Origin of the sequence: Streptomyces sp. NPDC005808 (genome assembly GCF_042871385.1) — a bacterium.
Lineage (GTDB): Bacteria > Actinomycetota > Actinomycetes > Streptomycetales > Streptomycetaceae > Streptomyces.
The window spans coordinates 208847-264857 of sequence record NZ_JBIAIK010000007.1 but is presented as its reverse complement, the minus strand read 5'-3'; the positions used below and the strand labels follow the sequence as shown (position 1 = coordinate 264857).

Annotated in this window: 51 protein-coding genes and 1 pseudogene (2 of these 52 cut by a window edge); 27 read left to right on the top strand and 25 right to left on the bottom strand. The window is 70.0% G+C overall.

Annotated elements, in window-relative coordinates; all coding sequences use genetic code 11:
- From ACFYPC_RS18205 to ACFYPC_RS18185, 5 genes are all read right to left on the bottom strand, one after another.
- Window positions 1-119: the beginning of an ABC transporter ATP-binding protein gene (locus ACFYPC_RS18205; protein ID WP_388676900.1), read on the bottom strand. The gene continues 793 nt to the left of window position 1, outside the view; only the first 119 of its 912 coding nucleotides appear in the window; it begins with the start codon at window positions 117-119; its stop codon lies beyond the left edge, outside the window.
- A gap of 5 nt (window positions 120-124) precedes the next feature.
- Window positions 125-1951: a branched-chain amino acid ABC transporter permease gene (locus tag ACFYPC_RS18200; RefSeq protein WP_388676897.1), complete on the bottom strand. Its 1827-nt coding sequence runs from the start codon at window positions 1949-1951 to the stop codon at window positions 125-127.
- Between the two features lie 5 nt (window positions 1952-1956).
- Window positions 1957-2889, bottom strand: a complete 933-nt coding sequence (locus ACFYPC_RS18195; protein ID WP_388676894.1) for a branched-chain amino acid ABC transporter permease — start codon at window positions 2887-2889, stop codon at window positions 1957-1959.
- A 120-nt stretch (window positions 2890-3009) separates the two neighbouring features.
- Window positions 3010-4239 carry a branched-chain amino acid ABC transporter substrate-binding protein gene (locus ACFYPC_RS18190; protein ID WP_388676891.1) on the bottom strand — a complete coding sequence of 410 codons (1230 nt, stop codon included), beginning with the start codon at window positions 4237-4239 and terminating at the stop codon, window positions 3010-3012.
- A gap of 895 nt (window positions 4240-5134) precedes the next feature.
- The gene (locus ACFYPC_RS18185) at window positions 5135-5578 is read right to left on the bottom strand and encodes a hypothetical protein (RefSeq protein ID WP_388676888.1); all 444 of its coding nucleotides are present in this window, start codon (window positions 5576-5578) and stop codon (window positions 5135-5137) included.
- 64 nt (window positions 5579-5642) lie between these two features.
- Between ACFYPC_RS18185 and ACFYPC_RS18180 the strand changes: the two genes are divergently transcribed.
- Window positions 5643-5933, top strand: coding sequence for a hypothetical protein (locus tag ACFYPC_RS18180; RefSeq protein ID WP_388676885.1), 291 nt, complete (start codon window positions 5643-5645; stop codon window positions 5931-5933).
- Between the two features lie 72 nt (window positions 5934-6005).
- On the opposite strand, the gene ACFYPC_RS18175 is transcribed toward ACFYPC_RS18180, so the two are convergent.
- Window positions 6006-6467: a hotdog fold thioesterase gene (locus tag ACFYPC_RS18175; protein ID WP_388676882.1), complete on the bottom strand. Its 462-nt coding sequence runs from the start codon at window positions 6465-6467 to the stop codon at window positions 6006-6008.
- A gap of 132 nt (window positions 6468-6599) precedes the next feature.
- Window positions 6600-8879: an FdhF/YdeP family oxidoreductase gene (locus tag ACFYPC_RS18170; RefSeq protein WP_388676880.1), complete on the bottom strand. Its 2280-nt coding sequence runs from the start codon at window positions 8877-8879 to the stop codon at window positions 6600-6602.
- A 177-nt stretch (window positions 8880-9056) separates the two neighbouring features.
- Here ACFYPC_RS18170 and polA point away from each other — a divergent pair, with 177 nt between their 5' ends.
- Together polA and ACFYPC_RS18160 are read left to right on the top strand one after the other, a co-directional pair.
- Window positions 9057-11783: a DNA polymerase I gene (polA, locus tag ACFYPC_RS18165; RefSeq protein ID WP_388676877.1), complete on the top strand. Its 2727-nt coding sequence runs from the start codon at window positions 9057-9059 to the stop codon at window positions 11781-11783.
- A 190-nt stretch (window positions 11784-11973) separates the two neighbouring features.
- Window positions 11974-12936 (top strand): serine hydrolase, encoded by a 963-nt coding sequence (locus ACFYPC_RS18160; protein ID WP_388676874.1) that lies wholly within the window; start codon window positions 11974-11976, stop codon window positions 12934-12936.
- On the opposite strand, the pseudogene ACFYPC_RS18155 reads toward ACFYPC_RS18160, so the two are convergent.
- Window positions 12857-13710, bottom strand: a pseudogene (locus ACFYPC_RS18155) (DUF4184 family protein). The gene ACFYPC_RS18160 and the pseudogene ACFYPC_RS18155 sit on opposite strands and share 80 nt — an antisense overlap.
- 349 nt (window positions 13711-14059) lie before the next feature.
- Here ACFYPC_RS18155 and ACFYPC_RS18150 point away from each other — a divergent pair.
- The 3 genes from ACFYPC_RS18150 (at window position 14060) to ACFYPC_RS18140 (ending at window position 17094) form a co-directional block, all read left to right on the top strand.
- The gene (locus ACFYPC_RS18150; RefSeq protein ID WP_388676872.1) at window positions 14060-15793 is read left to right on the top strand and encodes a lytic transglycosylase domain-containing protein; all 1734 of its coding nucleotides are present in this window, start codon (window positions 14060-14062) and stop codon (window positions 15791-15793) included.
- 153 nt (window positions 15794-15946) lie between these two features.
- Window positions 15947-16081, top strand: a complete 135-nt coding sequence (locus tag ACFYPC_RS18145) for an SPW_0924 family protein (protein ID WP_388676869.1) — start codon at window positions 15947-15949, stop codon at window positions 16079-16081.
- 20 nt (window positions 16082-16101) lie between these two features.
- Complete coding sequence (locus ACFYPC_RS18140) at window positions 16102-17094, top strand: DUF3068 domain-containing protein (RefSeq protein ID WP_388676866.1); 993 nt, start codon at window positions 16102-16104, stop codon at window positions 17092-17094.
- Here ACFYPC_RS18140 and hrpB read toward each other — a convergent pair.
- Together hrpB and ACFYPC_RS18130 are read right to left on the bottom strand one after the other, a co-directional pair.
- A complete protein-coding gene (gene hrpB / locus ACFYPC_RS18135) occupies window positions 17084-19588 on the bottom strand; it encodes an ATP-dependent helicase HrpB (protein ID WP_388676863.1) in 2505 nt (834 codons plus the stop codon). The genes ACFYPC_RS18140 and hrpB overlap by 11 nt on opposite strands.
- Before the next feature lie 4 nt (window positions 19589-19592).
- The gene (locus tag ACFYPC_RS18130; protein ID WP_388677296.1) at window positions 19593-20402 is read right to left on the bottom strand and encodes a class I SAM-dependent methyltransferase; all 810 of its coding nucleotides are present in this window, start codon (window positions 20400-20402) and stop codon (window positions 19593-19595) included.
- A 398-nt stretch (window positions 20403-20800) separates the two neighbouring features.
- Between ACFYPC_RS18130 and rpsA the strand changes: the two genes are divergently transcribed.
- From rpsA to ACFYPC_RS18105, 5 genes are all read left to right on the top strand, one after another.
- Window positions 20801-22306, top strand: coding sequence for a 30S ribosomal protein S1 (gene rpsA / locus ACFYPC_RS18125; protein WP_388676860.1), 1506 nt, complete (start codon window positions 20801-20803; stop codon window positions 22304-22306).
- 207 nt (window positions 22307-22513) lie between these two features.
- A complete protein-coding gene (locus ACFYPC_RS18120; RefSeq protein ID WP_388676857.1) occupies window positions 22514-24121 on the top strand; it encodes a flavin monoamine oxidase family protein in 1608 nt (535 codons plus the stop codon).
- 137 nt (window positions 24122-24258) lie between these two features.
- Window positions 24259-25197, top strand: coding sequence for a PAC2 family protein (locus ACFYPC_RS18115; RefSeq protein WP_385738320.1), 939 nt, complete (start codon window positions 24259-24261; stop codon window positions 25195-25197).
- A gap of 62 nt (window positions 25198-25259) precedes the next feature.
- Entirely contained in the window at window positions 25260-25856 is a 597-nt protein-coding gene (gene coaE, locus ACFYPC_RS18110) for a dephospho-CoA kinase (RefSeq protein ID WP_388676853.1), read from the top strand.
- Between the two features lie 237 nt (window positions 25857-26093).
- Window positions 26094-26474 carry a tetratricopeptide repeat protein gene (locus tag ACFYPC_RS18105; protein WP_388676850.1) on the top strand — a complete coding sequence of 127 codons (381 nt, stop codon included), beginning with the start codon at window positions 26094-26096 and terminating at the stop codon, window positions 26472-26474.
- A gap of 36 nt (window positions 26475-26510) precedes the next feature.
- On the opposite strand, the gene ACFYPC_RS18100 is transcribed toward ACFYPC_RS18105, so the two are convergent.
- Window positions 26511-26777: a DUF6343 family protein gene (locus ACFYPC_RS18100; protein WP_388676847.1), complete on the bottom strand. Its 267-nt coding sequence runs from the start codon at window positions 26775-26777 to the stop codon at window positions 26511-26513.
- A gap of 207 nt (window positions 26778-26984) precedes the next feature.
- Between ACFYPC_RS18100 and ACFYPC_RS18095 the strand changes: the two genes are divergently transcribed.
- The gene (locus tag ACFYPC_RS18095; RefSeq protein WP_388676844.1) at window positions 26985-27662 is read left to right on the top strand and encodes a class I SAM-dependent methyltransferase; all 678 of its coding nucleotides are present in this window, start codon (window positions 26985-26987) and stop codon (window positions 27660-27662) included.
- A 191-nt stretch (window positions 27663-27853) separates the two neighbouring features.
- Window positions 27854-28309, top strand: coding sequence for a DoxX family protein (locus ACFYPC_RS18090; RefSeq protein WP_388676841.1), 456 nt, complete (start codon window positions 27854-27856; stop codon window positions 28307-28309).
- Window positions 28310-28496: 187 nt separating this feature from the next.
- Here ACFYPC_RS18090 and ACFYPC_RS18085 read toward each other — a convergent pair whose 3' ends face one another.
- The gene (locus ACFYPC_RS18085; RefSeq protein WP_388676838.1) at window positions 28497-29003 is read right to left on the bottom strand and encodes an RNA-binding S4 domain-containing protein; all 507 of its coding nucleotides are present in this window, start codon (window positions 29001-29003) and stop codon (window positions 28497-28499) included.
- A 304-nt stretch (window positions 29004-29307) separates the two neighbouring features.
- Between ACFYPC_RS18085 and ACFYPC_RS18080 the strand changes: the two genes are divergently transcribed.
- Together ACFYPC_RS18080 and pip are read left to right on the top strand one after the other, a co-directional pair.
- Window positions 29308-30018 carry a uracil-DNA glycosylase gene (locus tag ACFYPC_RS18080; protein WP_388676835.1) on the top strand — a complete coding sequence of 237 codons (711 nt, stop codon included), beginning with the start codon at window positions 29308-29310 and terminating at the stop codon, window positions 30016-30018.
- Window positions 30019-30027: 9 nt separating this feature from the next.
- Complete coding sequence (pip, locus tag ACFYPC_RS18075) at window positions 30028-30990, top strand: prolyl aminopeptidase (protein WP_388676832.1); 963 nt, start codon at window positions 30028-30030, stop codon at window positions 30988-30990.
- 160 nt (window positions 30991-31150) lie between these two features.
- Here the strand turns inward: pip and ACFYPC_RS18070 are convergent, their stop codons facing one another.
- Window positions 31151-31993 carry a hypothetical protein gene (locus ACFYPC_RS18070; protein WP_388676829.1) on the bottom strand — a complete coding sequence of 281 codons (843 nt, stop codon included), beginning with the start codon at window positions 31991-31993 and terminating at the stop codon, window positions 31151-31153.
- 384 nt (window positions 31994-32377) lie between these two features.
- Here ACFYPC_RS18070 and ACFYPC_RS18065 point away from each other — a divergent pair, with 384 nt between their 5' ends.
- The 4 genes from ACFYPC_RS18065 to ACFYPC_RS18050 all read left to right on the top strand — a co-directional run bounded on the left by ACFYPC_RS18065 (window position 32378) and on the right by ACFYPC_RS18050 (window position 37110).
- Entirely contained in the window at window positions 32378-34255 is a 1878-nt protein-coding gene (locus ACFYPC_RS18065) for an FUSC family protein (RefSeq protein WP_388676826.1), read from the top strand.
- Window positions 34256-34483: 228 nt separating this feature from the next.
- Window positions 34484-35869 (top strand): amidohydrolase, encoded by a 1386-nt coding sequence (locus ACFYPC_RS18060; RefSeq protein ID WP_388676823.1) that lies wholly within the window; start codon window positions 34484-34486, stop codon window positions 35867-35869.
- Between the two features lie 209 nt (window positions 35870-36078).
- Window positions 36079-36765 carry a DUF899 domain-containing protein gene (locus tag ACFYPC_RS18055; protein WP_388676820.1) on the top strand — a complete coding sequence of 229 codons (687 nt, stop codon included), beginning with the start codon at window positions 36079-36081 and terminating at the stop codon, window positions 36763-36765.
- 171 nt (window positions 36766-36936) lie between these two features.
- Window positions 36937-37110 (top strand): hypothetical protein, encoded by a 174-nt coding sequence (locus tag ACFYPC_RS18050; protein ID WP_384381688.1) that lies wholly within the window; start codon window positions 36937-36939, stop codon window positions 37108-37110.
- An 86-nt stretch (window positions 37111-37196) separates the two neighbouring features.
- Here ACFYPC_RS18050 and ACFYPC_RS18045 read toward each other — a convergent pair whose 3' ends face one another.
- The 3 genes from ACFYPC_RS18045 to ACFYPC_RS18035 form a co-directional block, all read right to left on the bottom strand.
- Complete coding sequence (locus ACFYPC_RS18045) at window positions 37197-39059, bottom strand: ABC transporter ATP-binding protein (RefSeq protein ID WP_388677293.1); 1863 nt, start codon at window positions 39057-39059, stop codon at window positions 37197-37199.
- Window positions 39060-39484: 425 nt separating this feature from the next.
- Window positions 39485-39937, bottom strand: coding sequence for a hypothetical protein (locus ACFYPC_RS18040; protein ID WP_388676817.1), 453 nt, complete (start codon window positions 39935-39937; stop codon window positions 39485-39487).
- Window positions 39934-40605 carry an ATP-binding protein gene (locus ACFYPC_RS18035; protein WP_388676815.1) on the bottom strand — a complete coding sequence of 224 codons (672 nt, stop codon included), beginning with the start codon at window positions 40603-40605 and terminating at the stop codon, window positions 39934-39936. The genes ACFYPC_RS18040 and ACFYPC_RS18035 overlap by 4 nt, the downstream gene beginning before the upstream one ends.
- A 203-nt stretch (window positions 40606-40808) precedes the next feature.
- Here ACFYPC_RS18035 and ACFYPC_RS18030 point away from each other — a divergent pair, with 203 nt between their 5' ends.
- The 3 genes from ACFYPC_RS18030 to ACFYPC_RS18020 all read left to right on the top strand — a co-directional run bounded on the left by ACFYPC_RS18030 (window position 40809) and on the right by ACFYPC_RS18020 (window position 42885).
- Window positions 40809-41669, top strand: a complete 861-nt coding sequence (locus ACFYPC_RS18030) for a helix-turn-helix transcriptional regulator (protein WP_388676812.1) — start codon at window positions 40809-40811, stop codon at window positions 41667-41669.
- Window positions 41670-41933, top strand: coding sequence for a DUF397 domain-containing protein (locus ACFYPC_RS18025; RefSeq protein WP_388676810.1), 264 nt, complete (start codon window positions 41670-41672; stop codon window positions 41931-41933).
- A gap of 148 nt (window positions 41934-42081) precedes the next feature.
- The gene (locus ACFYPC_RS18020; protein ID WP_388676807.1) at window positions 42082-42885 is read left to right on the top strand and encodes an SAM-dependent methyltransferase; all 804 of its coding nucleotides are present in this window, start codon (window positions 42082-42084) and stop codon (window positions 42883-42885) included.
- A gap of 158 nt (window positions 42886-43043) precedes the next feature.
- Here the strand turns inward: ACFYPC_RS18020 and ACFYPC_RS18015 are convergent, their stop codons facing one another.
- Together ACFYPC_RS18015 and ACFYPC_RS18010 are read right to left on the bottom strand one after the other, a co-directional pair.
- Entirely contained in the window at window positions 43044-43232 is a 189-nt protein-coding gene (locus tag ACFYPC_RS18015) for a hypothetical protein (RefSeq protein WP_388676805.1), read from the bottom strand.
- Window positions 43186-44601 (bottom strand): PLP-dependent aminotransferase family protein, encoded by a 1416-nt coding sequence (locus ACFYPC_RS18010; RefSeq protein ID WP_388676803.1) that lies wholly within the window; start codon window positions 44599-44601, stop codon window positions 43186-43188. Before ACFYPC_RS18010 ends, ACFYPC_RS18015 begins: the two co-directional genes overlap by 47 nt.
- Window positions 44602-44648: 47 nt before the next feature.
- Here ACFYPC_RS18010 and ACFYPC_RS18005 point away from each other — a divergent pair, with 47 nt between their 5' ends.
- Complete coding sequence (locus ACFYPC_RS18005; RefSeq protein WP_388676799.1) at window positions 44649-45179, top strand: carboxymuconolactone decarboxylase family protein; 531 nt, start codon at window positions 44649-44651, stop codon at window positions 45177-45179.
- 48 nt (window positions 45180-45227) lie between these two features.
- On the opposite strand, the gene ACFYPC_RS18000 is transcribed toward ACFYPC_RS18005, so the two are convergent.
- From ACFYPC_RS18000 to ACFYPC_RS17990, 3 genes are all read right to left on the bottom strand, one after another.
- On the bottom strand, window positions 45228-46718 hold the full coding sequence (locus ACFYPC_RS18000; protein ID WP_388676796.1) for a glutamate synthase subunit beta: 1491 nt from the start codon (window positions 46716-46718) through the stop codon (window positions 45228-45230).
- Between the two features lie 289 nt (window positions 46719-47007).
- On the bottom strand, window positions 47008-47487 hold the full coding sequence (locus ACFYPC_RS17995) for a DUF1772 domain-containing protein (protein ID WP_388676793.1): 480 nt from the start codon (window positions 47485-47487) through the stop codon (window positions 47008-47010).
- A gap of 120 nt (window positions 47488-47607) precedes the next feature.
- Window positions 47608-48300, bottom strand: a complete 693-nt coding sequence (locus ACFYPC_RS17990) for a DUF2293 domain-containing protein (protein ID WP_388676791.1) — start codon at window positions 48298-48300, stop codon at window positions 47608-47610.
- 284 nt (window positions 48301-48584) lie between these two features.
- Here ACFYPC_RS17990 and ACFYPC_RS17985 point away from each other — a divergent pair, with 284 nt between their 5' ends.
- Window positions 48585-49217, top strand: a complete 633-nt coding sequence (locus ACFYPC_RS17985) for a uridine kinase (protein ID WP_388676788.1) — start codon at window positions 48585-48587, stop codon at window positions 49215-49217.
- A 412-nt stretch (window positions 49218-49629) separates the two neighbouring features.
- Complete coding sequence (locus ACFYPC_RS17980) at window positions 49630-50058, top strand: CBS domain-containing protein (protein WP_388676785.1); 429 nt, start codon at window positions 49630-49632, stop codon at window positions 50056-50058.
- Between the two features lie 242 nt (window positions 50059-50300).
- Here ACFYPC_RS17980 and ACFYPC_RS17975 read toward each other — a convergent pair whose 3' ends face one another.
- Window positions 50301-51428, bottom strand: coding sequence for a magnesium and cobalt transport protein CorA (locus ACFYPC_RS17975; protein ID WP_388676782.1), 1128 nt, complete (start codon window positions 51426-51428; stop codon window positions 50301-50303).
- A 191-nt stretch (window positions 51429-51619) separates the two neighbouring features.
- Here ACFYPC_RS17975 and ACFYPC_RS17970 point away from each other — a divergent pair, with 191 nt between their 5' ends.
- Window positions 51620-52414 carry a class I SAM-dependent methyltransferase gene (locus ACFYPC_RS17970; protein ID WP_388676779.1) on the top strand — a complete coding sequence of 265 codons (795 nt, stop codon included), beginning with the start codon at window positions 51620-51622 and terminating at the stop codon, window positions 52412-52414.
- A gap of 61 nt (window positions 52415-52475) precedes the next feature.
- Here the strand turns inward: ACFYPC_RS17970 and ACFYPC_RS17965 are convergent, their stop codons facing one another.
- Window positions 52476-53423, bottom strand: coding sequence for a carbohydrate kinase family protein (locus ACFYPC_RS17965; RefSeq protein WP_388676776.1), 948 nt, complete (start codon window positions 53421-53423; stop codon window positions 52476-52478).
- On the bottom strand, window positions 53420-54364 hold the full coding sequence (locus ACFYPC_RS17960) for a pseudouridine-5'-phosphate glycosidase (protein ID WP_388676774.1): 945 nt from the start codon (window positions 54362-54364) through the stop codon (window positions 53420-53422). Before ACFYPC_RS17960 ends, ACFYPC_RS17965 begins: the two co-directional genes overlap by 4 nt.
- Before the next feature lie 65 nt (window positions 54365-54429).
- Here ACFYPC_RS17960 and ACFYPC_RS17955 point away from each other — a divergent pair, with 65 nt between their 5' ends.
- Window positions 54430-54858, top strand: coding sequence for a VOC family protein (locus ACFYPC_RS17955; RefSeq protein ID WP_388676771.1), 429 nt, complete (start codon window positions 54430-54432; stop codon window positions 54856-54858).
- 65 nt (window positions 54859-54923) lie between these two features.
- Here the strand turns inward: ACFYPC_RS17955 and fdhA are convergent, their stop codons facing one another.
- Window positions 54924-56011, bottom strand: partial view of a formaldehyde dehydrogenase, glutathione-independent gene (gene fdhA, locus ACFYPC_RS17950; protein ID WP_388676768.1) — the 3' portion only. Its footprint extends 139 nt past the window's final position; only the last 1088 of its 1227 coding nucleotides appear in the window; the start codon falls outside the window, past its right edge; it ends in the stop codon at window positions 54924-54926.

The window sequence follows — 56011 nt, the reverse complement described above, 5'->3', positions numbered from 1 at the left end:
ACGTTGCGTACGGCGGTGAGGCCGCCGAAGCGCATGGTGACGCCGCGGGCGTCGAGTACGACTTCGCCGGGGGCGTTGGCGCCGGAGGAGGCTGCCGGGGTGGTGGTTTCGGTAGTCATGGTGGTCAGGCCCCTGCCTTGCTGAGGACTGTGGGCGCTTGCGCGTCTTCGTGGAATTCGAGCTGGCGGCGCCGGTTCGGGATGAGGCCCTCTGGGCGGAAGCGCATCAGCAGGACGAGCGCGAGTCCGAAGGCGAGGAGCTGGTAGTCGTCGAGGAATTGGAGCTTGGCGGGGATGAGGTAGAGCAGTGCGGCGCCTACGAGGGGTCCGCTGATGGTGCCCATGCCGCCGAGGACGACTGCCGCGAGCAGGAACGCCGAGTTGGGGGGGACGACGTTGGCGAAGGTGTACTGCTCGGGGGTCACGGTGTAGGTGACGTGTGCTTGGACGGTTCCGGCGAGTCCGGCGAGGGTGGCGCCGAGGGCGAAGGCGATGAGTTTGACGCGGAAGCCGTTGATGCCCATGGCGAGGGCGGCGGTTTCGTCTTCGCGGATGGCGACCCAGGCGCGGCCGATGCGGGAGTCGCCGCTGCGTCGGAAGACGACGACTACGACCAGTGTGATGAGGAGCATCAGGAGGAAGTAGTTGGCGAATCGGGCGATGGTGAAGCCGGCGAAGCTGTGTTCGGCGCCGAAGTCGAAGCCGAGGATGTTGAGGTTCGGGATCGATGCGATGCCGTTGGAGCCGTTGGTGATGTCGGGGCCGGAGGTGCCGTCCATGTTGAGGACGGTGATGCGGAAGATTTCGCCGAAGCCGAGGGTGACGATGGCGAGGTAGTCGCCGCGGAGGCGGAGGGTGGGGGCGCCGATGAGGACGCCGAAGACCATGGCGACGGCGGCGCCGAGGAGGGCGGCGGCCCAGAACGGGAAGTGGACGTCGAAGGGGGAGGAGGGGGAGCCGGAGACCATGGCCGCGGTGTAGGCGCCGACGCCGAGGAAGGCGACGTATCCGAGGTCGAGGAGGCCGGCGAGGCCGACGACGATGTTGAGGCCGAGGGCGACGGTGGCGAAGATCAGGATGTAGACGCCGATGGTGGCGTACTGGTCGTCGGACTGGGTGAAGGGGAAGGCGGCGGCGGCGAGGAAGGCGCCGAGCATTGTCACGTTGCGGTGCTTGGCGGTGATGGTGGAGAGCCTGCTGACGAGGCCGGCCTTGGCGGCGGCGGCGAAGCTGCAGCCGGTGATGATGAGGAAGCCGACGAAGAGTTCGTCGTATTCGGTGCCGATGCCGTAGGTGAAGACGATCAGGCCGAGGGCGAGTACCGCGACGATGATGAGGATCTCGGCGTACGCGGGGAGTTTGCGGGCCGGGGTGGGGGTGCCGGAGGCGAAGGCGGCCTTGATGACGCTGATGTTGTTGCGTGCGTCGAGGAGGAGCCGTTCGCGGGGGGTGTCCTCGGGGTCGGCGATGTCGGGCTCGGGCCGTTGGAACGGCAGGGAGAGCGCGCCGAGGAGGGAGGCGAGGGTGGCGATGGCGACGAGGTAGCCGCCGGGTTCGAGGTTGACGACGCCGCCGAGTTGGACGGTGATCGCGTTGACCGTGAACCAGGCGGTGAGGAAGGTGCCGAGTGCGGCGAGCTTGATGGAGCTGTCGGCGCCTGCGGGTGCGAGCCAGCCCAGGCCCTTGATGCCGTACGAGGCGAGGCCGAAGAGGGTGGTGAGGGCGCCGCCGATGAGGACGAGGACTTGGAGGCCGCCCGGGTAGCCGTAGACGGTGAGGTCGCCGGGGAATGCGGCGGTCCAGGTCCAGGCGAGGAAGGCGGAGAGGACGGTGAGGGCGCCGCCGCCGGTGGCGAGGGCGCGGCCGATGGTGGGGGGGATGGAGACGAGGCCCTTGGGTGTTCCCGGGGTGGGGGCGCTGGGGGTCTCGGGTGCGGTGGTCTGTGTGGTCATCGGTGTCACGCCCTGTCCGCCACGCGCTCACCGAGCAGGCCTTGTGGCCTGAACAGGAGTACGAGGATGAGAAGTACGAAGGCCCAGACGTTGGCCCAGGACTGGCCGCCGAGCTGCGACATGCCGGGGACGTCGGCGATGTAGGCGGTGGCCATGGTTTCGGCGAGGCCCAGGACGAGGCCGCCGATCATGGCTCCGTAGATGTTGCCGATGCCGCCGAGGACGGCGGCGGTGAAGGCCTTGAGGCCCAGGATGAAGCCCATGCGGAAGTCGATCTGGCCGTATTTGAAGCCGTAGGCGACGGCGCCGATGGCGGCGAAGGCGGCGCCGAGGGCGAAGGCGACCACGATGATGCGGTCGGTGTTGATGCCCATGAGCTTGGCGGTGTCCGGGTCCTGGGCGGTGGCCTGCATGCCGCGTCCGGTGCGGGTCTTCATCACGAAGTAGGCGAGGATCGCCATGCTGATGGGGGCGGCGACGAAGAGGAACACGTCGCCGGTCTGGATGGTGACGCTGCCGATCTCGAAGGGTCCGCCGGGGATGCTCGGGAAGGTGATGGCGGACTTGGCGTTCGGGTACCAGGCCCATACCGCCTGCTGGAGGGCGAGGGAGAGGCCGATGGCGGTGATGAGGGGCGCGAGGCGAGGGGCGGTGCGCAGCGGGCGGTAGGCGAACCGTTCCGCTCCTACGGCGACGGTGGTGGAGACCACGATGGCGCCGATGAGCATGAGGGGCAGCGCGATCCACATGGTGGTGCCGTCGGGCAGGATGTAGAGGTAGACCGTGAGGGCGCCGAAGGCCCCGGTCATGAAGATCTCGCCGTGGGCGAAGTTGATGAGCTGGACGATGCCGTAGACCATTGTGTAGCCGATGGCGACGAGCCCGTACATGGATCCCAGTAGCAGGCCGTTGACCAGCTGCTGCGGCAGTTCGTTCACCGCATGTCCTCCGAGACGTTCGGACGTCGGATTTTCGACGAGTGGGGGCCGGATGCGAGTCCGCGCGGGGCGCCTGTGGTGCAGCGCCCCGCGCGGCTCGTGGGTGGTGCGGGTGGAGGGTCAGCCTGTGTAGGTGCCGGACTTCACGGCCTTCCAGGCACCGTTCTCGACCGCGTAGACGGTGAGCTGCTTGTTGGTCGCGTCACCGTACTCGTCGAAGGAGACCTTGCCGGTCACGCCGTCGAAGGAGACGTTCTGCATGGCGGCGGTGACCTTGGCGCGGGCGTCGTCCGGGAGCTTGCCGTCGTTGTCCTCGACGACCTTCTTCACGGCTTCGATGATCGCCCAGGCGGAGTCGTAGGAGTAGCCGCCGTACGCCTCGTAGGCCTCCTTGTAGCCCGCGGCCTTGTAGTTGGCGACGAACTCCTTGGCGGAGGCGAGGTCCTCGACCGGGGCGCCGACGGAGGTGGCGAGGTCGCCGGTGGCGGTGGCGCCGGCCAGCTTGATGAAGTCGGCGCTGTAGATGCCGTCGCCGCCGACGACGGGGATCTTGGCGCCTGCGGCCTTGATCTGCTTGCTGAGCGGGCCGGCCTGCGGGTATTCGCCGCCGTAGTAGACGACGTCGGCGCCGGAGCTCTTCACCTGGGTGGCGATGGCGGAGAAGTCTTTGGTGTCCGGGTCGATGTGCTGGGTGCCGGCCACGGTGCCGCCGAGCTTCTTGAACTCCTCGGTGAAGGTGGCGGCGAGGCCGGCGCCGTAGGTCTTCTTGTCGTCGATGACGAAGACCTTCTTCTTCTTGGAGTCGTTGTAGACGTACTGCGCGGCGAAGGGGCCCTGGATGGCGTCCGTGGTCGCGGTGCGGAAGTACGACTTGTAGGGGCGGGTCTTCGTGCCGGTGTTCCAGTCCGTGCCCTGGGTGAGGGCCGGGTTGGTGTTGGCGGGGGAGACCTCGACGAGTTTGGCGTCGTCGAAGACCTTCTGCATGGACTCCGCGACGGAGGAGTTCAGGGGGCCGACCACGCCGAGGACGGCGTCGTCGGCGACGAGCTTGGTGGCGTTCTGCTGTCCGGAGGAGGGCTGTGCCTGGTCGTCGAGGGCTTCGATCTTGAAGGTGACGCCGTCGACGTACTTCTGCTCGTTGGCCTGCTTGGTGGCGAGGTCCACGGAGTTCTTGATGCCCAGGCCCAGAGCGGACAGGTCGCCGGTCAGCGGGGCGTCGACGCCGATGGTGACGGTGGTGCCACTGTCGGAGCTCGAGCCGCCGTCGTTGTCGCGTGAGCCGCAGGCGGTCAGGGTGAGTGCTCCCGCCGCCAGCGCGGCGGTGATGGCGATGAACGAACGTTGACGCACGGTCAGTCCTTTCCCTGGCGCGGCCCTCCCCCATGGAAGGCGCCGAGTCGAGCGCTGCGCTGAGCCGAAATGGTTTCGAATCCTTGGAGCGGTGACTGGGCGTGACTCTAAGCGGGTCTAGGGAACATGGAGGAGGGTCTGGGGAAGGCTGTGACGCTCTTGTTATGACACGAGGTAATGCAGAGCGGTACTGAGTGGGTGGAACAGTGGAATTCAGGCTGATTCGCCCTGTCCGCATGTTGAGAACGTGCAGGACTCGGAGGGGTGTGTTCAGGAGTGTTCTAGGACTTTGGTGATGACCCGGAATTGTTGCCGCAGGCTACCTGAAGGGCTTCTGAGAGGTCTTGTGCGTATCGCTCACCAAGGATGTAGCTGTGCACTTGTATTGCCTGCGTATTACGTAGAGTTACATCGAGGAAAGGGAGCCCGGCGTTCCGGGGCGCTTTCGCGCACTCACTCACGTGCACGGTGACCGTGATCCGGTGCGGAAAACCGGTCCCTGTCCGGAACGGAGGGTGTGGGACGGAGGTGAGGTGGAGGCCGGCGGAGGGCTGTCCGATCCGTGTCACGGTGACGGGCGGGCCGGAACGCACGGTGACCTCCACGGCGAAGGTGAAAGCACCGCGCGGCCCGTCCGTGGGTGGCTCCGTACGGCCGGCGTAGGCGACATCGGTCACCTGGGAGGGGTACGGCGGGGCGGGCGGCGGCGGTTGCCGGGGGCGGGTGGCGTAGAGAGAGCCGCCGACGACGATGACGGCGACGGACGTGGCGGTGACGAGTGCGGCGCGGCGGTGACGGTCGTACCAGTGCGTGAGGCGGCCCGGCGCGATCTTGGCAGGCAGGGGGGTGTCCCGTGCGTGGGTGCCCTGGCCCGGCTCGACGGGACCGATGCCGCTCACTGCCAGGGACCTCCGCTCGGGGTGCCGTCGCGGTAGCGCTGCTCGCACAGTTCGCGTGCCTGACGGTCGATCAACTGCTCGGCCGCCTCCTCGCCTTCGCGCTTCTCTTCGGCCCGGGCGGCGTCGACGACTTTCCTCAGGATCTCGTACTGCCCGTTGGACAGGCCCATCGACTGGTAGTCCCCGTAGGTGTTCTGGTCCAGTGCCTCCCGTGACCAGTGCGCGACGAGCTGCGTGCACAGGTCCTGCGGTGGCGTGGAGGACGGTGACGGGGTGGTGGGGGTCCGCGTCTCACCTGCCGTCCCCCCGTCCGTTGCCCCGTCCGTCGCTCCGTCCATCGCTCCGGATTCCCCGCAGCCGGTGACCACCAGGCCGCCGGTCAGGAGTGCCAGGCCGAACCGGAGCGCCGTCCTCGTCCAGGGGGTTCGCGCCGTTCGCATAGGTTGACGCTAAGCCGCGGGGTGCCCGGGATCAACGGATGGGGACCGGACAGGATGGGGGAGTGTGAAACCGACGCGCGCTCGCCGACGTCAGGTCCTACCGGCGCGTGCCCCCGGGTCGCGAAATGCGGGCAGGGCCGCGCAGTGGCGGCAGTTCGCGGTGGCGGCCGTGGTGTTCGCGCTCGCGCTGACCGCCCGCACGGTCGACGAGGGGATCTGCGGTGCGTTGCCGCTGGGTACGCACTTTCTGTGGCACACCCTCGACGGCGTGCTGGTCTTCCTGGTGTCCCGCGCCCTGGTCCACCGCCGGCGGTATCTCGCGGACCAGGACCGTCTTGCGCGCCCCGCCCGGTGAGGGCCGCCCAGGGCTCGTGCCGGACGGCTGACTCAGGGCGGTCAGCCGTGGGCGCCTCTTCGAGTGGGTGTGTCAGCCGGTGGGGACGTCCTTGAGCATGCAGGTCAGCCGGGCGGTGCAGACGCGCTTGTCGGCTTCGTCCGTGATGACGATCTCGTACGTCGCCGAGGACCTGCCCCGGTGTACGGGGGTGGCCACGCCCGTGACCAGGCCGGAGCGCACCCCGCGGTGGTGGGTGCAGTTCAGGTCGACGCCCACGGCGATCTTGGAGCTGCCGCCGTGCAGCATCGCGCCGATGGAGCCGATGGTCTCGGCGAGGACGGCGGAGGCGCCGCCGTGCAGGAGGCCGTAGGGCTGGGTGTTGCCCTCCACCGGCATCGTGGCGACGACGCGCTCGGCGGAGGCCTCGATGAGCTGGACGCCCATGCGGGTGCCGAGGTCGCCCGCGGAAAAGAGGGCGGGCAGGTCGACGCCGAGCGACGCGTACTCGTCGATGACCTCTTGCGGGAACTTCACGCTGCGCTGCTCGCCCATCGGGCCCGACTCCGTCCGTCGTGGATCACTGTGCGGAAACACGGTGGGATCACTGTGCGGGAACACTGTGTTGGACCACTGTGTGGGATCACTCTGCGGTGGATCAAGCCCACCGACTCACTGAGCAAACGCTCAGTCGGTTCCCGATTGTTCCAGACGTACGACGACGGATTTGCTGGCAGGGGTGTTGCTGGTGTCGGCGGTCGCGTCCAGCGGCACCAGGACGTTGGTCTCTGGGTAGTAGGCGGCCGCGCAGCCCCGGGCGGTGGGGTAGTGGACGACGCGGAAGCCGGGGGCGCGGCGCTCGACGCCGTCTTTCCACTCGCCGACGAGGTCGACGTACGAGCCGTCCGCGAGGTTCAGTGACCGGGCGTCGTCAGGGTTGACGAGGACGACACGGCGGCCGTTCCTGATGCCTCGGTAGCGGTCGTCCAGGCCGTAGATCGTGGTGTTGTACTGATCGTGCGAGCGCAGGGTCTGCAGGAGCAGGCGGCCCTCGGGGAGCTTCGGGTACTCGACGGGTGCGGCCGTGAAGTTGGCTTTGCCGGTGGCTGTCGGGAAGCGCCGCTCGTCGCGCGGGGCGTGCGGGAGCGTGAAGCCCGAAGGGTTGGCCACGCGCGCGTTGAAGTCGTCGAAGCCGGGGATCACGCGTGCGATGCGGTCACGGACGGTCGCGTAGTCCTTCTCGAACTCCTCCCAGGGCGTGCGGGATTCATGGCCGAGGACGCGGCGTGCGAGGCGGCACACGATGGCCGGTTCGGACAGCAGGTGCTCGCTGGCCGGCTCCAGGCGGCCGCGTGAGGCGTGCACCATGCCCATGGAGTCCTCGACGGTCACGAACTGCTCACCGCTGCCCTGAAGATCCCGCTCCGTGCGGCCGAGCGTCGGCAGGATCAGGGCACGCGCGCCGGTGACGGCGTGTGAGCGGTTCAGTTTCGTCGACACGTGCACGGTGAGGCGGGCGCGGCGCATGGCGGCCTCGGTCACCTCGGTGTCGGGGGACGCGGACACGAAGTTGCCGCCCATCGCGAAGAAGACCTTGGCGTCGCCGTCGCGCAGTGCGCGGATGGCTCGTACGACGTCGTAGCCGTGCTTGCGCGGCGGGGTGAACCCGAACTCCCGTTCAAGGGCGTCGAGGAAGGCGGGGGCGGGCCGTTCGAAGATGCCCATCGTGCGGTCGCCCTGCACGTTCGAGTGGCCGCGCACCGGGCACACGCCGGCGCCGGGGCGGCCGATGTTGCCGCGCAGCAGAAGGAAGTTGACGACCTCGCGGATCGTCGGCACCGCGTGCTTGTGCTGGGTGAGGCCCATCGCCCAGCAGACGATGGTGCGCCGGGAGTCGAGGATCAGGCGAAGGGCTTCGTCGATCTTCTCCCGGGTGAGGCCGGTCGCGGTGAGTGTCTCGTCCCAGTCGGCGGCGCGGGCGGCTTCGGCGAAGTCCTCGAAGCCGTGGGTGTGTTCGCTGATGAACTCCTCGTCGACTGCTCCGTCGGCCTCCAGGACGAGTTTGTTGAGGAGACGGAAGAGGGCTTGGTCGCCGCCGAGGCGGATCTGCAGGAACAGGTCGGTGAGGGCGGCGCCCTTGAGCATTCCCTGGGCGGTCTGGGGGTTCTTGAAGCGCTCGAGTCCCGCTTCGGGCAGCGGATTGACCGTGATGATCTTCGCGCCGTTGGTCTTGGCCTTCTCCAGCGCGGAGAGCATGCGGGGGTGGTTCGTGCCGGGGTTCTGCCCGGCGACGATGATCAGATCCGCCTTGTAGAGGTCTTCGAGCAGGACGCTGCCCTTGCCGATGCCGATGGTTTCCAAGAGGGCGGAACCCGAGGACTCGTGGCACATGTTGGAGCAGTCGGGCAGGTTGTTCGTGCCGAGTTCGCGGGCGAACAGCTGATAGAGGAAGGCTGCTTCGTTGCTGGTGCGCCCTGAGGTGTAGAAGAGGGCCTCGTCGGGGGAGCCGAGCGCGGCGAGTTCCTCGGCGACGATGTCGAAGGCCCGCTCCCAGGGCACCGGTTCGTAGTGGTCGGCGCCCTCGGCCAGATACATGGGGTGGGTGAGGCGGCCCTGCTGGCCCAGCCAGTAGCCGCTGCGGCCGGCGAGGTCGGCCACGGTGTGTGCGGCGAAGAAGTCCGGGGTGACCCGGCGCAGGGTGGCCTCCTCGGCGACCGCCTTCGCGCCGTTCTCACAGAACTCCGCCGTGTGCCGGTGCTCGGGCTCGGGCCAGGCGCAGCCCGGGCAGTCGAAGCCGTCCTTCTGATTGACGCGCAGGAGGGTGAGTGCGGTGCGCCGCACGCCCATCTGCTGCTGGGCGATGCGCAGGGTGTGCCCGACGGCGGGGAGGCCGGCTGCCGCGTGCTTCGGCTCGGCGACCTGCGGCGCGTCCTGAACCGGATCGCTCTTGGGCGGCTTGCCGACCATCGCTGGGGACCCCTTCGCTTGCATGTGTGCTGTGTTCTCCCGGGCTGGGACACCGGCGGCTGCCGCCGCGGGCCCCGGCCTTTCCTACCCCTTCGAATCCTCGCACGGGGCGGCGACAACGGCTGTGCCCGGCCGCGGGGGCTCTCACTGTCAGTGGCACGTGGCAGGATCGGGGTCGTGGCAGAGACAGCATCGAAGAAGACCGACAGCACCTCCGGCGAGACGCGTCCGCGGCTGATGCTCATGGACGGGCACTCGCTGGCGTATCGCGCGTTCTTCGCGCTGCCCGCGGAGAACTTCACCACCGCGACGGGCCAGCCGACGAACGCGATCTACGGCTTCGCGTCGATGCTGGCGAACACGCTGCGCGACGAGGCGCCCACGCACTTCGCGGTGGCGTTCGACGTCTCCCGCAAGACGTGGCGCTCCGAGGAGTTCACCGAGTACAAGGCGAACAGGTCGAAGACCCCGGACGAGTTCAAGGGACAGGTCGAGCTGATCGGCGAGCTGCTCGACGCGATGCACGCGGAGCGTTTCGCGGTCGACGGCTTCGAGGCGGACGACGTCATCGCGACGCTCGCCACGCAGGCCGAGGCCGCGGGTTTCGACGTGCTGATCGTCACCGGCGACCGTGACTCCTTCCAGCTGGTGTCCGAGCACACGACGGTGCTGTATCCGACGAAGGGTGTCTCGGAGCTGACCCGTTTCACTCCGGAGAAGGTCTTCGAGAAGTACGGGCTGACTCCGGCGCAGTACCCCGACTTCGCGGCGCTGCGCGGAGACCCGTCCGACAACCTGCCGGGCATCCCCGGTGTCGGCGAGAAGACGGCGGCGAAGTGGATCAACCAGTTCGGTTCGTTCGCGGAGCTGGTCGAGCGCGTCGAGGAGGTCAAGGGCAAGGCCGGGCAGAACCTCCGCGACCATCTGGAGTCGGTGAAGCTCAACCGCCGTCTCACGGAGATGGTGACGGACGTGGAGCTGCCCAGGACGGTCACGGACCTGGAGCGCGCTCCGTACGACCGCAAGGCGGTGGCGATGGTCCTGGACACCCTGGAGATCCGCAATCCGTCGCTGCGTGAGCGGCTCCTCGCCGTCGACCCGGGAGCGGAGGAGACGGAGGACAGCCGGCCGGTCACCGAGGGCGTCGAACTCGACGGCGCGGTGCTCGGCGCGGGCGAGCTGAAGCCGTGGCTCGACGAGCACGGCCAAGCGGTGCTGGGCCTGGCCACGGTCGACTCCTGGGCGCTGGGCACGGGCGCGGTGGCCGAGGTCGCGCTCGCGACGGCCGACGGCAAGGCCGCGTGGTTCGACCCGACGCAGCTGGACGAGGCCGACGAGAACGCGTTCGCGAAGTGGCTCGCCGACCCCGAGAAGCCCAAGGTCATGCACAACGCCAAGGGTGCGATGCGGGTCTTCCCCGAGCACGGCTGGACTGTCGAGGGCGTGTCCATGGACACCGCGCTCGCGGCGTACCTGGTGAAGCCGGGGCGCCGTTCCTTCGCCCTTGACGCGCTGTCCCTGGAGTACCTCGGCCGGGAGCTGGGGCCCGCCGCGGCGGCCGACGGGCAGCTCGCCTTCGGCACCGACGAGCGGGCCGAGGCCGACGCGCTGATGGTGCAGGCCCGCACGATCCTCGACCTGGGCGAGGCGTTCGGCGAGAAGCTGGAGGAGGTCGGCGCCGCCGGCCTGCTGCGCGACATCGAGCTGCCGACGTCCGCACTGCTGGCCCGCCTGGAGCGGCACGGCATCGCCGCCGACCGGACGCATCTGGAAGCCATGGAGCAGATGTTCGGGGCGGCCGTGCAGCAGGCGGTGAAGGAGGCGCACGCTTCCGTGGGCCACGAGTTCAACCTCGGCTCACCCAAGCAGCTCCAGGAAGTTTTCTTCGGCGAGCTCGACCTGCCCAAGACGAAGAAGACGAAGACGGGCTTCACGACGGACGCGGACGCGCTGGCCTGGCTGGCCGGGCAGACCGACCACGAACTTCCGGTGATCATGCTCCGGCACCGCGAGCAGGCGCGGCTCCGGTCGACGGTCGAGGGCCTGATCAAGACGATCGCGGCGGACGGCCGTATCCACACCACCTTCAACCAGACGGTGGCCGCGACGGGCCGCCTGTCGTCGACGGACCCGAATCTGCAGAACATCCCGGTCCGCACCGACGAGGGTCGCGCGATCCGCCGCGGCTTCGTGGTCGGCGAGGGTTTCGAGTCGCTGATGACTGCCGACTACAGCCAGATCGAACTGCGTGTGATGGCCCATCTGTCCGAGGACGAGGGCCTGTTGGAGGCGTTCACGTCCGGCGAGGACCTGCACACCACGGTCGCCTCACAGGTGTTCTCCGTGGAGCGGTCCGGGGTCGACGCGGAGATGCGGCGCAAGATCAAGGCGATGTCGTACGGCCTGGCGTACGGGCTGTCGGCCTTCGGCCTCTCCCAGCAACTGAACATCGACGCGGGTGAGGCGCGCGGGCTGATGGACACGTACTTCGAGCGCTTCGGCGGCGTACGCGACTATCTGCGCCGCGCTGTCGACGAGGCCCGTGCCACGGGCTACACGGAGACGCTTTTCGGCCGCCGCAGGCATCTCCCCGACCTCAACAGCGACAACCGCCAGCGGCGTGAGACGGCCGAGCGGATGGCTCTCAACGCGCCCATCCAGGGCACGGCCGCCGACATCGTCAAGATCGCCATGCTGAACGTGGACCGTGCCCTGCGGGAAGCCGATCTCAAGTCCCGCATGCTCCTCCAGGTCCACGACGAAATCGTCCTGGAGATCGCCCCCGGTGAGCGCGCCAGAACCGAGGAACTGGTCCGCCGAGAGATGGCGTCGGCCGTCCAGCTCCAGGCCCCGCTGGACGTCTCCATCGGCTCCGGGGACGACTGGGAATCGGCGGCGCACTAGCGCTCCGCCGGGCAGGCGGTTCGTTCACCGCGGGGCGGTGGGGCGGTGGGGCGGTCGCCCCCGCTCCGCCTGTCCAGTGGGCGGGGGACCGATGCGGGGCACTTGGGGGAGGCCCGCCGACCCGGTCGGTTTCACTCGCGTGGCCCTCGCAAAGGGGCCTCGCGCCCGAGCCGCCCGTAAGGATGCGGGCATGGGTATACGCATGCTCAACCGTCGTACGGTCATAGCCACGGCCGTCGTATCGGCGCTCCTCGTGCCGATCCCCGCGGTCGCCGCGGACGCGAGCACCGCTCAGGTGCCCGCGGCCTGCCGCTCCACCCGTGACCCCGACCTAGCGGCCCGGATGTCCCGCGACATCCGGGCGGCGCTGTCGTCCCGCCAGGGCACCGTGTCCGTGGCGGTCCGAGACGACGACACCGGGCTGACCTGCGCCCTTGCGAGCACGCGGCAGTACGACTCGGCGAGCGTCGCCAAGGTAGTGATCATGGAGGGCGCGCTGCGCCGGGCGGAGGAGCGCGGGCGCAAGCTCACCGACTGGGAGCGGGTCAACCTGCGCCCGATGATCACCAGGTCCGACAACACCGCCGCCGTACGCCTGTGGGCCGACCTCGGGCGCGCCCGCCTGAGCCGCTTCCTGACCCGCGCCGGGACGACTGGAACGGCCCTCGGCCCCAACGGCTACTGGGGCCTGACCCGCACCACGGCAGCCGACCAGATGCGGCTGCTGGCGGTGCTCACGAACTCCCGCTCGTTCCTGAAGACCCGCGCCTACGGTCTGAAGCTGCTCAGCCAGGTCCGCCGCGATCAGCGCTGGGGGGTGCCCGCGGGCATGCCGAGCGGGCTGAAGGCCCACGTCAAGAACGGCTGGTTGCCGCGCGCCACGCACGGCTGGCGTGTGCACAGCGTCGGCGCGTTCACCGGCCCCCACCGCACGTACCGCATCGTCGTCCTGTCGCACGACAACCCGACGATGGCGTACGGAGTGCGCACCATCGAGCGCATCGCGCAGGCCGTGCACCGCGGCCTGCGCCACAAGCGCGGCCCGGTGCAGAGCCCCACTCCGGAGAACGTGATCAGCGAGGAGCCGGACGGCTCGGCTCCGTACGGACCGCTGCCGGGTTGGGACGAGCCGGAGCCGGACGCCACATCCTGACCCCGACCGCGTACAGGGCGAGGCCGAGCACCAGTCCGGCGCCCGCGCCGAAACACAGCGTCGGGATCCACTCCCAGGCCTTCGCGTCGGCGCCCCGGGAGGCCATCCAGAGCGAGGCCCGCTGCACCGCGCCCACCAGCGCGCACCCCCGATCACCGCACCGGCCGCCCATCGGTCGGAACCGGACAGTACGGGCACCCCCACGGGCTCGCCCGAGGGCGTCCGCCGTACCGCCACCACCACGAAGAGGGCGATGGCGCCGGCCGCCACCGCCGAACTGCCGTACTGCGCGTACCAGTACAGCGGCGAACCCGCCATCTCCCGCCCCAGAAGGGGCAACAGCTCCACACCCCACCGGTCGTGATGCGTGAACGCGTCCCACACGACATGCGTCAGTGCGCCGAGCGCCGCCGAGGCGTACCACCACCACACCGCCGGCGGACTCAGCCGACTCCGTGGCGCCCCGCAGCGCAGCAGCCCCGCGACCCGCCCTTGCCGGGCCCGCGGCAGCAGCGCCACCAGCGGCTCACGCAGCACCAGCCACGTGCCCGCGAGCGCCCAGGCGACGAGTACGTCGAAGGTGAGGACGCCGGTGAAGGAGTGTGTGAAGGCGCCGAACTCCATCCCTCCGGGCAGCACACTTGCCGCGTAATAGGTCATGTCGGGAGCGAACGAACCGGCTACCAGGACCGTCGGCACCAGCCGGCCGCGACCGCTTCCGTCGGCGCGCACGGCGGGCAGTACGGCCGCCGCGTGGCTGAGAGTGAAGGGCAAGTCGTCTCCCTGTGGCTTACGTTGGCCGGGTAGGCCGATCGCGGTGATCCCGGGCGGCCCGGCGGACGCCCATTATGAGGGACGCGTGAGAACTCGCCGAGAGGGCACGCAGTGAGCTGCCCACCGCACAACCAGGCGTGGCCAACTGGTGAAAATCGGGCACGAACGGGTGCCCGGTCGACAGGAGTTGTCGTAGGGTCGCCTGGGTCGCCGTGGCGGGGAACACGGTCGAACGCCAGGACAGACAACAGCAGAGAACACAGAAGAAGACGCACCAGAAGTGCGCGCACGGTAACAAACCGCGCGGCAAGAGGGGCGTAAGTGGTCGTCCATGGGAGGGACTCACTCGATGGTGGCGCATTTCGGCACGAGGCTGCGCAAGGGAGCGATGACGACGGCTGTGGCCGCGGTCGCTGTCGCGGCTCTGTCCGCCTCCCAGGCCCCGGGAGTGGCCACCGACGACCAGGGCAGACAGACCACCGGCGCCGACGCCGAGTCCACGCCCGACGGCAGTGCCACCGGTAACTCGCCGTACTACACGGATCTTCCGCCGCTGAACACCCCCGCCCCGACGCCGACCATCGGCACCCCTGCCGTCACCGGTGAGGCCGAGGCCGGCATACCCGCGACCGTCCTCGACGCCTACAAGCAGGCCGAGGCCTCGCTGAGTGCCTCCAAGCCGGGCTGCAACCTGCCCTGGGAGCTCCTCGCCGCCATCGGCAAGGTCGAGTCGGGTCAGGCCCGCGGCGGCAACGTCACCTCCGACGGCACCACGATCACGCCGATCCTCGGCCCGGTCCTCAACGGCAACGGCTTCGCGAACATCAGCGACACCGACGACGGCGCGTACGACGGCGACAGCACCTACGACCGTGCGGTCGGCCCGATGCAGTTCATCCCGTCCACCTGGGAGTGGGCGGGCGAGGACGGCAACGACGACGGCAAGAAGGACCCCAACAACATCTACGACGCCGCGCTCGCGGCGGGCAACTACCTGTGCAGGTTCGACTGGAACCTGTCCGACCAGGCAGACCTCGACAGCGCGATCCTCAGCTACAACAACTCGACCGAGTACCTCAACACGGTCCTGTCGTGGCTGGAGTACTACCGCAAGGGCACCCACGAGGTACCGGACGGCACCGGCACGCTGCCCGCGAACCGCAGTGACGACTCCGACGGGGCCGTCATCTCGCCGAGTCCGAGTCCGACCCCGCCGAGCACGCCGACCCCGCCGAGCCCGCCGAAGCCGACCCCGCCCACTCCGGGCGGCGGCACCAACAGCCCGACCCCGCCCCCCGCCACCCCGCCGAGCACCCCGCCGTCCACCCCACCCGTTCCGCCCACTCCCACCGAAACCGTGGACCACCTGGAGGACGCGGGCACCGGGACGCTCACCGCGACGGCGGGCGACACGTTCGGCGAGCAGGTCGCGGTGCGGACCGAAACCTCGGCGGGCAAGGCAGTCGCCAAGGTCCGGGTGCGGTTCACGATCGTCGGCGACACCACCGACGCCACCTTCACCGGCGGCGAGAGCGTCGCCACGGTCGTCACCGACAGCGCGGGTACGGCGACCGCGCCAGCGCTCGTCGCGGGCGAGCAGACCGGCGACTTCGTCGTCCGCACCACGGTCGTGGGCCGCACGCTGACCGGCCTCGACTACACGGCAAGCGTCACCCCGCGCCAGGCCGACACCCTCGTCCGCACCACCGACACCGCGCTGACCTGCGTGCCGGGCGGCGAATTCGCGGACCAGGTCGAGGTGAAGGCCACCTACAACGGCGCCGTCGCGGACAAGGTCGCCGCCACCGCCACGCTCATCAAGTCGGCGGACGACGCGACCGAGAACGACAAGGGTCCCTACTTCAAGGACGCGGGCGGCAACACCGTACGCACCCTCACGGACCTCACCACGGATGCCGACGGAGCGCTGACACTCCCGAAGCTGTACGCGGACGACACCACCGGCACCTTCCTGCTCCGCATCACCACCACGGGCGGAGCGACGCTGACGGTCGAGCTGACGGTGGCCGCCGCGCCCACAACGGAGCCGGAACCTGAGCCCGAGCCGACGGCCACGGCGTAGTCCGCACGCGCACGGTCAGGGCGCCCCTCCGCTTCCGGCGGAGGGGCGCCCTCGTCTGTGTGCGCAACGTGTTCTCATCTCGCCCCGCCGTTGCTACGGTGCCGGACCTGACGAGGTATCAGCTCCTGTTCCCGGCCCCCGGGGAGGCCCCGCATGCGTGCCCTCATCGCCGCCGCGACCGGTCTCGCCGTCGCGCTCGCCCTGGTGTTCACCATCACGGCCATGGGCTCACCGGTCGGCAAGACCTCGCCGAAGCCGCTGCTGACCACCGTGCCCAAGCACCCATAACGCACAGGGAGGACGCCGAAATGCGCCGCAAGGTCAGCCTGATCCTGCTCGCCTTCGCCGTGTTCTTCGCGGCGCTGTCCCCTTTGCTGCGCTGGTACGCCTTCCCGCGCCTGGCCAAGGTCCCCGCCGACCAGTACCAGGACATGGTCCTTGAGGCGAAGGACGCCACCCTCCTCGACTACGGCACGATGACGCCCAAGAAGGTCCCCAAGGTCACCATCGTGCAGACCCTCAAGGGAAACGTCGAAGCCTCCGAGAAGATCGAGAAGACCGCCGGCCGGGACGTCGTCGTCTGGGACTCCCTCTCCTATGTGCAGGGCCCCGACGGGGAGATGGTCTCCAAGCTCCCCGAGCGCTACATCTTCGACGCGCACACCCAGGAGCCCGTCCACGCCACCGGCGAGTCCGTCGACGGCGAGCCCGTCGTCCGCGAGGGCATCGAGTTCAAGTGGCCCTTCATGACGGAGAAGAGGGACTACGAGTACTTCGACGCGCAGACCCGCACCTCCGCCCCGATCCACTACGAGGGCAGCCGCGACTTCCGGGGCGTAAACGTTTACTACTTCGAGCAGACCATCCCCTGGACCAAGGTCGAGTTCCCGAACGTCCTGCCCGTCGAGGGCGTCACATCGGATTCGCTCGCCGAGACGGGCACCACCCGCTGGTACACCACGGTCCGCAGGTTCTGGGTGGAGCCGGTCACCGGAGCACCCGTCTACGGCGAGGAGATCCACCAGGAGGAGCTGCGCGGCGGCACCCTCCTGGGGGACCGCGACAAGGTGACCGCCTTCTCCGGGCACGTGAAAATGCGCGAGGACTACACCAAGCACACGGTCGACCTGGTCAAGTCGAACCGCACCCTGATCCTGCTGATGACCACCCACCTCCCCTGGGGCTTCCTGGTCCTGGGCGCGGGACTGGCGTCGCTCTCCCTCTACCTGGAGGCACGCAGCCGCCGGCCGGGCGACCCCGCGTCCACGGACGCCGCGGAACCGGAACCGGTCAGCGCCTGAGCCGCGCGTTCGTGTACCGCGTCGGCTCGGCGGTCGCCGGGTCCTCGGGCCACGGATGCCTGGGATAGCGCCCGCGCAGTTCGGCCCGTACGGCCTTGTAGCCCTCCTTCCAGAAGGAGGCCAGGTCGGCGGTGACGGCGGCGGGGCGCCCCGCGGGCGAGAGCAGGTGCACGAGCACGGGCACCCCGGCGACGGCCGGGGACCTCTGGAGGCCGAACATCTCCTGCAACTTGACGGCGAGCACCGGCTGTTCGGGGTCGGCGTAGTCGATCCGGATCCTGGACCCGCTGGGTACCTCGATCCGCTCGGGGGCGAGTTCGTCGAGGCGGGCCGCCTCGCCCGTCGCCCAGGGCAGCAGGCGGTTGAGGGCCTGCCCGGCCTCGATGCGCGCCAGATCGGCCCGTCGCCGGGCGCGGCTCAACTCCGGCTCCAGCCACTCGTCCACGCGCGCGTGGAGCGCGTCGTCGGAGACGTCGGGCCACGGGGCACCCAGGTGCAGATTCACAAACGCGAGCCGCCGCCGCAGCACCTCGGCGTCCGGCGACCACCGCAGCAGCCCGAGCCCGTCCGCCCGCAGCCCTTCCAGCAGTGCATTGCGTATGAGCCCGGCGTCGGCCTTCTTGAGCGGCCGCACCGCCAACTCCACGGCTCCGAGCCGCTCGACCTGCCGCGCGACGACGTCACCGTCGGCCCAGTGGACCTCGTCGCCCTCGGAGCGCAGGCTCACCGCCGCCCGCATCGCCGTCTCCTCGTCGATGACCGCCGCGAGCCGCACGCGCGCGTGGCCGGCGCCGACGGGCCGGTCCGCGACAGCCACGGCGAGCCAGGGCGCCCCGCGCAACCCCGAACCGTCCCCGACCTCGGCCCGCGTCCCGGACACCATCAGGTACGAGCCGCCCTGAGCCCGCGCGACCCGCTCGGGGAACGCCAGGGCGGCGACGAGTCCGACCACCCTGTCGTCCCCCGCCTCGGAGCGGGAGGCGGGGGCGGACGCGGGGGACGAGGTGCGCAGCCGGCGGGACTCCGTGCGCCAGCGGGCCGCATACGCGTCGCCCCCGCGCCGGGCCGCTCGCCAGGCCGCCGCCAGATCGTCGCCGTACTCCCGCGGCGGCTCCTCGCTCAGCAGGGCGACCACTTCGGCGGCCCGGTCCGCGCCGACCTCGGGTGCCGCGTCCAGCAGGGCCCGGGCCAGTCGGGGGTGCAACCCGAGCCGGGACATCCGCACACCCCGCTCGGTCGCCCGCCCCGTGGCGTCTACGGCGCCCACGGCCGTCAGCACCGCCCGCGCCGCGGCCATCGCGCCGCCAGGCGGCGGGTCCAGGAGCGCGAGCCCCGTCGCGTCCGGATCGCCCCAGCAGGCCGCCTGCAGGGCGAACGCCGTCAGGTCGGCCACCTTGATCTCCGGCGCCGGGAAGCGGGTCAGACGCGCGTCCTCCGCCTCGGTCCAGCAGCGGTACACCCGCCCCGGCGCCTCACGCCCGGCCCGCCCCGCCCGCTGCCGTCCGGCCGCCTGCGAGGCCCGTACGGTCGCCAGCGCGCTCAGCCCGCGCGCGTGGTCCACCCGCGGCTCCCGCGCGAGCCCGGAGTCGACGACCACCCGCACCCCGGGAACCGTCAGCGACGACTCGGCGACGGCGGTGGCCAGGACCACCCGGCGCCCCGCCCCGCCCGACAGCACCGCGTCCTGCACCGCGGCCGACGCCCGACCGTGCACCTGAAGCACCTCGACAGCGCCGAGATCCCCCAACTGCCCGGCGACGCGCGCGATCTCGCCGACCCCGGGCAGGAAGCACAGCACGTCCCCCTCGTGCTCGGCCAGCGCCCGGCGCACCACCGACGCCACATGGGTGAGCAGCACCGGGTCCACGCGCATTCCATGGGGTGGCCTTACAGGGCGCACGGGCGGCGCCCACACCACCTCGACCGGATACGAGACCCCCTGGGCCTCGACCACCGGCGCCCCGCCCAGCAGCCGGGCCCAGCCCTCGGCGTCGGTTGTCGCGGACGCGGCCACCAGCCGCAGCTCGGGGCGTAGCGCGGCCCGTACGTCCAACAGGAAAGCGGCCACCGTGTCGGCGTCCAGATGCCGTTCATGGCACTCGTCGAGCACGACCACGTCGACGCCCGCCAACTCCTGGTCCCGCTGCAGGCGTTGCAGCAGCACACCGGTCGTGACGACCTCCACGCGCGCGCGTGGACCCATCACACGCTCCCCGCGCACGGTGAAGCCGACGCTCTCGCCGACCTTCTCGCCGAGCAGCCACGCCATCCGCCGCGCGGCCGCCCGTGCGGCGATACGGCGCGGCTCGGCCACGACGACACGGCGGGCCGGACCCTCGTCCAGCAGCCCGGCGAGCGCCAGCGGCACGAGCGTTGTCTTGCCGGTGCCGGGCGGCGCGACGAGGACCGCCGCGCCGTGCGCCTGAAGGGAGTCGTTCAGGCCGGGCAGCGCGCCGCGTACGGGCAGCGGGTCCAGAGCGTCGTAACGGATCACCCGCTCAGTCTCGTACGCACACGAAGATCGCCGTGCCCGGGATCAGGTTCCCGCGCAACGGCGACCAGCCGCCCCACTCCTGGGTGTTCCAGGCGGGCCACTCCGGCTCCACGACGTCGAGGAGGCGGAAGCCGCCGGCCACGACGTCGCGGACGCGGTCGCCGATCGTCCTGTGGTGTTCGACGTACACCGCGCGGCCCTCCTCGTCCTGCTCCACGTACGGAGTGCGGTCGAAGTAGGAGGAGGCGACCGAGAGGCCCTCGGGGCCGGGCTCGTCGGGGAAGGCCCAGCGGACCGGGTGCGTCACCGAGAAGACGAAACGGCCTCCCGGGCGCAGCACCCGGTGCACCTCGCGCAGGACGCGGACCGGTTCGGCGACGAACGGCAGCGCGCCGTAAGCCGAGCAGGCCAGGTCGAAGGAGCCGTCCGCGAACGGCAGGGCCCCCGCGTCGGCCTCCACCAGGGGCACGGTGCCGCCGATGCGCAGCGCGTGCTGGAGCTGGCGGTGGGAGAGGTCAAGGGCCACCGGACGTGCCCCCTGCCCGGCCAGCCAGCGCGAGCACTGGGCCGCGCCGGCGCCGATCTCCAGGATGTCCTTGCCCTTGAGGTCCTCGGGCGGGCCGAGCAGTTCGGCCTCCACCTCGTCGAGTCCTTCGGGGCACCACACGAAGCGGTCGTCGCCGAGGAAGGTGCCGTGTTCGGTCTGGTAGTCGTCCGCGTTCCGGTCCCACCAGCCGCGATTGGCGCGGGAACTCTCCGTGCCGTCCGCGTCGCGTCGGGTGGCTTCGGGCTCGAACGGTTCGGGCTCTTGGATGATCTGCTCCCTCGTACTAGTCTGCGGGCACTTCCGTCCCGACCGGTCTCGGGAACGTCACGGCAGGGGTCAACTACGGCCCGCGTGGCCTCGTGAGACAGGTCTTGTGCCGGGTATGCGGTGTTCCGCCCCGGGTGTGCGCCTTCGCGCATTGACCCTGTCCGGCTGCCCCCGTATGCTACAAGTTGCGCTGCGGGCCTGCGCACCTCAGACGTAGTAGGTCGCGCTCGCATCTGTATGTATGACCCCTCGGTTTTCGAGGCGCCACCGGCGGTGTTTGTCACAAACACTTTCCGGATCCGGCGCTTCCTTGGCTGTCCGGCCGTCTGCAGAGCGAAACGGGCTCCCGGCGTAAGCAGTACCTACGACTCACTGTCCGTACCGGAGCCCTTTCCCACATGACGAGCAGCACCGAGACCACCTCTACCACGCCGCAGGTAGCGGTCAACGACATCGGTAACGAGGAAGCCTTCCTCGCCGCGATCGACGAGACGATCAAGTACTTCAACGACGGCGACATCGTCGACGGCGTCATCGTGAAGGTCGACCGGGACGAGGTCCTGCTCGACATCGGTTACAAGACCGAAGGCGTGATCCCGAGCCGCGAACTCTCGATCAAGCACGACGTCGACCCGAACGAGGTCGTCAAGGTCGGCGACGAGATCGAGGCCCTGGTTCTCCAGAAGGAGGACAAGGAAGGCCGCCTCATCCTGTCCAAGAAGCGCGCTCAGTACGAGCGTGCCTGGGGCACGATCGAGAAGATCAAGGAAGAAGACGGCATCGTCACCGGTACCGTCATCGAGGTCGTCAAGGGTGGTCTCATCCTCGACATCGGCCTCCGTGGCTTCCTGCCGGCCTCCCTCGTCGAGATGCGCCGCGTCCGCGACCTCCAGCCGTACGTGGGCAAGGAGCTCGAGGCCAAGATCATCGAGCTGGACAAGAACCGCAACAACGTGGTTCTGTCCCGCCGTGCCTGGCTCGAGCAGACCCAGTCCGAGGTCCGCCAGACGTTCCTCACGACCCTGCAGAAGGGTCAGGTCCGCTCCGGCGTCGTCTCCTCGATCGTCAACTTCGGTGCGTTCGTGGACCTGGGTGGCGTCGACGGTCTGGTTCACGTCTCCGAGCTCTCCTGGAAGCACATCGACCACCCCTCCGAGGTTGTCGAGGTCGGCCAGGAAGTCACCGTCGAGGTCCTCGACGTCGACATGGACCGCGAGCGTGTCTCCCTGTCGCTCAAGGCGACGCAGGAAGACCCGTGGCAGCAGTTCGCCCGTACGCACCAGATCGGTCAGGTCGTCCCGGGCAAGGTCACGAAGCTCGTTCCGTTCGGTGCGTTCGTCCGCGTGGACGAGGGCATCGAGGGTCTGGTCCACATCTCCGAGCTGGCCGAGCGCCACGTGGAGATCCCGGAGCAGGTCGTCCAGGTCAACGACGAGATCTTCGTCAAGGTCATCGACATCGACCTCGAGCGCCGTCGCATCAGCCTCTCGCTGAAGCAGGCCAACGAGGCCTTCGGTGCCGACCCGGCTTCGGTCGACTTCGACCCGACGCTGTACGGCATGGCCGCGTCGTACGACGACCAGGGCAACTACATCTACCCCGAGGGCTTCGACCCCGAGACCAACGACTGGCTCGAGGGCTTCGAGGCTCAGCGCGAGGTGTGGGAGACCCAGTACGCCGAGGCGCAGCAGCGCTTCGAGCAGCACCAGGCGCAGGTCATCAAGTCCCGCGAGGCGGACGCGCAGGCCGAGGCCGAGGGCGCTGCCGCCCCCGTCGCCGGTCCTGCGAGTGCGGGTGTCTCGGGTGGTTCGTACTCCTCGGAGTCGGACGACACCTCCGGCGCCCTGGCGTCGGACGAGGCGCTGGCCGCCCTCCGCGAGAAGCTGGCCGGAGGCCAGAGCTGATCGCTCGGGTCGGCTTTTAGCCGGTAGTTGCTGCGGGCCCGCACCCTTCGGGGTGCGGGCCCGCAGTGCGTTTCCTGTGTCGCGCGCAGGTGTCCGCTGTACCGCTGAGCTTGCAGAAACGTGAGGGATACACGAGTAACTGACGGGCCGTAACGGGGTGTTGGGAGGCTTCCTCGATCGATCAAGATCGACAGAGGAGCCGAAGCCATGACAGAGCTTCAGAGTGGGCCGGGTGCGAGCCGGCGTTCGTTCCTGCGCAATGTGGGTCTCACCGGTGGCGCGGGCGCCATGTTCGCCACCATGGGAGCCCTCGGTCTCGCGCCCACCGCGCAGGCCGCCCAGCGTGAACAGCCCTTCCGCGCCTTGAAGTCGAGCGACTTCACCCTCACCGGGCGCGGCGCCGCCAAGGTCGTCATCGTCGGCGGCGGTATCGCCGGACTCGCGGCCGCGTACGAACTCGGGAAAGCCGGCTACGACTGTACGGTCCTGGAGGCCAGGGACCGCACCGGAGGCCGCAACTTCACTGTCCGCGGAGGTGATTCGACCACCGACCTCTACGGCAACACGCAGAAGGCCCGCTTCAGTGAGGGCCACTACATGAACGCCGGCCCCGCCCGGCTCCCGCAGTGGATGGTCACCCTCGACTACTGTCGCGAACTCGGCGTCCCCATCGAGGTGTTCACCAACACGAACGCGGACGCGTACATCTACAACGAGTCGAGCGGCATGACCGAGCCGATGCGGTACCGGACCGCGAAGGCCGATGTCTACGGCTACGTCTCCGAGTTGCTCGCCAAGGCCACCGACAAGGGTGCTCTCGACAAGGAGCTGACCGCCACCGACCAGGAGAGGCTCGTCGAGTTCCTCAAGGACTTCGGGGAGTTGGGTGACAAGCTCACCTACGAGGGCGGCGAGCGCCGCGGCTACAGCACGGTACCGGCCGCCGCCGGAACCCCCGGCGTACTCCTCGGCGACGTGCCCTCCGCCTCCGAGATCCTCGCCACCGGGGTGGGCCGCTACTTCTCCTTCGAGTTCGGCTTCGACCAGGCGATGCTGATGTTCCAGCCGGTGGGCGGCATGGACCAGATACCGCGCGCGCTCACGAAGGCGATCGGGGCCCAGCGCATCCGTACAGGGGCAGCCGTCTCGAAAATCACCGACAAGGGGAGCGGCGTCACAGTCACCTACACCCAGGGCGGCCGCACCAAGTCCCTCGACGCCCACTACTGTATCGGCGCCCTCCCGCCCAACATCCTCGCCAAGATCCCGCACAACCTCGGCCCGGGTGTGCAGACGGCTCTGCAGGCGATCACTCCCTCGTCGGCGGCCAAGATCGGACTTGAGTACCGTTCGCGCTGGTGGGAGCTTGATCACAAGATCTATGGCGGCATCACCGAGACCGACCAGGACGTCACCCACATCTGGCACCCCTCGTACGGCTTCCACGGCGAGCGCGGCGTGATGATCGGCTACTACAACTACGGCGACGACGCGGACGCGTACGCGAAGCTCACGCCCAAGGAGCGGGAGACCCGCGCTGTGGCCGCGGGCGTGAAGATCTACGGCGAGAAGTACCGCACCGAACTCGCGTCCTCCTTCTCCCACCACTGGCGCCAGACACCCCATCTGGAGGCCGCCTGGCACAGCACCCCCGGCGGTCCCGACGACGCCCGTTACAAGCCCCTCAACGAGCCCACCGGACGCGTGTACTTCGCGGGCGACTGGCTCAGCTACACCGATGCCTGGCAGCATGGCGCCTTCACATCTGCCCGCAAGGCGGTTACCGCGCTCCACGCGCGCGTGCTGTCCGCGTGACGGCTTCAGCAGCCGTTTCCGGGATCTCTCGTGGAGGCTGAGAAGTCGGTGAGAGGTTTCCCGTGTGGAGCGCCGGTGGGGAATGCCCGCGCTCCACGCCACGTTGTGCAGTACGAACACAAGGAGGAGCGGTCACAGTGCTTGATCCGCAGGGTTTGTACGCATGGGAGCCGAAGGGCTTGGCTGTTGTCGACATGGCGCTCGCCCAGGAGTCGGCAGGACTGGTCATGCTCTACCACTTCGACGGATACATCGACGCGGGCGAAACCGGCGATCAGATCGTCGACCGGCTGCTCGACACGTTGCCCCACCAGGTCGTCGCCCGTTTCGACCACGACCGGCTCGTTGACTACCGGGCCCGGCGTCCACTGCTGACGTTCAAGCGCGACCGCTGGACCGACTACGAGGAGCCGACCCTTGATGTACGGCTCGTGCAGGACGCCACCGGCGCGCCCTTCCTGCTGCTCTCCGGCCCTGAGCCGGATGTCGAGTGGGAGCGCTTCGCAGCCGCCGTCCAGCAGATCGTGGAGCGCCTCGGCGTCCGCCTTTCGGTGAACTTCCACGGCATCCCCATGGGCGTCCCGCACACGCGTCCTGTGGGCCTCACGCCGCACGGCAACCGCACCGACCTGGTGCCCGGCCACCGCAGCCCCTTCGACGAGGCGCAGGTACCCGGAAGCGCGGAGGCGCTCGTCGAGTTCCGGCTCATGGAGGCCGGACACGACATCCTCGGGGTCGGCGCGCACGTGCCGCACTACATCGCCCGCTCTCCGTACCCCGACGCCGCGCTGACCGTCCTCGAGTCGATCACCGCCGCGACAGGCCTGGTGCTCCCCACGATCGCGCACGCCCTGCGCACCGAGGCGCACCGCACGCAGACCGAGATCGACCGGCAGATCCAGGAAGGTGACGAGGAACTCGTCGCCCTCGTCCAGGGCCTTGAGCACCAGTACGACGCCGCCGCGGGCGCCGAGACGCGCGGCAACATGCTCGCCGAGCCGGTGGACATTCCGTCGGCGGACGAGATCGGACTGGAGTTCGAGCGGTTCCTGGCGGAGCGGGAGGGCGAGGGCTGACCCTCGCCCCTCGCCCCGGGGCTCGCGGGCGACTGTCAGAGGCGGGCCCTAAGCTTCTGGTCATGCTGAAGGTGGGCCTGACCGGTGGAATCGGCGCCGGCAAGAGCGAGGTGTCGCGGCTGCTCGTCGAACAGGGCGCGGTGCTCGTCGACGCGGACAGGATCGCGCGTGAGGTCGTCGCGCCCGGAACTCCCGGGCTCGCGGCGGTCGTCGACGCCTTCGGTGAGGGCGTGCTCGCGCCCGACGGGAGCCTGGACCGCCCCAAGCTGGGCTCGATCGTCTTCGCCGATCCGGAGAAGCTCGCCGTCCTCAACTCGATCGTGCACCCCTTGGTGGGCGCCCGCTCCCGCGAGCTGGAGGACGCCGCGTCCGAAGACGCCGTTGTCGTACACGATGTGCCCCTGCTCGCGGAGAACGGGCTGGCGGCCCTGTACGACCTCGTGATCGTGGTCGACGCCAGTCCCGGCACCCAGCTCGACCGGCTCATACGGCTGCGCGGCATGACCGAGGCGGACGCCCGCGCGCGCATGGCCGCCCAGGCCACCCGAGAAAAGCGCCTGGAGATCGCGGACGTCGTCATCGACAACGACGTCCCCCTCCCGGAGCTGGAGCGGCGCGTACGGGAGGTATGGGCGGATCTCGTGGCGCGGGCGGCCTGATGGCCCACGGTCGCGGGAGTTCTGTGATGGGAGATGCGGGCGTCCTGCGATGCCGACGGATGGGCAGCGGGCGCCGACGAGGACGAATGACGGCCTCTGAACCACGGACAAGGGCGCTGCGTGATGTTGACCGCGGGAGCCCCACGCCGGCTGTGAGGGAACCCCTGGGGCGACGACCATGGAATACGGGTCGCCGAGCCGGGCGTTGAACCCCTTCAGTGAGGGAAGGACTCAGCCGTGCCCGAGACCAGCGGTTCGACCGGACGTACCCCGGAGACACATGTCATCGACTTCCGTGCCGCCGAGCAACTGCTCGCCGCCCGCGACCCGCGGGGCGCGGTGAAGCTGCTCGACTCTGTCATCGCCGCGCATCCGGAAAACACCGCCGCACGGCTGCTGCGGGCGCGTGCCTTCTTCGCCGCCGCGCAACTGCGCCCCGCCGAGCTGGAGTTCACGATCGTCCTGGAGCGCGAGCCGGACAACGCGTTCGCGCACTTCGCGCTCGCCCGCACCTATGAGCGGATGCTCCGCCCCGAGCAGGCGAAACGGCACTTCAGACTGGCGGCGGCGCTCGATCCGAACCCGCAGTATCTGGAAGCGGCGCGCTTCGACTCGTAAGCCGAGCCCCCGTACGCCTCGTGGCTGTCGACCCGGTCACGGGTGGCGCTGATCCGGCGGGCGGTACGGCGGGACGTCGCGTCCCGGCTGGTAGTGCGGGCCCTGACGAATGTGCCGCAGGATCACGGCCATGTCCGCGGTGACGATCACCCACAGCACACCGCAGGCGGCCGCCCATCCGGGCCGCCCGGCCAGAGCGAACCCGACCGTCCCGGCGGCCGCCCAGATCAGACCCCAGGCGCTCAGCCAGAAACGCATCCGCAGAGCACTCCGCGCTGTCATCGGTTCACTGCCTGTACGCATCCCGATCACTACTCCTAATGAAAAAACGTACTCTTCGTGGGGCACGTTCACCATGGGACAGCGGTCGCGGCGGCTGCCCTGGATCCGGCCGGGCGACGTGGGCCGTGTGATGTGGAGTGGTGTGCTTCGAACGTTTCACTCGAACGAGTGGTGGGGGGTGGGAACGGGCCGACGAAGGGCGCCCGTTGGACGGGTATGAGGATGGAGATGCGTGAAGGGTACGAGGGGACAGGACCGGGTGCGATCACTCCGGACGGGTGCGCGGTCGAGCTCTATTCGCGGCTGACTGTCGGGGACGAACCGGACATCATCAGCGCGGCGGTGCCGGCGGGTGCACACATTCTGGAACTGGGCAGCGGGGTGGGGCGGATGACCCATCCGCTACTGGAGCGCGGGTTCACGGTCACGGCCGTGGACGAGTCGGCCGAGATGCTGGAGCGGGTCCGCGGGGCACGCACGATATGCGGCCCGATTGAGGGTCTTGACCTGGGCGAGACGTTCGACGTGGTGATGCTCGCGTCGTTCCTCGTGCACAGCGGCGACGTGGAGGTGCGGCGCGGATTGCTGAGCGCATGCGCCCGCCATGTCGCTGAGGGAGGCTGCGTGCTGATCCAGCGCGAGGCCGCGGACTACCACACGAACGTGCCCCGTGAGCGGGTCGACCCCACCGGCTTCACGGTACGGATCGTGTCGACGGCGCCGGTCGGCGACGGGGTCGACTCGGTGCATGTGGAGTACCTGTTCCCGGACGCCACCTGGACCCAGACGTTTCTGGCCCGACCGTTGACGAAGGAGCAGTTCGAAGAGGCGTTGGGGGAGGCCGGGTTGAGGGTGGACCGGTATCTGACGGAGGACGAGGTGTGGGTGAGGGTGGTAAAGGGCTGAGTTGTTCAACTCAGCTGTTCAACTCAGCTGTTCAACTCAGCTGTTCAACTCAGCTGTTCAACTCCGGGAGGGCAGGGAGACGGGTGCGGGGCGGGGGCCATCCAAATCCCCTCCCACGCCGATGAGTTCCGGATGTGCACCCGGTCTACCTCTGTGAGAACAACGGCTACCACTTCACACAGGAGACCCCGATGTCCGAGACCAGCGTCCCCGTCACCTCCGTCGCCCACGCGCCCTCCGCCACCGCCGCCGGAGCGCCCCGCAGTCGCAATGCCCGGGTCTCCCTCGGCGCCCTGCAGATCGCGCTCGGCCTCTTCTACGCCATCGCGAGCGCCCTGCCCAAGCTGATCGCACACCCCTCGGCGGCCGAAGGCTTCGACAAGCTCGGATGGGGCAGCACCGGGATGTACATCATCGGCGCCCTCGAACTCGCCGGAGGCATCGCACTGCTGATACCGCTGCTGTCGTCCGTCGCCGCGGTGTCGCTCAGCGCGCTGATGGTCGGTGCCTTCATCGTGAACGTCACCGTCCTGCACGGGCCGTATGTGGCGACGCCGCTCATCCTGATCCTGCCGCTCGCGCTGATCGCCTGGGCCCGCAGGAGTCTCACCATGGAGCTGCTCCGCCTGGTGCGACGACGGGCATGACCGGGCCGCCGACCGCGCCGACCGCGCCGACCGCCGCACTCCGACCGCGGGCCCGGGTACGACGGCGAGGGCGCCCCAGAAACACTTGGGCGCCCTCGCCGTCGTACCGGTGCGTGGGCGAATCTCCTACGTGCGTGTGCGTGTGCGTGTGCGCGTGCGCGTTTCAGCGGTTGCAGCGGTCGTGGGTTCAGGAGCCGTCGGGCCCGGCTTGCGGGCGGGAGAGGTCGCGGAGGCGTTCCATCTCGCGGCGGTCACGTTTTGTAGGCCGGCCGGCACCGCGGTCGCGGATGCCGGCGGGAGCGACGGCCTCGCGCGGCGGTGGCGGCGGGCTGTTGTCGACGTAGCACTCGACGGCGACGGACGGGCCGACCCGTTTGCGGATAACGCGCTTCACGACGACGACCCGTTCCCGGCCCGCGTGCCGCAGACGTACCTCGTCGCCGACGCGCACGGCGTAGGCGGGCTTGACGCGGTCGCCGTTCACACGGACGTGCCCGCCGCGGCAGGCGGTGGCACCCATGGAGCGGGTCTTGACGAGACGCACGGACCAGATCCAGCTGTCCACCCGCACGGTCTCGCCACCGCCAGGACCGGCAGCCCTGGCCGCGGCTACGGCATCCGCCGAGCCGCCGGCGCCGTTCGTTGCGCCGCTCTCGCCGGTGTCCTTGTCGTCGTCCGCACGCTCAGAAGCCATGACTCGACTTTAGTTCCCTGGGCAGGGCGGCCCGGGTGGAATTTCCGCTCGCGGGGCCTACTGGGATCCAAGGCGTACGGCACGGCTCGGCAGTCTGCCGGCGCCGACGCCGACGCTCCGCGGGACCGCCGGCGGAGCCGGACCCTGTCGCGCGAACGGTCACCTCGCTCCGAGGCGAGGCCGACCTCTGAGAGTTCCTGGGTGGGTGAGGTTTCCTCGGTCACTGCCAGCAGTCTGTGGGCTCGTGGCGGCCGTCGCGGCGATGACCTGATCGTCCTGTTCCTCCTGGTCGTACGGTGGAGGTATGGACAGCGGCGGCCTGGCGGAACTGGACGATCGGATCACCGGGTGCCGGGCCTGTCCGCGTCTCGTCGAATGGCGTGAGGAAGTGGCCCGCACCAAGCGCGCAGCCTTCGCCGACGAGACGTACTGGGGTCGGCCCGTCCCGGGATTCGGACCCGCCGACGCGTCCCTGCTGATTGTCGGACTTGCACCCGCCGCGCACGGCGCGAACCGGACCGGGCGGATGTTCACGGGGGACCGGTCGGGCGACGTGCTGTACACGGCGCTGTACGACGTGGGGCTGGCGTCGCGGAGTACGGCCGAGAGCGCGGACGACGGGCTGACCCTGTACGGCGTACGGATCACCTCGCCCGTGCACTGCGCTCCGCCTGCCAACAAGCCGACGCCGCAGGAGCGGGACGCCTGCCGTCCTTGGCTCGTACGGGAGTTGGAGCTGCTGCGGCCTTCTCTGCGGGCGGTTGTGGTGCTGGGGGGATTCGGGTGGCAGGCCGCGCTGCCCGCTTTCGCCGAGGCGGGGTGGGCAGTGCCCCGTCCCCGCCCGGCGTTCGCGCACGGGGCGCGGCTCTCGCTCGGCTCGATCGAGCTCTTCGGGTGCTTCCACGTCAGCCAGCGCAACACGTTCACCGGGCGGCTCACCCCCGCCATGCTGCGGCACGTGCTGCGTACGGCGGCCGCGGTGGCGGGGCTGACGACAACGCCGTACGCCGGTTAGCCTCGCCCGATGGGCCTGTATCCGGAGATCGAACCGTACGACCACGGAATGCTCGATGTCGGGGAGGGCAACCGCGTGTACTGGGAGGTCTGCGGGAACCCGGACGGGAAGCCCGCGGTCATGCTGCACGGCGGCCCGGGGTCCGGGTGCGGTCCCTGGTTCCGACGCTACTGCGACCCCGCCAAGTATCGGATCGTGCTGCTCGATCAGCGCGGCGCCGGGCGCTCGACCCCGCACGCCAGCGCGTACGGGACGGACATGAGCGTCAACACGACAGCGCATGTGATCGGGGACCTGGAGCTGCTGAGACAGCACCTGGGCGTCGAACGGTGGCTGGTGTGGGGGGTGTCGTGGGGTTCGGTGCTGGGGCTGCGCTACGCGCAGACGCATCCGGACGCCGTCTCCGAACTGGTGCTGACCGCGGTGGCCACCGGCTCGAACGCCGAAGTGGCGCTGCTGACCAGGGGACTGGGGCAGTTCTTCCCCGAAGCTTTCGAGCGGTTTCGCGCGGAGTTGCCGGAGGGCGAGCGGGAGGGGAACCTCGCTGCCGCGTACAGCCGGCTGCTCGAGTCGCCCGACCCCGGCGTGCGGGCGCGGGCGGCGCGTGCCTGGACGGACTGGGAGACGGCGATCGTTCCCGCGCCACCGCGTTCTGCGGAGCGTTACGAGGACCCCGTGTTCCGTATGGGATTCGCCCGCACGGTCACGCACTACTTCGGCAGCGACCACTTCCTGGGGGAGGGGAACGACGAGGGCGTGGTGCTCCGGGACGCGCCCCTGCTCAAGGGCATCCCCGGCACCCTCGTCCAGGGCAGCCTGGACTTCGGCAACCTGCTGGGCACGGTGTGGCGCCTCCATCAGGCCTGGCCCGGGAGCGAGTTGACCCTGATCGACGACGTGGGGCACACCATGGGGGCGGCGGGCGTTGTGGACGCCCTGGTGGCGGCAACGGACAAGTACGCCCTCCGCTGACGGATTCCGAAAGCGTGCTTCCTCCAGCTCGGTTCCGCTACCGGGGTTTCTCGTCCTCACCGAAGAGGTGCCGCACCGTCGAGGGGTAGTCGGCCTGAACGTGCGCGCCCCCGGCCGGCCGCCGTCGGCCTGGACGCGTGAGGAACAGACAGAGTGGACCTCACCGGGGCGGTGCATTGAGCCCTTGAGCACGCGCCTGGCGCTCGCATTCCTCCGCAAGGGCCGGGTAGGCCTCGGCGATGGCCTCGAAGATCCGCCGCCGCAACAGTGCGACGGCCGTGGCCCGTGCGGAGAAGCGGCCGTGCCCCGGGAGTCCGTCGAGTAGTCGGTCGTAGTGGGCCAGTCGATATCGCAGGTAGTCGACCTTCCAGGGAGCGAGGGAGGCACGGTGACCGCCGGAGGCGACGGGCGGCGCAGCGCCGGGAGCGTCGGTGGGTGAGGTGACTCCGCCGGGGGTGGGAGTGGGGGATGGGGAGGGGGAGACCTGGTGGCCGACGGGGGCGGAGCCGGGTGTGGCGCGGCCTGTGGATCCAGGCGTGGCGCGGCCTGTGGATCCAGGCGTGGCGCGGCCTGTGGACCCGGGCGTGGTGGGTCCAGCGCGTCCGGATGGCATGGAACCGTCCGCGTCGAGCGCGGCGTACTCCTTCCGCGCCCGGTGTTCCATGGCCCGCAGCGCCAGCTTGCCCGGGTCGAGGCGCGGTACCTCGATCGGCTCCACTCGGATGCGTTCCAGTACTTCCTGTCGTCGCCGCTCCAAGGCTGCTCGAACCAGGTCGGATCGCCGGGCCGCGGTGTCCGCCACGCTCCGGAAGATCTCGCTGCGCTCGGCCGCCTCGACCCGCTCGACACGGTAGAGGCGGGTGTGCGGGGCCGACCTCCGTCGCGGGTCGACACTGAGCCGGTCCGGCGGCCCCAGTAGCCGATGCACTATCGCGCCGGTCCACCCCCGCGCCCGCAGTCCGGCCACGGACACGTACCTCTGCCCGTCCTCTTCGTAACCCACGTTCGCCACCTCCCCCGGTAGCCAGCAGCAGTCGTGACGCTCTGTGACGACATCTCCCATTAGAGCGCGTGCCACTGACAGCGGCCGCCGGAGCCGAGAGCGGAGGGGGAAGGACGGCTGGAGCCGCAAGCAGAGGAGCCGAGGGTTGCTGGAGCCGAAAGCGGAGGGGGCGAGGGGCGGCTGGAGGTGCCACTTCGGGGCGGCGCCCCGGGCGCCCTTCGCACAGGAGTTGCGTACATAAAGGTCGCGGCATCCCCGTGAAGTGTCACCTCGCTGAAACGCTTGCGCCCGCTTCCCTCCAGCAACGCCGTTTACCGTGGACAGCACGCCAGCCAGGCCGACGTCGCCCGAAGGCAACCCCCGCCCTCGACCGACAGGAGCCCCGTGGCACTCCCCAGCGTCGCCGTACCTCCCTGGCTCGCCCATGCCCTGCGGGCACAGGGCGGACCGGTTCCCTGGAGCGCGGTCGTCCGGGGTGCGCTGGCCGCCGGGCCCGTGCTGCTCGCGGCGGTGGTCGCCGGCCGGCCGTCCGTCGGAGTCGTCGCCGCGCTCGGCGCCATGCTGGCCGGGTTCAACGACCGGCCGGGGAGCCGGCGGACCGCCGTCAAGAGACTTGGGGTACCTGCCCTCGCGGGGGCCGGTGGGCTGCTCGTCGGGTCGTACGCCGGCGAGCATGTCGAGGCGGTGACGCTCACCCTGCTCCTCACCTTGCTCGGTCTTGTCGCCGGCGGTGTGAGTGCCGTCGGGCCGGTCTCCTCGGGTGCCGGGACGCAGCTGCTCGTTGCCGCGGCCATCGGGGCCGGGATGCCGCTCCCCGAACCCGGTTGGCAGCGTGCGCTGTTCTACCTCGCCGGAGCCGGCTGGCTGCTCGCCCTGCGGCTCGCGCTGCCGACGACCAGGCCCACCGCCGGTGACTACCGGTTCGACGGTGAGCGGGACGCCGTCGGCGCGGTGTACGACGCGATCGCCGAGCTGCTGGTAGCCGCCGGGGGGACGGACGCGACCGCTCGCCGGGTGGCACTGACCGCCGCGCTCGATCACGCACAGGACGCCCTCGCCGGGCCCCGGCTGCGGCGGTATGCCAGCTCCGGGGCCGAGCGGCGGCTGCACGCGCAGTACACCGCCGCGCTGCCGCTCGCCGAGGCCGCGACCGCGCTCGCCTGGGTGGGAGAGACAGTGCCCGCGCGGGCCGCGGAGGGACCCCGGCGGCTCGCCGCCGCCGTGCGGACCGGTACGCACACCGGACCGTTGCCCGCGCCGGCTCGTTCGGCGCCTGCTCTCCGCGCCCTCGACGACGCCCTGCTCCACGCCGCGGATGCCTTCGACGGAGGCGGCACGGGAAAGAACCTGCACACCCGGCGTCGTACCGCCCGGTCCCTCATGCGCACCGCCTTCGGCTTGGGAGGGCGTGAGTACGGGCTCCGCGTCGCCCTCTGTTTCGGTGCCAGCGCGGGCGTGGCGCAGGCCCTGCAGCACGCCCCGTGGTCCGGGGACCACTCCCACTGGTACTGGCTCCCCGCGACCGCCGTCTTCCTCGTCAAGCCCGATCTCGGGCCGCTCGCCTCGCGCGTGCTGTGCCGGGCGGCCGGCACGGTGCTGGGTGCCCTCGTCTTCGCCGGGCTCGCCGCGCTGCTGCCCAGGCCCGCCGGGCTCATCGTCGCCGTGGCAGTCTGCGGCGCCCTGATTCCCGTCGCCACGCGGCACTTCGCCGCGCAGACCGCCGTGGTCACCGTCCTCGTACTCGCCCTCGTCATGGTGGCGGGCGAGCCGCCGGCCGCCTGGAGCCGCATCAGCGAGACGCTGCTGGCCTGCGGGATCGTGCTGCTCGTAGGGCATCTGCCGGCGCTCGGACAGCGCGGAGGGACGGTACGGGCCCGGCTCGCCCGTGCCATTGAGGCGGCCGACGCCTATCTCGCGCATGTGCTGAGCGACGACACGACGGACGACCGGGCCGGACGCTGGGCCCTGCGGCGCGAGGCCTATCGCGCGCTCGCCGAGGCGAAGGCCGCGATCGACCTCACCGCGGCCGAACTCCCCGCCCTCGCACGGCACGCGGAGGGTACGGACGCGGTGGCGGTCACCCTCGAACGGCTCGTCGACACGACGACCGCGTGCGCCGTGCAACTCGACGACACCGGGTGCCTCACTCCCCGCCACAGCGAGCGGATCGCCGAACTCCTCGGCGAACTGGCCGAGGGGCGGGTACGGGCGAGGCTGCGCGTGAAGCACGGCCGAGCACCGGAAATCCGCATCGCTGTGTGATGGCCGGCACCGGGATGCCGCGAACAGCCGCGAATCGCTGCTGTCCCGCGTCCGGCACGAGAAACGCGATCCCGGTTCCGCGATCCCGATTCCAGGAGTCCCGGCGGTTCCGTGGCTCCCGGCCGTTCCGTGGCTCCCGGCCGTTCCGGGGGTCCGGCGGTTCCGCGAGTTCCGCGAGATCCGAGGTTCAGGTGCCCCCGCGCCGCGCCCCCGTCGTACGGTGACGCAATGACGCCGTCTCCCGCGACCCCGTCCACCCGCGCACAGGACCCCGCCGATCTCGTCATCACCGGATGCACCGCCCTCGTGCACGAAGAGCACGAGGGGATCGCCTTCGTCGAGGACGCCTCGATCGTCGTACGGGGAGGGGTCATCGAAGCCGTCACAAGCGGCGATCCGCGAGTGGACGCCGCCCAGCGCATCGACGCCCGCGGCCAGGTGGCGATGCCCGGCCTCATCAACTGCCACACCCACTCGCCGATGGTCGCGCTGCGCGGCATCGCGGAGGACCTGCCCGCCGAGGAGTGGTTCAACGACTTCATCTGGCCGATCGAGTCCAACCTCACCGAGAAGGATGTGGAGTTGGGCGCGCGGCTGGCCTGCGCCGAGATGATCCGCGGTGGGGTCACCTGCTTCGCCGACCACTACTTCTCGATGGACATCGTCGCCGCCGTGGTGGCGGAAACCGGGCTGCGCGCGCATCTGGGGGAGGCGTTCTTCTCCTCGGGGGGCCCCGAAGGCCGCGCGAAGTCAATGGAGTTCGCGCTGCGGCACCGGGGATCGGCGGACGGCCGCATCACCACCGCACTCGCCCCGCACGCCCCGTACACGGTGGACGACGCCGACCTCGCCGCGACCGCCGAAATCGCCCGCGCGCACGGGCTTCCTGTGCACCTCCACGCCTCCGAGAGCCGCGACCAGACCGACAACAGCCTTGCCCGGCACGGTCGCACACCGATCGAGATCCTGGAGCGGACCGGGATCCTCTCCACCGGCACCAGCGTGCTCATCGCGCACGGCACCGGAATCGTCGAGCGCGACCTGCCGGTGCTGGAGCGCGCGGGGCAGGCGGGAGGCGTCGCCGTCGCGACCGCGCCCCGTGGGTACCTGAAGTTCGCTTGGGGCCCGACACCGGTGCGCGCCCTGCGCGAGATCGGTGTTCCCGTCGGGCTCGCCACGGACGGGGCCGCCTCGAACAACTCCCTGGACGTGTGGGAGTCCATGGCGCTCACCTCGCTCGTCCAGAAGTCGACCGAGGGCGACCCGAGGTGGCTGACGTCGCGTCAAGCTCTGCACCACGCCACGCTGCAGAGCGCGCGGGCCGTCGGACTCGGCGAGCGGATCGGCCGCCTCGCGCCCGGGCGGCGGGCCGACATCATCCTCGTCGACCTCACCGGTCCGCACACCCAGCCCGTGCACGACCTCGCTGCCACACTCGTGCACAGCGCCCGCTCCTCGGACGTACGGACGACGATCGTCGACGGACGTGTGGTGATGCGGGATCGCGAGCTGCTCACGCTTGATCTGCCGTCCACCGTAAGGGAGCTGGGCGAGCGGCTGCCCGCCCTGATCGACCGGAGTCACGGGAAGCGAATCCATGAGTACGACGCCTGATCCGCTCTGGCCAGGGCGGAGTCATGCCCATGTGTGGAGGCGTCCCTCCGTGCGCGCCCGCGGACTGCTCGCGCTTCCGGTGGCGTACGGAATTCGGCTGAATCCAGAGACGTAGGGGCCGATTTCAGAATTTCTCCGTTCCCTCCGATGAGTTCCGCTGCTGCCTCCGGTCCACCTCACGAAGGCACCGTTTTTCGTAGGAGGGGCAGATGACGCTTCCGCAGATCGTGTCGCGCAACGAGTGGCGCGCGGCGCGTGAAGAACTGCTGGCCAAGGAGAAGGCCGCCACGCGTGCGCGGGACGCGCTCAACGCGGAGCGCCGTGGGCTGCCGATGGTCGAGATCGACAAGGAGTACGTGTTCGAGGGCGGCGACGGGAAGGCGACACTGCTCGACCTCTTCGACGGGCGGAATCAACTCGTCGTCTACCACTTCATGTTCGCGCCGGAGTGGGCCGCCGGATGCCGTAGTTGTTCGGCATTCCTCGACCAGATCGGTCACCTCGCGCATCTGCGGGCCCGGGGCACCGAGTTCGCCGCCGTGTCCCGCGCGCCGCACACGAAAATCCTCCCCTTCAAGGCACGCATGGGCTGGACGGTGCCGTGGTACTCGTCTTACGACAACGAGTTCAACTACGACTTCCAGGCATCCTTCGGCGGTGAAGAGCCCTACGAGCGGCCAGGCATCAGCTGCTTCCTGCGGGACCGTGACCGCGTCTTCCACACGTATTCGACATACGAGCGAGGACTCGACGGGATCGGTTCCACGACCAGCCTGCTGGACCTGACCGCGCTGGGAAGGCAGGAGGAGTGGGAGGAGCCCAGGGGGCGCTCATCTGCGCTGGGGGCGCCCGCAGGCAGTGAACGGATCCGTTACCACGACGAGTACGCGGACTGAAACGACGACACTACGACACGACGACTCACACGGGGCGTGCCGAAGCGAGAGCTACCTCACACTGAACCCGAGATCACGTGTCGACTAAGTCTCAGTACTGTTACTTCACGAGTCGTTCACCCCATGAAGGGCGTTTAACTCTACGAGAGCAGCGCTACATGGAGGTGCAAGGTGAACGGGCGAACGGTGCTGAAGCGCTTTCCCGCAGGTGGGCCGCGCGGGTCGTGGCCCGCGGAGGAATTCGCGCAGGCGCGCCGTCTGGAAGGTCAGGCCGCCGAGGTGGTCATGGATCTGTCGACAGACGCGTTCCTGGTGGTTGTCCGGGCCGCTGAGCTCGTTGAGTGAGGCCGCGGGCCGTCCTGGGGGTTCCCTCCCGGCGGGGCGATCGGCTTCCCAGGTCGGGGTCGGCTTTCTTGTTCGGGGCATCGGAATCAGCCGGCTTTCCTCGCCGGGACCTTCGACGTGAACTGTTCCGCCTGGAGCGAGTACAGCTCCGCGTAGACGCCCCCGGCGGCCAGGAGTTCCGCCGGGCTGCCGGACTCCACGAGGCGGCCCTGGTCGAGGACGTGTACGAGATCGGCGTGGCGCACGGACGCCAGCCGGTGCGTGATGAGGATGACGGTCTGGCCGGTGCCCGCGAGCGCCCTGATCTTCTCGAACACCTCCAGCTCGGCCCGGGCGTCGAGTGCCGCCGTGGGTTCGTCCACGATCAGGATGGCGCCGCGCCGGTAGGCGGCCCGTGCGATGCCGAGCCGCTGCCACTGTCCGCCCGACAGCTCGTGCCCGCCGCTGAAGCCGCGGGCCAGGAGGGTGTCGAGGCCGCGGGGCAGATCCGCCACGACGTCCTCGGCCCCGGCCTCGGCCACCGATGAGGTGAGGCGCTCGTCGGTGAGCGGCGCCGAGGCGCGGCCGACCGCGACGTTGACGCGGGCGGTGAACGGCCAGCGTTTGAAGTCCTGTGCCACCATCGCGATGCGCTCGGCGAGTTGGTGCCGGTCCGCGGTCGCCGCGTCGACGTCGTCCCACAGGATCCGGCCGTGCTCGGGCGCGTACAGGCCCGCGAGCAGTTTCACCAGGGTGGTCTTGCCCGAGCCGTTCTCGCCGACGAGCGCCACGATCTTGCCGAGCGGCACGCTGAGGGTCACGTCCGCGAGTGCGGGCCGGGTCGAGGAGCCCGGATAGGTGAACGTGACGTTCTCGAAGCGTATTTCGCGCGGATCTGCGGGGAGCGGATCGCCGCCCAGGGGGATCGCGCGTTCGGCCGCCTCGACGTACATACGTTGCAGGTCGCCCACGAACAGGCCCTCTTCGTGGAGGGAGTTGATCTCCAGGACGAGCGTGCCGAGGCTCGCGGAGCCGGTGCGGATCGCGATGACGGCCGTACCGGCGACGGAGAGTGCCATCGCGCCGGCCAGCAGCAGTCCGCCGAGGGTCGCGTACGTCGCCACTGTGGCCAGCCCCGTCCAGGCCGCCGCGATCAGGCCGGTACGGGCGGAAAGCCGGGCCAGGCGCGCCTGTTCGGCCTCCGCGCTCTCCGACATCGAGCGGAAGTGGCGCAGCAGGAACGGCCCGACACCGTGCACCCGGATCTCCGGGGCCGCGGCGGGCTCGGTGAGCAGGCTGCTGATGAGGTGCCCGGCGCGGGCGTGCTGCACCCAGGTGTGGAACGACTCGTAGCGGCGCCGGGCGATCGTCAGCGCGCTCCAGGCGCTCGGCAGCGTCATTGTCACGAGCAGCGGCAGCAGCGCGGGGTGCAGCACGGTGAGGACGCCGGCCGCCGCGCACAGCGAGATCATCGCGTTCACCACCCGGGCGGCGATCGTGATCATGCTCCGGGCCGACCGGGCTCCGTACTGAGCGGTGTCCAGCAGCTTGTGGAAGGCGTCGTCCTCGATGGCGGCCAGCTCCACCGCCGCCGCCCGTTCCAGATACAGCTCGGTCGCGACCCGCTCGACCTTCGGCTCCAGCCGACCCGTCGCGTACGTCGACGCGGCGCGCAGCAGTGCGGCGAACAGCATGACGACGGCGACCGTGACCAGTGCCGGGAGGGCGCCGCGCAGCCGGCCCTCGACCGGTCCGTTCGTCATCAGCCGGCCCAGCACGCTGTTGACGGCCAGCAGACTCACCGCCTGAGCCATGCCGCGGGACAGCTCGGCGGTCAGCACGATCCGGGCGGCGCGGCGGTCCGCCGTCCAGGCGAGCCGGAAACTGGACGCGAGGAGGGACGGCAACCGCGTCACCATGGCGCGGAAGTTCAGCTCCAGGAACGCGTCGGCGTGCTGCGACCAGCCCATGTCGTAGCGGAGCGGTCCGCCGAAGAGCAGATGCTCCGATTCGGAGGGTGCCGGTTTGTCGTCGCCGCGCCGCTTCTTCGCCCGTATCCGCACCGTTGGCCTCCCCCGAGAGTGGACGCACGGTGCATTCCCCAGGAACGGTGCGCTCCACCCGGGGCGGCGACGGAGTTTTACGGCAATCGATGCACTCGGGTCACGTCCGGAGCGCGCGCGGTGGTGGAGCCGGCGCAGACGGGGTCCTACGCGCTGCGCCGGGCCCTCTGAGCCGAGCCGGGCGCCACGGGCTCAGCTGAGACCTACGTGCTGGGTCCGGGGGCCCGCGCGCCGAGGTGATCTCTCCGTGCTGGGCCGGGGGCCGAGGTGAGCTCTCCGCGCTGCGCCGGGGTCCAGCGCGTGAGCCTGGCCCTTACGCCTTGAGTCGGCCCCTACGCGCTGATCGGACGCGACCAGACGGGTGTCGTTCCCATCACCCGGCACAGGGCCAGATAGAGCGGGATCGGCGGGGTGTACGGAACGGTGCCGGCGGGCTTGTGGATGAGCCCCGGAGCGTCGGGCGCGTCGGGGATGACCGCGCCCGTGGCGTAGTACGCGGGGGCCGGCCAGTCCAGGGCCACATCGGAGTCCGAGGGGACGATCCACCACCAGTTCGCCCGGTCGGCGTAGACGCAGCCCACGCGGGGCAGCCGCGGCAGCAGCAGCGGACCGAACCGGGCCGGCACGGAAACCGCGTCACAGCCCAGCGGCAGGGTCATGCCCTGGGGCACCGGGAGACGTCTGGCCGGTCCGGGCGCCCACTGAGCGCGCTTGAGGCGGACCAGGGTGTCCAGGCTGAGAACCGGCGCTCCGGGTCCCGCGGCCAACGTACCCCTGGCACTCATTCGGTCCCCGTTCCCCAGGACGCTTCCGTCCCCGTGCCCCGGCCGTCGGCCTGTGGCTTCTTCGCGCTCCATCCCAGGTCGAACCGGGCCTCGGTGTCCGCGTCGAGCCGGTCGGGCGAACGGCGGTCCCCCGGGTGCTCCAGCTCCGCCCAGACCAGCAGCCCGGGGCCGGTCTCCTGAGCTCCCCAGGCTCTGCAGACGGCGCCGACGAGGAGCAATCCCCTCCCGTGCTCCTCCTCGGGCCGCTGCGGCCAGGGGCGCGGCTGACCAGGAGCGCACCCCTCGTCACGTACCGCTATCCGCACCAGGTCTTCGGCGTGATGCAGCTCACAGAAGACGCGCTCACCGGCGGTGTGCACGATGGCGTTGGTGACCAGCTCGGATATGACGAGGGTCGCCGTGTCGCAGGTGTCCTCGCACACCGCCCAGCCGGACAGCCAGGCGTCGGTCAGGCGTCTGGCCCGGGCCACGGAGCCCGGGTGTGCGGCCAGCTCGAAGCGGAATCGGCGCTCGGCGGCCAGGCCGGGGCGGGGCCCCGCGTCGGCGCGGAGACCGGATCGGTCCTCGGCTGCATCGGGACCAAGCCGGTCCTGGGTGGCGGCGCCGGGACCGAAGCGGTCCTCGGCGGCGTCTGTTCCTAAGGGCACGGACGGAGTCACGCTTGCCACTATCGCCCCGCCGTGAACACTTGGCAAGAGTCACTATGAAAAATGCAGAGTGCCGTGTGACTCCGTGAAGGCGCGTGGCACACTGCTCGCAACAGCACGCCGGGCGGCGCCAGTTGGGATCGTCGAAAAGGACCCCGAACGGCGCCGTCCGGGCTGTCAGGGCACTGTGAACCGGCTGTCAGACTTTTTTACGGAGGTGGGACGTGAGTGAACCGCGGTCCGCGCCGACGGTCGGCCAGGTCGTTCTGGGTCGGCGTCTGCTTGACCTGCGCGAACGTGCGGGCCTCAAGCGTGAGGAGGCCGCGCGGATCCTCCGTGTCGCACCCGCCACGGTCCGCCGGATGGAGATGGCCGAGGTCTCCCTCAAGATCCCCTACCTCCAGCTCCTCCTGAAGTCGTACGGCGTCTCCGACGAGGAGGCCGAGGGCTTCGTCCTGCTGGCCGAGGACGCCAACAAACCCGGCTGGTGGCAGCGGTTCCACGACATCCTGCCGGGCTGGTTCTCGATGTACGTCAGCCTGGAGGGCGCGGCCGCCCTCATCCGGCAGTACGAACCTCACTTCGTTCCCGGAATCATGCAGACCGAGGAGTACGCGCGTGGTGTCCTGAAGGCCGGCGCCATCGGCCAGACCAGACCCGAGGACATCGAGCGGCACGTGGCGCTGCGCATGCAACGCCAGGATCTGCTCACCCGCGCGGACGCCCCGCGGGTCTGGGCCGTGATGGACGAGACGGCCCTGCGCCGTCCCATCGGCGGCCCGGAGGTGATGGGCGCCCAGATCGACAAGCTGCTCGCGGTCATGAAGCTGCCCAACGTGACGCTGCAGGTGATCCCGTTCTCCTCGGGACCGCACCCCGGCACGTACGGGCCCTTCGTGCTCTTCCGCTTCGCCGTGCCGGAACTCCCGGACATGGTCTACAGCGAGTACCTGACCGGCGCCGTCTACCTGGACGCGCGCTCTGAGGTGGCGACCCACCTCGAGGTCATGGACCGTATGGCGGCTCAGGCCGCTACTGCACATCGCACGAAGGAGATCCTTCGGGATCTCCGCAAGGAGCTGTGAATGGAACGCATGAGGCCGCGGATACGCAATGCGCGCATCTACAACGGAATGCCCGCCCGTGAACTGGGCAGCGAGGGCTGGCACAAGCCGTGGAGCGGCGGCAACGGTGGCAACTGCCTGGAGGCGATGAAGCTCGCGGACGGGCGCATCGCGGTCCGCCAGTCGGCGGACCCGGACGGGCCCGCACTGATCTACACGCCCGGCGAGATGACCGCGTTCATCCAGGGTGCCAAGGCCGGTGAGGCGGACTTCCTGCTGTCCTGATCCGTTGCGTACCTCTGCTTACTTCTGCCTCAACTCCCTAATCGTGGCGCCGACTTGACCACTGTGTCGACGCCGACATGATCGCTTGCCACGGCACGCGTGACGGCACGCGTCACGGCACGCATCGCATGGACCTACGGAGAACGTCATGACCGGGCAGGGCCCCATCGAGATCGACACGAGCAAACCGCATCCCGCGAGGATGTACGACTGGTTCCTCGGCGGCAAGGACAACTACCCCGTCGACGAGGAGATGGCCAATCAGCTCCTCGCCGTCGATCCCCGGGTGCCGGTCATGGCGCAGATCAACCGCGCCTTCATGCACCGTTCCACTCGCTGGCTGGCCCAGAGCGGCATCCGGCAGTTCCTGGACATCGGCACCGGCATCCCCACCGAGCCCAACCTCCATCAGATCGCCCAGCGGGTCGCACCCGACGCGCGCGTCGTCTACTGCGACAACGATCCCATCGTGCTTGCCCACGCGGTGGCCCTGCTGCGCGGCACGGACGAGGGTGTCACCGAGTACGTCCAGGCCGATGTGCGGGATCCGGACAGGATTCTCGAACAGGCCCGGAAAGTCCTGGACTTCACCCAGCCGGTGGCCCTCTCGCTCGTCGCGCTGCTGCATTTCATCCCTGACGAGGACGGTGCCTACGAACTCGTCGACCGTCTGCTGGCCGAACTCCCCTCCGGCAGCTACCTGATGCTGTCCCACGCCTCGGGCGAGTTCGACAAGGAGAAGGCCGCCATGGCGGCTGAGCTGTACCGCAGGCGCGGCCTGACCATGGCACTGCGGGGCCGCGCGGAGATCGCCCGCTTCTTCGACGGCCTCGAACTGGTCGAGCCCGGCGTGGTGTTGCTCGCCGACTGGAAGCCGGAACTGGGCGTGGTCATCGTGACGGAGGGCGACGAGCCGGTGCCGGGGTACGCGGCGGTGGGCCGCAAGCCGTGACTTCGGCTTGAGCTGGCCGTGTGTGCGGTGGGTGGTTCGGGCTTGAGTCGACTGCGTGCGGTGGGTGGCTCGGGCTCGAGCCGGCTGCGTGCGCGCGGTGAGCGGCTCCGGCCGCGTCGACTCCACGCACGGTGGGTGCGCTGTATGTCAGGTGGAGGTCACTTTCCGGCCGACGATGGCCGATGGCCGATGACCGATGACCGATGGCCGATGACCGATGACCGATGGCCGATGGCCGATGACCGATGGCCGATGACCGATGACCGATGGCCGATGGCCGATGACCGATGACCGACAGGGTCACGCCGGCGGCAGTACCCCGCACAACGCGTCAAGTGCCGCCCCATAGGCATGCTCGGCAGGCGTCGCGTACCCCACCACGAGCCCGTCCGGCGCCGGCATCAACGCCTCCGGGTGCCGGAACTCGCCCAGCCCGTCCAGCGCTACGCCCTGCCAGACGGCGCCCTTGACGGCCGACTGCTCGGTCCCCGGCGGCAGCCGCAGCACCGCGTGCAGGCCGGCCGCGACACCGGTGACCTCGATGTGCGGTGCCCGTGCGGCCAGAGCGGCGACGAGACGGTCACGGCGCCCCCGGTACCGCTGCCGCATGCGCCGCACATGGCGGTCGTAGGACCCGGAGTCGATGAAGTCGGCGAGCGCGAGCTGGTCGGGTACGCCCGCCCACGCCTCCCGTTCACCCTTGACCGCGAGCACGGCACCGACGTACCGCTCCGGAAGGACCATCCAGCCGAGCCGCAGCGCGGGCGACAGGGTCTTGCTGACCGAGCCGATGTGGATGACCTGCTCCGGGTCCAGGCCCTGCACGGCACCGACCGGCTTGCGGTCGTAGCGGAACTCCCCGTCGTAGTCGTCCTCCAGGATCACGCCGCCACGCGCGCCTGCCCAGTCGATCACCGCGGTACGTCGCTCGGGGTGCAGCGGGCCACCGGTCGGGAACTGGTGCGCGGGCGTGAGCAGTACGGCCCGTTCCCGGCCCAACTCGCCGACTTGGGCACCGTCTTCGTCCAGGGGCAGCGGCACGGTCCGTACGGACGCGGCGGCCAGCAGCTCGCGGTGGAAGCCGAGGCCGTACGACTCGACGGCGAGTGGGCCCCGTAGAACCGCGGGAAAGAGCAGCCGCAGGGCATGCGCGAAGCCGGAGCAGATCACGATCCGGCCCGGCTCCGTGCGCACGCCACGCGCGCGTGCCAAGTAGTCGGCGAGTGCGTGACGCAGTTCGACGCGGCCGGCGGGATCACCTGGCCCGAAGGCCTCGCTGGGTGCGTGCTGGAGGGCCCGCCGGTAGGACGCGAGCCACGCCGTGCGCGGGAACGACGACGCGTCCGGGGTGCCCTGCCGCAGGTCGTGCCGGGGTCCACGCGCGCGTGGAGGCGTCTTTTTCGCTACGCGCGCGGGGGAGCCCAGCGGTTGGGCCCGCACGGCGACCCGCGTCCCCGAGCCCTGCCGGGCGGTCAGCCAGCCCTCGGCGACGAGCTCCGCGTACGCGTCGGCGACGGTGTTGCGCGCGACACCCAGGTCGGCGGCGAGCGAGCGGTACGGCGGCAGCCGTGTGCCCGGTGCGAGCCTGCCGCTGCGTACGGCCTCGCGCAGGGCACCGATGAGCGCGGCCCGGCGCCCTCCGGACCCGGCTACGTCCAGATGCAGGTGCAGGTCAGCACCGATCCGCTCGGCAGAATTGACCCATGATTCGTCCACGGAAATGCACCCTACAGTGGGTCTTTCAGCCCCGTAGATTCATGGTCATGACGACGAACACGAACACGAACCCGAAGATGAACACGACTACGAGCGTCGCCGAGGCTGCTGGAGCGGCCGTGACCGACAACGCCCGTCTCGACTTCGCGAAGTCCGCCCCGAAGGTCTTCCGGGCGCTCATCGGCTTCGACGCGGCGGCCCGCGACGGGCTCGACCCCGCCCTCGTCGAGCTCATCCAGATTCGCGCCTCGCACATCAACCACTGCGCGTACTGCCTCCACATGCACACCAACGACGCCCGCAAGGCCGGCGAGAGCGAGGACCGGCTGCACATGGTCGCGGTGTGGCGCGAGGCCCGTCACTTCTTCACGGAGAGGGAGCGCGCCGCCCTCGCCCTCACGGAGGCCGTCACCCTGGTCGCCGACGGAGGGGTCCCGGACGACGTCTACGCGCAGGCCGCCGCCGTCTTCGACGACCGGGAACTGGCCCACGTCCTGGCCCTGATCTTCACGATCAACACCTGGAACCGGGTGGCGCTTTCGACGGCGAAGATGGCGGGCACGGACGAACGCCGCTGACGCGTGCGATTGATGCGGATGACTGGTGTGTGTGACTGACGCGGGTCGCTACACCGACATTGGGCGGTCGTACGGCCCGATCGGCGTCGGCAGTCGCGAGTCGCCGCCCGTCAGCCGGCGGTCCACCGCGGCCGCCACCGAGCGGCCCTCGGCGATGGCCCACACGATGAGGGACTGGCCGCGGGCCGCGTCCCCTGCGGCGTACACCCCGGGGACGTTCGTCGCGAACTCCGCGTCGCGGGTGATCGTGCCCCGCGGGTCGAGAGCCAGGCCCAGCTGGTCGATCAGCCCGTCGTGGCGGTCGGGCCCGGAGAAGCCGAGCGCGAGCAGCACCAGGTCGGCCGGGAGTGTCCGCCCGGAACCGTGCACCGGACGGCGCCCGGCGTCCACCTCGACGAGATGCAGCGAGCCGACGTGCCCCGCCGCGTCCCCGGTGAAGCGGAGTGTGGACGCCGCGAAGAGCCGCGCGTCCGCGTGCGCCGCGGGCGCCGTCCCCAGCGCGTCGGCCTCCTCGTGCGCGGCCGAGAGCCGGTAGATCTTCGGGTACGTCGGCCAGGGCTCGGAGTCGTGGTCACGCTCCGCCTCCGGCAGCGGATAGATGTCCAGCTGGGTCACGGACGCCGCGCCCTCACGCACCGCGGTCCCCAGACAGTCGGCGCCGGTGTCCCCGCCCCCGACGATGACGACGTGCTTGCCCGCGGCGGACAGCGGCGATGTCTCCAGGTCGCCCTCGCAGACCCGGTCGGCGAACGGGAGGTACTCCATCGCCTGGTGGATGCCCTGCAACTCCCGCCCCGGTACCGGGAGTTCACGCCAGGCAGTGGCGCCCACGGCGAGGATGACGGCGTCATAGCGTGCCCGTAGCTCCGCCGCCCCGATGTCCCGCCCGACCGCCGTCGACGTACGGAACTTCGTTCCCTCCGCGCGCATTTGACCCAGCCGCCGGTCCAGATGCCGTTTCTCCATCTTGAACGCCGGGATCCCGTACCGCATGAGCCCGCCGATCCGGTCGGCCCGCTCGTACACGGCCACGGTGTGCCCGGCCCGCGTCAACTGCTGTGCCGCGGCAAGCCCGGTGGGTCCAGAACCGATGACCGCGACGGTCCGTCCGGAGAGCCGGTCCGGTGGGCGCGGCGGCGTGAGCCCGTCCGCCCAGGCGCGGTCGGCGATGGCGACCTCGACGTTCTTGATGGTGACCGCGGGCTGGTTGATCGCGAGCACGCAGCCCGCCTCGCACGGCGCGGGGCACAACCGCCCGGTGAACTCGGGGAAGTTGTTCGTGGCGTGCAGCCGGTCGCTCGCCGCCCGCCAGTCCTCCCGGGAGACGAGATCGTTCCACTCGGGGATCAGGTTGCCCAGCGGGCAGGCCTCATGGCAGAAGGGGACCCCGCAGTCCATACACCGGTCGGCCTGCCTGCTGATGATCGGCAGCAGTGCTCCGGGGACGTACACCTCGTTCCAGTCCCGCACCCGTTCCTCGACGGGCCGACGCGGGTACTCCTCGCGGGGTGTGGTCATGAATCCCTTGGGATCGGCCATGGCCGTCTCCCTTGCGTACGCGACGGGCGCGGCGCCGCACCGTCGTCGGACGTCTTCGGCCCACGGCCTCAGGGCGGCACACCTTTCCCGCCACGATACGACGCCGCCGCGGACCACGCCGCTCAGCTCGCGGCCCTGCTTGCGGTCTCGGCTTGCGGGTCCGCCAGCTTTTCCGCTTGCTTTCCGCTCCGGCTCGGGCTTCTGCTTCGGCTCCAGATCCGGCTTCGGCCCCGGTTCCGGTTCCGGTTCCGGCCCTGGTTCCGTTTCCGACTTCGGTTTCGGCTTCGGCTCAGGCGAGGGCGAGGACGTAGGAGATGGACGCGGCGGCCGCGGCGGCCGTGCGGAGGTGGTTCCACATCGACCACTCGCGCACGTACGCGGGCCAGTAGGCGACTGCCTCCGGGCTGCCGGGGTCCATCTTGGCGAGCGCGTCGTTGCGTGGGACGTTCGCGGCGATGGTCACTCCGAAACACCCGACCAGATACAGCGCGCTGCCCACCAACAGCTCCACCGTCCCCTCGTCCGGCAGCAGCACGAACGTGACCACCGCGATGGCGGCGCACAGCAGCGCCGACCCGATGAACGCCAGCATGAACGCGGGGCGCAACGCGAACACATTGATCGACTTCATCGCGGCGACCCCTTGCGCGGGAGGCAACTCGGCGATCGCCCTCATCACGAACGTCGAGAACCCATAGAACACCCCGGCCACCAGCCCACAGCCGAGCACACCCAGCAACGTCAGCACGAAGTACGGCCCATCGATCATGTCCACTCCCACATCGACCCGAAGTCCGCTGTCACCACAAGTGAAAACCCGTACGGCGGAGGTGACCATGGCTGAGGGGCGCGGGGGCATGCGGGAGCGTCCAGGCCGCCCCGGCCGACGTCAAGGCGGCACCTGCCCCGCTTGCCACCCCCGCACCGTGGTTTCCACCACCTCAGCGATCCGCCGCCGCGCCTCATGCCGAGGCACCCCGCTCATCAGCAATTGGTCGTACGGCGTGTCCGTGTGCCGGACGGACGCCCGGACCGCCGCGGCCACCGCCGCCTCGGACAGCGCACGACCAGCGGCGCTGCGTCCCACCCGCCCGCTCCCACGCACCGAAGCGTGTGCGGCGATGTCCCGCGCCCGCTCGGCCGGACAGCCCGGAAACATCCGGCGGATCTCCCGCGCGAAAGCGTCCGTGAACCGCAGATCCTCATCCTCCCGCCGCCGCGCGTCCCGAGCACGGCGCCGATGCCGCGCCTCCGCGTCCGCCAGACACCGCTCCTCGGCCCGGGCCAGCGCGGCCTCCTCGACGAGCACACCCTGCCGCTCGTACCGGCTCCTGCGCCGGTTGAACCGCACCACCACCGCCGACAGCGCACTCCCCTCCCGCGACCTCCGCGTCAGAGCGGTGTCGCCCCTCGGCAGGTACACCAGATGCCCGAGATCCGCGCAGTCCAGACAACGCGGCGCGCCTTCCTCCAGCACCAGCAACGCCAGTGGTCCGGTCCGGCACTCGGCGCACTGCCGCTTCCTGAGCGGCTGGATGACGAGAAGTCCGGTGTGGCGCAGGGGAGTTGCGCTCGGTTCCATATGCGGTTCATCCCCCGTCCGCATCGGGATCTACGTCACCGGCGAATTGTCCAGGATCGATGCTTCTGGCACTGGCCCTCAGAGTCAATTCGGGGACGAGCCCTCGTTGAACCCGCCCCGTGTACGACGAGAACCGCCCCGCGTCAAATATGCCGTCACGCCACTCGGTGGCCCCTCATCCCGCTCCTTGACGCAGCCCGCACCTGGAGCGCCACGGGCCTTCCGCAATTCCGCGCCCCCTCGCCGCCCACGTGAACGCCTCCCGATCGCGACATCATGGCTACGTGCGACTCCAAGCGATCACCTGGGAAAAGCTCGGCGACCTCCTCGCCGAGCGGCTGCTCGACCTGAAACCGGACGACGGCGGCCCCTGGCCGCGCGTCGCGTTCGATGGAGCGCCGGCCGCCCGCCCCGGCGAACTCGCGCACCGCGTCTCCGAGGCGCTCCGCATACGAGGCCGCTCCTCGCTCGTGGTCGGTACGGAGGGCTTCCTGCGCCCCTCGTCGGTGCGGCTCGAATACGGCCGCGAGGACGTGGAGTCCTACTACGAGGGCTGGTTCGACACCGGCGCCTTGTGGCGTGAGGTCTTCGGCCCCCTCGAACCCGGTGGCGACGGGCGGGTCCTGCCCGACCTCTGGGATCCGGCCACCGACCGGGCCACCCGCAGCCCGTATGTCCAACTCCCGCCAGACAGCCCCCTGTTGCTGCACGGCCCCTTCCTCCTTCGCCACTGGTTCCCCTTCGACCTCAGCGTCCATGTGTTCCTCTCGCCGGGTGCACTCCGCCGTCACACCCCCGAGGACGAGCACTGGACCCTCCCTGCCTTCGCGCGCTACGAGACCGAGACGGACCCGGGCGCCACGGCCGATGTCCTGGTACGCGCCGACGACCCACGTCATCCTGCCTGGAACGGCTGATCGCGAGCGGTCACTCAAAACACTTCTGTATGCACGTGCATATAGTTATGCTGATGGTCATGACGCTCTCCTTCGGTGAGAGCTCTCCCGCAAGTACCTCGGCATCGACCCTCCGGCAGAGAAGGGCGATGAGGTCCGCGTGATCATCCGTGTCGTCCCGCAGAAGATCGTCGGCTTCTCCGCCTGACCTGAAACCTGACCTGAAACCTGACCTGGAACTGACCTGAAACCCTGACCTGGAACTGTCCTGAAACGGAGAACCCCTGGCTCGAAGCCAGGAGGTCTGACCCGAAAACGGGAACTTCCGGGAACTTCCGGGTGCGTTTCTCCGAGGGTGCGGCGAGAATGTAGGGCGCCGGGACTAGCGGTGCTCTCCGCGCCGCGCCGGCCGTCCGGCACCGGGAGGTACTTCATGACCACCGCCGGAGACATCATGCACCGTGGTGCGCAGTGGATTCCCGCCCACGAGACCCTGGACCGCGCCGCCCAGCTGATGCGCGAGCTCCATGTGGGAGCCCTGCCCATCAGCGACGAGAACGAACGGCTCTGCGGCATCCTCACGGACCGCGACATCGTCATCGGCTGTGTGGCCATGGGCCACGATCCCGCACGGGTCACCGCGGGCGAGATGGCCCAGGGCACCCCGCGCTGGATCGACTCCAACGCCGATGTCGGCGAGGTGCTCCAGGAGATGAAGGGGCACCAGATCCGCCGGCTTCCCGTGATCGAGAACAAGCGACTGGTCGGCATGATCAGCGAAGCCGACCTGGCCCAGCATCTGACGGACGAACAACTTGCCGCCTGGGTCGAGAGCGTCTACGCGAGGAGCGCGACGAGCTGACGTCGTCGATCCTCCCTCCCTCCCTCCCTGCCTGGTCGGTCCTCCCGCGCTCATGGATCCCCCAGGTCTCGTGGGTCCCCCCGATCCCGGGCCCCGTTCGTTCTCGGGTGCGCACCTCCGCCTGCCCGCCTGCCCGCCTGCCCGCCTGCCCGCGCGTTCGCCGGTCCGGGTTGACAGGCGGATGCGCGGACGGGCGGGGTCGGACTGACCTGCCGGGCGAGGGGTCTCCCAGGTTCGTTCTCTCACAGCCAGCCGCTGCGCCGGAACCCCCGATACAGGACGAGGCAGGCGGTGGCTATCACGCCGAGGACGAGTGGGTAGCCGAACGTCCAGCCCAGTTCCGGCATGTGCTCGAAGTTCATGCCGTACACCCCGCAGACCATCGTGGGCACGGCGATGAGGGCCGCCCATGCAGTGATCTTCCGCATGTCCTCGTTCTGCGAGACCGTCACCTGTGCCAGGTGCGCCTGGAGGATGGAGTTGAGCAGCTCGTCGAAGGCGGCGATCTGCTCGGTGACCCGCAGCAGGTGGTCGGAGACATCGCGGAAGTACGCCTGTATCTCCGGGTCGATCACCCGTATCGGGCGGGTGGCGAGTTCCTGGACCGGGCGGGCGAGCGGAACCACGGCCCGCTTCAGTTCCAGGAGTTCACGCTTGAGCTGGTAGATGCGGCCCGCGTCCGCCCGGGCGCCGTTCTCGGCGAAGACGTCGGCCTCGACCTGGTCGATGTCCGCCTGGGCCGAGTCCGTGACATTCACGTAGTCGTCGACCACATGGTCCGCGATCGCGTGCAACACCGTGGCCGGGCCCTTTGAGAGCTGACGGGGATCGGCCTCCAGCTCCTCGCGCAGCGGGCCCAGGGACCCGTGCCTTCCGTGCCGCACGGTGATGACGAAGTCGGCCCCGACGAAGACCATGATCTCGCCGGTGTTCACCACCTCGCTGGTTGCCGTCAGTTCCTTGTGCTCGACGTAGCAGACCGTCTTGAAGACGGCGAAGAGCGTTTCGCCGTATGCCTCCAGCTTCGGGCGCTGATGGGCTTCCACCGCGTCCTCGACAGCCAGGGGGTGCAGGTCGAAGAGGTCTGCGATGCCCGCGAACTCCTGGTCCGTCGGCTCGTGCAGTCCCAGCCAGACGAACCCGTCGTCCTGCTTGCGGACCCGCTCCACGGTGTCGACCAGGTCGCGGCCCCCGGGGACCCTGGCGCCGTCCTGGTAAGCAACGCAGTTCACTACCGCCGAGCCCAGCGGGGACCGGGCGGGGTGGCTCAGGTCGACTCGGGTGTGTCGCCGTGCCAGCCGCGCCACCTTGCGGAGGCCGCTGACCTTGTCGAGGCCCGTGACCTTCCGCAGATTCCCTGCCATGGACATCTGGATCTCCTTGCATGGATCCCCTTGCGCCGTACTTCGCGCCCTGGCGTGTCAGTTTGCCAGGCCGGTTCGACCGTCGGACAAGCCTGTGGGAACGGAACATTCCGTTCCGGTAAGTCGACTTCGAGTGAGCGCCGACAACGGGAGCGTCGACGATTCATGACAAGGCACTCAAATGGGATGATCTCTCTATGATGCGAACCGACGGGTATCTCCTCGACAACCGGCAGACCGAGGCCGAGCAGCGCTTCGACGCCTCCGCCACTCTCTTCGACCCCACGACGTTCCGGCACCTCGAACGCTTCGGCATCGGCTCCGGCTGGCGCTGCTGGGAGGTCGGCGCGGGTGGCACGTCTGTGGTGTCCTGGCTCGCCAAGAAGGTCGGCCCCACCGGACGGGTCATCGCGACCGACACCGACACGTCGTGGGTGAGATCCCCGGCCCGCCCGCCCGTCGAGGTGCGTATCCACGACGTGGGCGCCGAGGAGCCACCGGGGGACGGCTTCGACCTCGTGCACGCACGGTTCGTGCTGGTCCATGTGCCGGACCGGGAGCGGGCACTGCGGTCGATGATCAAGGCCCTGCGACCCGGCGGCCGGCTCCTCGTCGAGGATGCTGACCCCGCCTTGCAGCCTCTGCTCTGCCTCGACGAGTACGGTCCCGAGCAACAGCTCGCGAACCGACTGCGCCAAGGCCTGCGCAGCCTGCTCGGGGAGCGCGGCGCCGACCTCGGGTACGGCCGCAAACTCCCGCGCCTGCTCCGCCAGGCGGGGTTGCGTGGTGTGGAGGCCGACGCGTACTTCCCCGTCACCTCGTCCGCCTGCGCCGCACTCGAATCCGCGACGATCCGCCAGATCAGAGAACAGCTCGTCACCGCGGGCCTCGCCACCCACCAGGAGATCGACCGCCACCTCGCCAATGTCGCCTCCGGGTCGATGGACCTGGCGACCGCGCCGATGATCTCGGCCTGGGGGCGCAAGGGGTAGGGGCGGGAGAGGAGTCGGCGCGCCATCACTAGGCGCGACCGGCAGGCTTCCACCGGGCACGTCACCCGCTCGTCGGCGGCCTTCCCCCGGCCCGCTCCACCGCCATCGCCCCCGCCCGGCACCCCTGCACCGCGGCCTCCTCGGGCTCCGCGCCCGCGAGCAGGGCGGCGAGGAACGCTCCGGTGAAGGCGTCGCCCGCGCCCGTGGTGTCCCGGGGTGTCGCGGGCGACGCCGGAACCCGGGCGTGGACGGCGCCCGAACGGGCCACCAGGGCTCCGTCGCCGCCCTGCTTGGCGACGACCAGCGGTACGTGGCGGCTCAACTTGGCCGCCGCGTCCGCCGGATCGGGCAGCCCGGTCAGCAGGAAGGCCTCGGCCCGGCTCGGCAGCAGGATGTCGACACCTTCCGCGAGTGCGAGGAAGCGGTCCACACCCAACTGCGTGAGGAAACCCGCTGACGCGGGGTCCAAGCTCACCTGTACGTCACGCGCGCGCGCCGACTCAAGAGCCACCGACACCAGCGCCCGGCCCGACTCGGAGAAGAGCAGATAACCCGACAGGTGCAGCCGTGCAACCCCGTCGAGCAGTGCGGAAGACCAGTCGCCGGGTTCGAGCTGCGGCGTTGACCCGAGATCCGTGAGGAACGTGCGCTCGGCCGAAGCACCCGTGTCCACCAGACAGATGACCGTCCCCGTGGGCGCCTCCGGATCGACGACGAGGAGCGGGCGTACGCCGGACGCCGTCAGCTCGCGCTCGTGCCACGCGGCCGCGTCCGCACCCACCCGGCCGAGCAGCCGCACGTCTGTGCAGCCCCCATGCGCCGCCCAGCAGGCGACGTTGGCGCCTGCCCCGCCCGGCAGCGTCAGGATCGTGGCGGCCGTGTCGGTGCCCGCCGCCAGCGGCCCACGGTGCTGGGCGACGACGTCCGTGACCACGTCACCGATGACGAGCAGCGCCCCCGTGGCCGCGCTTCGGTTTCGCCCGGCGGCCGCGTGACCCGTCCCGCTCACGCAGCCCCGGCCCAAGCGGCCGCGATGCGCCCCGCGAGGCGTACGTTGCCTCGCACCGCCGCGAGGTTGGCACTCAGTGAGGCGCCGTCCGTGTGCCGCACCAGATAGTCGAGCAGGAAAGGAGTCACGGCCTGCCCGGTCACGCCGTCCGCCTCGCACGCGTGCAGAGCGTCGGAGAGTACGCGCGCGTGGAGCGCGGGAGCGAGCTGCTCCTCTTCGGGAACCGGGTTCGCGACGATGAGCGCCGACTCGGGACCGTCCAGCGTGTCCTGCGCACGCATGACATCCGCCACCTGCCCGGGCGACTGAAGCGTCCACTCCACCGGATGCCCCGAGTCGGACAGGTAGAAGCCCGGGAACCGCTCCGTGCCGTACCCGGCCACCGCCACGCCCAGCGTCTCCAGGCGCTGCAGCGTCGCGGGCACGTCCAGGATCGACTTGACGCCCGCGCACACCACCGTGATCCGGGTACGCGCCAGCAGACCCAGATCGGCGGACTCGTCCTGGGTCACCGTCCACTCCCGGTGCACCCCGCCGAGGCCGCCCGTCGCGAACACCCGTACGCCCGCGCGGGCGGCCAGCAGCGCCGTCGCGGACACGGTCGTCGCCCCGCTCGCCCCTGACGCCACCGCGAGGGGCAGATCACGGTGCCCCAGCTTGCGGATCCCGTCCTCGTTCGCGACCCGCTCCAACTGTTCCTTGTCCAGTCCGACGAGGGGCTGTCCGTCGAGCACGGCGATCGTCGCGGGAACAGCGCCCTCCTCCCGTACGACACCCTCCAGCTCCACAGCGACCTGCAGATTGCGCGGGCGTGGCAGCCCGTGCGCGATGATCGTCGACTCCAGGGCCACCACCGGCCGGTGCGCGTCGAGCGCCTCTCGCACCTCTTCGGACACCACGATCACGCGCCTGCCTCCTGTCCGTCGGTCGTCTTTCCTCATCTCTGGCGAGCGGCACACCCGGTCAAACCCTTGCGGCCTGCGGCGCCTGCCTCCAGCCTGAGGGCATGACGGACAACTCGGCACGTCTCGACCATGTCGTCCTCTGGGTGCGCGATCCGATCGCCTCCGCCGGCTTCTACGAGAAGGCGGTCGGCCTGGAACCCCTGAGGGTCATCGAATTCGCCGCGGGTAAGGTGTCCTTCCCCTCCGTACGCCTCAATGAGGAGACCATTTTCGACCTCGCGCCGCTCCCCATGGCGCCCCGCATGAACATGGTCCCCGGAGGCGCCGACAGCGCCGGTCACCCCGTCAACCACGTATGCCTGTCGCTCCGGGAAGACGATTTCACGGCGCTGCGGGCACGTCTGGAAGAACGCTCCGTCCCCGTCTCGGACTTTTCGTACGACTCCTTCGGCGCCCGCGGAATGTCCAGGCGCAGCTTCTACTTCCGCGACCCGGACGGAAACGTCTTCGAGGCACGGCACTACGAGTAGCGCACAGGGGTGCCCACACGTGCGGGCACCCCTCACAGCCGGCTGGGCGTACGCCTTGCAGCACCTCAGACAGCTCGTACGCCGTCCAGGGCCCCATGTGGATCGAGCACGTACTTGCGGCTGGCACCCTGGTCGAACTCGGCGTAACCGCGCGGTGCGTCGTCCAGACTGATCACCGTGGCGTTGACCGCCTTGGCGATGTGCACCCGCTCGTGCAGGATCGCCTGCATCAGCCCCCGGTGGTACCGCATCACCGGGCACTGGCCGGTGGTGAACTGGTGACTCTTCGCCCACCCCAGGCCGAGCCGCACCTTCAGCGTCCCTGTCCGGGCGTCCTGGTCGATCCCTCCGGGGTCGTCCGTGACGTACAGCCCGGGTATGCCGAGTGCGCCGCCCGCGCGCGTGATGCCCATCAGCGAGTTGAGGACGGTCGCGGGTGCCTCCTCGGCGTTCGAGCCGTGGGCCCGAGCCTCGAAGCCGACCGCGTCGACGGCCGCGTCGACCTCGGGCTCCCCGAGGATCTGTGCGATCTGATCCTCCACGGCGCCGCGTGACACATCGACGGTCTCGCAGCCGAAACTCCGCGCCTGGGCGAGGCGTTCGGCGTTGAGGTCCCCGACGATGACGACCGCGGCGCCGAGGAGCTGAGCCGAAGCGGCGGCGGCGAGACCGACCGGGCCCGCCCCGGCGACGTACACCGTCGAACCGACCCCGGCGCCCGCGGTGACCGCGCCGTGGAAGCCGGTCGGGAAAATGTCCGACAACATGGTGAGGTCGAGGAGCTTCTCCCGTGCCTGGTCCCGGTCGGGGAACCGCAGCAGGTTGAAGTCCGCGTACGGGACCATGGCGTACTCGGCCTGTCCGCCGACCCAGCCGCCCATGTCGACATACCCGTAAGCGGCGCCCGGCCGGGCCGGGTTGACGTTCAGACAGATGCCGGTTTTCCGCTCCTTGCAGTTGCGGCACCGCCCGCAGGCGATGTTGAACGGCACCGACACGATGTCCCCGACCTCGATGAACTCGACGTCCGGGCCGCGCTCCAGTACCTCTCCGGTGATTTCGTGTCCGAGGACCAGCCCCTCGGGCGCGGTCGTACGACCCCTCACCATGTGCTGGTCACTTCCGCAGATGTTGCTGGCGAGCACCTTGAGGA

What these genes read in the sequence shown, in the direction of transcription:
- ACFYPC_RS18200 (WP_388676897.1), bottom strand. Translation starts at nt 1,951, where the DNA reads ATGACCACACAGACCACCGCACCCGAGACCCCCAGCGCCCCCACCCCG.
- ACFYPC_RS18185 (WP_388676888.1), bottom strand. Translation starts at nt 5,578, where the DNA reads ATGCGAACGGCGCGAACCCCCTGGACGAGGACGGCGCTCCGGTTCGGC.
- ACFYPC_RS18175 (WP_388676882.1), bottom strand. Translation starts at nt 6,467, where the DNA reads ATGGGCGAGCAGCGCAGCGTGAAGTTCCCGCAAGAGGTCATCGACGAG.
- ACFYPC_RS18170 (WP_388676880.1), bottom strand. Translation starts at nt 8,879, where the DNA reads ATGGTCGGCAAGCCGCCCAAGAGCGATCCGGTTCAGGACGCGCCGCAG.
- ACFYPC_RS18160 (WP_388676874.1), top strand. Translation starts at nt 11,974, where the DNA reads ATGGGTATACGCATGCTCAACCGTCGTACGGTCATAGCCACGGCCGTC.
- ACFYPC_RS18150 (WP_388676872.1), top strand. Translation starts at nt 14,060, where the DNA reads ATGGTGGCGCATTTCGGCACGAGGCTGCGCAAGGGAGCGATGACGACG.
- ACFYPC_RS18145 (WP_388676869.1), top strand. Translation starts at nt 15,947, where the DNA reads ATGCGTGCCCTCATCGCCGCCGCGACCGGTCTCGCCGTCGCGCTCGCC.
- ACFYPC_RS18140 (WP_388676866.1), top strand. Translation starts at nt 16,102, where the DNA reads ATGCGCCGCAAGGTCAGCCTGATCCTGCTCGCCTTCGCCGTGTTCTTC.
- rpsA (WP_388676860.1), top strand. Translation starts at nt 20,801, where the DNA reads ATGACGAGCAGCACCGAGACCACCTCTACCACGCCGCAGGTAGCGGTC.
- ACFYPC_RS18120 (WP_388676857.1), top strand. Translation starts at nt 22,514, where the DNA reads ATGACAGAGCTTCAGAGTGGGCCGGGTGCGAGCCGGCGTTCGTTCCTG.
- coaE (WP_388676853.1), top strand. Translation starts at nt 25,260, where the DNA reads ATGCTGAAGGTGGGCCTGACCGGTGGAATCGGCGCCGGCAAGAGCGAG.
- ACFYPC_RS18100 (WP_388676847.1), bottom strand. Translation starts at nt 26,777, where the DNA reads ATGCGTACAGGCAGTGAACCGATGACAGCGCGGAGTGCTCTGCGGATG.
- ACFYPC_RS18095 (WP_388676844.1), top strand. Translation starts at nt 26,985, where the DNA reads ATGCGTGAAGGGTACGAGGGGACAGGACCGGGTGCGATCACTCCGGAC.
- ACFYPC_RS18090 (WP_388676841.1), top strand. Translation starts at nt 27,854, where the DNA reads ATGTCCGAGACCAGCGTCCCCGTCACCTCCGTCGCCCACGCGCCCTCC.
- ACFYPC_RS18085 (WP_388676838.1), bottom strand. Translation starts at nt 29,003, where the DNA reads ATGGCTTCTGAGCGTGCGGACGACGACAAGGACACCGGCGAGAGCGGC.
- ACFYPC_RS18080 (WP_388676835.1), top strand. Translation starts at nt 29,308, where the DNA reads ATGGACAGCGGCGGCCTGGCGGAACTGGACGATCGGATCACCGGGTGC.
- pip (WP_388676832.1), top strand. Translation starts at nt 30,028, where the DNA reads ATGGGCCTGTATCCGGAGATCGAACCGTACGACCACGGAATGCTCGAT.
- ACFYPC_RS18060 (WP_388676823.1), top strand. Translation starts at nt 34,484, where the DNA reads ATGACGCCGTCTCCCGCGACCCCGTCCACCCGCGCACAGGACCCCGCC.
- ACFYPC_RS18055 (WP_388676820.1), top strand. Translation starts at nt 36,079, where the DNA reads ATGACGCTTCCGCAGATCGTGTCGCGCAACGAGTGGCGCGCGGCGCGT.
- ACFYPC_RS18045 (WP_388677293.1), bottom strand. Translation starts at nt 39,059, where the DNA reads ATGGGCTGGTCGCAGCACGCCGACGCGTTCCTGGAGCTGAACTTCCGC.
- ACFYPC_RS18040 (WP_388676817.1), bottom strand. Translation starts at nt 39,937, where the DNA reads ATGAGTGCCAGGGGTACGTTGGCCGCGGGACCCGGAGCGCCGGTTCTC.
- ACFYPC_RS18025 (WP_388676810.1), top strand. Translation starts at nt 41,670, where the DNA reads ATGGAACGCATGAGGCCGCGGATACGCAATGCGCGCATCTACAACGGA.
- ACFYPC_RS18020 (WP_388676807.1), top strand. Translation starts at nt 42,082, where the DNA reads ATGACCGGGCAGGGCCCCATCGAGATCGACACGAGCAAACCGCATCCC.
- ACFYPC_RS18015 (WP_388676805.1), bottom strand. Translation starts at nt 43,232, where the DNA reads ATGGGGCGGCACTTGACGCGTTGTGCGGGGTACTGCCGCCGGCGTGAC.
- ACFYPC_RS18005 (WP_388676799.1), top strand. Translation starts at nt 44,649, where the DNA reads ATGACGACGAACACGAACACGAACCCGAAGATGAACACGACTACGAGC.
- ACFYPC_RS18000 (WP_388676796.1), bottom strand. Translation starts at nt 46,718, where the DNA reads ATGGCCGATCCCAAGGGATTCATGACCACACCCCGCGAGGAGTACCCG.
- ACFYPC_RS17995 (WP_388676793.1), bottom strand. Translation starts at nt 47,487, where the DNA reads ATGATCGATGGGCCGTACTTCGTGCTGACGTTGCTGGGTGTGCTCGGC.
- ACFYPC_RS17990 (WP_388676791.1), bottom strand. Translation starts at nt 48,300, where the DNA reads ATGGAACCGAGCGCAACTCCCCTGCGCCACACCGGACTTCTCGTCATC.
- ACFYPC_RS17980 (WP_388676785.1), top strand. Translation starts at nt 49,630, where the DNA reads ATGACCACCGCCGGAGACATCATGCACCGTGGTGCGCAGTGGATTCCC.
- ACFYPC_RS17975 (WP_388676782.1), bottom strand. Translation starts at nt 51,428, where the DNA reads ATGTCCATGGCAGGGAATCTGCGGAAGGTCACGGGCCTCGACAAGGTC.
- ACFYPC_RS17970 (WP_388676779.1), top strand. Translation starts at nt 51,620, where the DNA reads ATGATGCGAACCGACGGGTATCTCCTCGACAACCGGCAGACCGAGGCC.
- ACFYPC_RS17960 (WP_388676774.1), bottom strand. Translation starts at nt 54,364, where the DNA reads ATGAGGAAAGACGACCGACGGACAGGAGGCAGGCGCGTGATCGTGGTG.
- ACFYPC_RS17955 (WP_388676771.1), top strand. Translation starts at nt 54,430, where the DNA reads ATGACGGACAACTCGGCACGTCTCGACCATGTCGTCCTCTGGGTGCGC.